General features: G+C 61.0%; 56 protein-coding genes and 3 pseudogenes (1 of these 59 running past the window's edge). 18 read left to right on the top strand and 41 right to left on the bottom strand.

Going from position 1 to position 55,724, the window contains the following annotated elements:
- The 12 genes from rlxS to NKJ84_RS21360 form a co-directional block, all read right to left on the bottom strand.
- Positions 1–1,918, bottom strand: partial view of a relaxase/mobilization nuclease RlxS gene (gene rlxS, locus NKJ84_RS21415; protein ID WP_352508097.1) — the 5' portion only. The gene continues 53 nt to the left of window position 1, outside the view; the window shows 1,918 of its 1,971 coding nt (coding positions 1–1,918); the start codon lies at positions 1,916–1,918; its stop codon lies beyond the left edge, outside the window.
- Between the two features lie 193 nt (positions 1,919–2,111).
- The gene (locus NKJ84_RS21410; protein WP_352508096.1) at positions 2,112–2,798 is read right to left on the bottom strand and encodes a lytic transglycosylase domain-containing protein; all 687 of its coding nucleotides are present in this window, start codon (positions 2,796–2,798) and stop codon (positions 2,112–2,114) included.
- Positions 2,786–3,334 (bottom strand): signal peptidase I, encoded by a 549-nt coding sequence (gene lepB, locus NKJ84_RS21405; RefSeq protein WP_352508095.1) that lies wholly within the window; start codon positions 3,332–3,334, stop codon positions 2,786–2,788. The genes NKJ84_RS21410 and lepB overlap by 13 nt, the downstream gene beginning before the upstream one ends.
- Positions 3,331–3,600, bottom strand: coding sequence for a helix-turn-helix transcriptional regulator (locus NKJ84_RS21400; protein ID WP_352453595.1), 270 nt, complete (start codon positions 3,598–3,600; stop codon positions 3,331–3,333). The genes lepB and NKJ84_RS21400 overlap by 4 nt, the downstream gene beginning before the upstream one ends.
- Positions 3,601–3,750: 150 nt before the next feature.
- Positions 3,751–4,074, bottom strand: a complete 324-nt coding sequence (locus NKJ84_RS21395; protein WP_023672372.1) for a DUF736 domain-containing protein — start codon at positions 4,072–4,074, stop codon at positions 3,751–3,753.
- Between the two features lie 543 nt (positions 4,075–4,617).
- The gene (locus NKJ84_RS21390; RefSeq protein WP_352508094.1) at positions 4,618–6,342 is read right to left on the bottom strand and encodes a ParB/RepB/Spo0J family partition protein; all 1,725 of its coding nucleotides are present in this window, start codon (positions 6,340–6,342) and stop codon (positions 4,618–4,620) included.
- 77 nt (positions 6,343–6,419) lie between these two features.
- Positions 6,420–6,839 carry a DUF2958 domain-containing protein gene (locus NKJ84_RS21385; RefSeq protein ID WP_352508093.1) on the bottom strand — a complete coding sequence of 140 codons (420 nt, stop codon included), beginning with the start codon at positions 6,837–6,839 and terminating at the stop codon, positions 6,420–6,422.
- A 14-nt stretch (positions 6,840–6,853) separates the two neighbouring features.
- Positions 6,854–7,057, bottom strand: a complete 204-nt coding sequence (locus tag NKJ84_RS21380; RefSeq protein WP_352508092.1) for a hypothetical protein — start codon at positions 7,055–7,057, stop codon at positions 6,854–6,856.
- On the bottom strand, positions 7,054–8,016 hold the full coding sequence (locus NKJ84_RS21375) for an ArdC family protein (RefSeq protein ID WP_352508091.1): 963 nt from the start codon (positions 8,014–8,016) through the stop codon (positions 7,054–7,056). The genes NKJ84_RS21380 and NKJ84_RS21375 overlap by 4 nt, the downstream gene beginning before the upstream one ends.
- Positions 8,017–8,503: 487 nt before the next feature.
- Entirely contained in the window at positions 8,504–8,824 is a 321-nt protein-coding gene (locus tag NKJ84_RS21370) for a sunset domain-containing protein (protein ID WP_352468497.1), read from the bottom strand.
- A 58-nt stretch (positions 8,825–8,882) separates the two neighbouring features.
- Positions 8,883–9,110 carry a hypothetical protein gene (locus NKJ84_RS21365; protein ID WP_352508089.1) on the bottom strand — a complete coding sequence of 76 codons (228 nt, stop codon included), beginning with the start codon at positions 9,108–9,110 and terminating at the stop codon, positions 8,883–8,885.
- 154 nt (positions 9,111–9,264) lie between these two features.
- Positions 9,265–9,498 carry a helix-turn-helix domain-containing protein gene (locus tag NKJ84_RS21360; protein ID WP_023679646.1) on the bottom strand — a complete coding sequence of 78 codons (234 nt, stop codon included), beginning with the start codon at positions 9,496–9,498 and terminating at the stop codon, positions 9,265–9,267.
- A gap of 128 nt (positions 9,499–9,626) precedes the next feature.
- Between NKJ84_RS21360 and NKJ84_RS21355 the strand changes: the two genes are divergently transcribed.
- A complete protein-coding gene (locus NKJ84_RS21355) occupies positions 9,627–9,896 on the top strand; it encodes a DNA -binding domain-containing protein (RefSeq protein WP_352453619.1) in 270 nt (89 codons plus the stop codon).
- A 95-nt stretch (positions 9,897–9,991) separates the two neighbouring features.
- Here the strand turns inward: NKJ84_RS21355 and NKJ84_RS21350 are convergent, their stop codons facing one another.
- The 11 genes from NKJ84_RS21350 to NKJ84_RS21300 all read right to left on the bottom strand — a co-directional run bounded on the left by NKJ84_RS21350 (position 9,992) and on the right by NKJ84_RS21300 (position 23,155).
- Positions 9,992–11,899 (bottom strand): putative bifunctional diguanylate cyclase/phosphodiesterase, encoded by a 1,908-nt coding sequence (locus NKJ84_RS21350; RefSeq protein WP_352508088.1) that lies wholly within the window; start codon positions 11,897–11,899, stop codon positions 9,992–9,994.
- Between the two features lie 302 nt (positions 11,900–12,201).
- Complete coding sequence (ubiM, locus tag NKJ84_RS21345; protein WP_352508105.1) at positions 12,202–13,383, bottom strand: 5-demethoxyubiquinol-8 5-hydroxylase UbiM; 1,182 nt, start codon at positions 13,381–13,383, stop codon at positions 12,202–12,204.
- A 421-nt stretch (positions 13,384–13,804) separates the two neighbouring features.
- Complete coding sequence (ccoS, locus tag NKJ84_RS21340; RefSeq protein ID WP_023679633.1) at positions 13,805–13,957, bottom strand: cbb3-type cytochrome oxidase assembly protein CcoS; 153 nt, start codon at positions 13,955–13,957, stop codon at positions 13,805–13,807.
- A complete protein-coding gene (locus NKJ84_RS21335) occupies positions 13,954–16,242 on the bottom strand; it encodes a cation-translocating P-type ATPase (protein WP_352508087.1) in 2,289 nt (762 codons plus the stop codon). The genes ccoS and NKJ84_RS21335 overlap by 4 nt, the downstream gene beginning before the upstream one ends.
- Positions 16,239–16,736 carry a FixH family protein gene (locus NKJ84_RS21330; protein ID WP_352457384.1) on the bottom strand — a complete coding sequence of 166 codons (498 nt, stop codon included), beginning with the start codon at positions 16,734–16,736 and terminating at the stop codon, positions 16,239–16,241. Before NKJ84_RS21330 ends, NKJ84_RS21335 begins: the two co-directional genes overlap by 4 nt.
- The gene (ccoG, locus tag NKJ84_RS21325) at positions 16,733–18,292 is read right to left on the bottom strand and encodes a cytochrome c oxidase accessory protein CcoG (RefSeq protein ID WP_352508086.1); all 1,560 of its coding nucleotides are present in this window, start codon (positions 18,290–18,292) and stop codon (positions 16,733–16,735) included. Before ccoG ends, NKJ84_RS21330 begins: the two co-directional genes overlap by 4 nt.
- A gap of 132 nt (positions 18,293–18,424) precedes the next feature.
- Entirely contained in the window at positions 18,425–19,288 is an 864-nt protein-coding gene (ccoP, locus tag NKJ84_RS21320) for a cytochrome-c oxidase, cbb3-type subunit III (protein WP_352468492.1), read from the bottom strand.
- 2 nt (positions 19,289–19,290) lie between these two features.
- The gene (locus tag NKJ84_RS21315; RefSeq protein ID WP_352457387.1) at positions 19,291–19,440 is read right to left on the bottom strand and encodes a cbb3-type cytochrome c oxidase subunit 3; all 150 of its coding nucleotides are present in this window, start codon (positions 19,438–19,440) and stop codon (positions 19,291–19,293) included.
- Between the two features lie 11 nt (positions 19,441–19,451).
- Entirely contained in the window at positions 19,452–20,183 is a 732-nt protein-coding gene (gene ccoO / locus NKJ84_RS21310) for a cytochrome-c oxidase, cbb3-type subunit II (protein WP_352508085.1), read from the bottom strand.
- Positions 20,174–21,805, bottom strand: a complete 1,632-nt coding sequence (gene ccoN / locus NKJ84_RS21305; protein WP_352508084.1) for a cytochrome-c oxidase, cbb3-type subunit I — start codon at positions 21,803–21,805, stop codon at positions 20,174–20,176. The genes ccoO and ccoN overlap by 10 nt, the downstream gene beginning before the upstream one ends.
- A gap of 603 nt (positions 21,806–22,408) precedes the next feature.
- Positions 22,409–23,155: a Crp/Fnr family transcriptional regulator gene (locus NKJ84_RS21300; protein WP_352508083.1), complete on the bottom strand. Its 747-nt coding sequence runs from the start codon at positions 23,153–23,155 to the stop codon at positions 22,409–22,411.
- Between the two features lie 154 nt (positions 23,156–23,309).
- Here NKJ84_RS21300 and hemN point away from each other — a divergent pair, with 154 nt between their 5' ends.
- Positions 23,310–24,653 carry an oxygen-independent coproporphyrinogen III oxidase gene (gene hemN, locus NKJ84_RS21295; protein WP_352508082.1) on the top strand — a complete coding sequence of 448 codons (1,344 nt, stop codon included), beginning with the start codon at positions 23,310–23,312 and terminating at the stop codon, positions 24,651–24,653.
- Between the two features lie 355 nt (positions 24,654–25,008).
- Here hemN and NKJ84_RS21290 read toward each other — a convergent pair whose 3' ends face one another.
- The 5 genes from NKJ84_RS21290 to NKJ84_RS21270 all read right to left on the bottom strand — a co-directional run bounded on the left by NKJ84_RS21290 (position 25,009) and on the right by NKJ84_RS21270 (position 30,063).
- Entirely contained in the window at positions 25,009–25,353 is a 345-nt protein-coding gene (locus NKJ84_RS21290) for a DUF5615 family PIN-like protein (protein ID WP_352508081.1), read from the bottom strand.
- Positions 25,334–25,999: a DUF433 domain-containing protein gene (locus tag NKJ84_RS21285; RefSeq protein WP_352508080.1), complete on the bottom strand. Its 666-nt coding sequence runs from the start codon at positions 25,997–25,999 to the stop codon at positions 25,334–25,336. The genes NKJ84_RS21290 and NKJ84_RS21285 overlap by 20 nt, the downstream gene beginning before the upstream one ends.
- A gap of 402 nt (positions 26,000–26,401) precedes the next feature.
- Positions 26,402–27,958 carry a dGTP triphosphohydrolase gene (gene dgt / locus NKJ84_RS21280; protein ID WP_352508079.1) on the bottom strand — a complete coding sequence of 519 codons (1,557 nt, stop codon included), beginning with the start codon at positions 27,956–27,958 and terminating at the stop codon, positions 26,402–26,404.
- Between the two features lie 194 nt (positions 27,959–28,152).
- A complete protein-coding gene (locus NKJ84_RS21275) occupies positions 28,153–29,547 on the bottom strand; it encodes a hypothetical protein (protein ID WP_352508078.1) in 1,395 nt (464 codons plus the stop codon).
- A 207-nt stretch (positions 29,548–29,754) separates the two neighbouring features.
- Positions 29,755–30,063, bottom strand: a complete 309-nt coding sequence (locus tag NKJ84_RS21270) for a hypothetical protein (protein WP_352508077.1) — start codon at positions 30,061–30,063, stop codon at positions 29,755–29,757.
- 49 nt (positions 30,064–30,112) lie between these two features.
- Between NKJ84_RS21270 and NKJ84_RS21265 the strand changes: the two genes are divergently transcribed.
- The 6 genes from NKJ84_RS21265 to NKJ84_RS21240 all read left to right on the top strand — a co-directional run bounded on the left by NKJ84_RS21265 (position 30,113) and on the right by NKJ84_RS21240 (position 34,128).
- Positions 30,113–30,889 carry an endonuclease III domain-containing protein gene (locus tag NKJ84_RS21265; RefSeq protein WP_352508076.1) on the top strand — a complete coding sequence of 259 codons (777 nt, stop codon included), beginning with the start codon at positions 30,113–30,115 and terminating at the stop codon, positions 30,887–30,889.
- 148 nt (positions 30,890–31,037) lie between these two features.
- Positions 31,038–31,247: a hypothetical protein gene (locus NKJ84_RS21260; protein ID WP_352508075.1), complete on the top strand. Its 210-nt coding sequence runs from the start codon at positions 31,038–31,040 to the stop codon at positions 31,245–31,247.
- Positions 31,244–32,449, top strand: a complete 1,206-nt coding sequence (locus NKJ84_RS21255; RefSeq protein WP_352508074.1) for a PfkB family carbohydrate kinase — start codon at positions 31,244–31,246, stop codon at positions 32,447–32,449. Before NKJ84_RS21260 ends, NKJ84_RS21255 begins: the two co-directional genes overlap by 4 nt.
- A complete protein-coding gene (locus NKJ84_RS21250; protein WP_352508073.1) occupies positions 32,446–33,042 on the top strand; it encodes a 7-cyano-7-deazaguanine synthase in 597 nt (198 codons plus the stop codon). Before NKJ84_RS21255 ends, NKJ84_RS21250 begins: the two co-directional genes overlap by 4 nt.
- Positions 33,043–33,268: 226 nt before the next feature.
- Complete coding sequence (locus tag NKJ84_RS21245; protein WP_352508072.1) at positions 33,269–33,703, top strand: nitroreductase family protein; 435 nt, start codon at positions 33,269–33,271, stop codon at positions 33,701–33,703.
- A gap of 158 nt (positions 33,704–33,861) precedes the next feature.
- Positions 33,862–34,128, top strand: a complete 267-nt coding sequence (locus tag NKJ84_RS21240) for a hypothetical protein (protein WP_352508071.1) — start codon at positions 33,862–33,864, stop codon at positions 34,126–34,128.
- A gap of 110 nt (positions 34,129–34,238) precedes the next feature.
- Here the strand turns inward: NKJ84_RS21240 and queE are convergent, their stop codons facing one another.
- The 3 genes from queE to queC are packed head-to-tail and all read right to left on the bottom strand — an operon-like array spanning position 34,239 to position 36,024.
- The gene (gene queE / locus NKJ84_RS21235) at positions 34,239–34,973 is read right to left on the bottom strand and encodes a 7-carboxy-7-deazaguanine synthase QueE (protein WP_352508070.1); all 735 of its coding nucleotides are present in this window, start codon (positions 34,971–34,973) and stop codon (positions 34,239–34,241) included.
- On the bottom strand, positions 34,970–35,326 hold the full coding sequence (queD, locus tag NKJ84_RS21230) for a 6-carboxytetrahydropterin synthase QueD (RefSeq protein ID WP_352508069.1): 357 nt from the start codon (positions 35,324–35,326) through the stop codon (positions 34,970–34,972). The genes queE and queD overlap by 4 nt, the downstream gene beginning before the upstream one ends.
- The gene (gene queC / locus NKJ84_RS21225; RefSeq protein WP_352508068.1) at positions 35,326–36,024 is read right to left on the bottom strand and encodes a 7-cyano-7-deazaguanine synthase QueC; all 699 of its coding nucleotides are present in this window, start codon (positions 36,022–36,024) and stop codon (positions 35,326–35,328) included. The genes queD and queC overlap by 1 nt, the downstream gene beginning before the upstream one ends.
- A gap of 607 nt (positions 36,025–36,631) precedes the next feature.
- Here queC and NKJ84_RS21220 point away from each other — a divergent pair.
- From NKJ84_RS21220 to NKJ84_RS21210, 3 genes and pseudogenes are all read left to right on the top strand, one after another.
- Positions 36,632–37,021: a hypothetical protein gene (locus tag NKJ84_RS21220; RefSeq protein WP_352508067.1), complete on the top strand. Its 390-nt coding sequence runs from the start codon at positions 36,632–36,634 to the stop codon at positions 37,019–37,021.
- 670 nt (positions 37,022–37,691) lie between these two features.
- Positions 37,692–38,564 (top strand): annotated as a pseudogene (locus NKJ84_RS21215) (IS1380 family transposase); the annotation flags it as partial.
- A 179-nt stretch (positions 38,565–38,743) separates the two neighbouring features.
- A pseudogene (locus tag NKJ84_RS21210) lies at positions 38,744–38,908 on the top strand (LysR family transcriptional regulator); the annotation flags it as partial.
- Here the strand turns inward: NKJ84_RS21210 and NKJ84_RS21205 are convergent.
- Together NKJ84_RS21205 and NKJ84_RS21200 are read right to left on the bottom strand one after the other, a co-directional pair.
- Positions 38,895–40,100: a beta-ketoacyl-[acyl-carrier-protein] synthase family protein gene (locus NKJ84_RS21205; protein WP_352508066.1), complete on the bottom strand. Its 1,206-nt coding sequence runs from the start codon at positions 40,098–40,100 to the stop codon at positions 38,895–38,897. The pseudogene NKJ84_RS21210 and the gene NKJ84_RS21205 overlap by 14 nt on opposite strands.
- Entirely contained in the window at positions 40,101–40,376 is a 276-nt protein-coding gene (locus NKJ84_RS21200) for an acyl carrier protein (RefSeq protein ID WP_352508065.1), read from the bottom strand. It abuts the gene before it with no gap.
- A 575-nt stretch (positions 40,377–40,951) separates the two neighbouring features.
- On the opposite strand from NKJ84_RS21200, the pseudogene NKJ84_RS21195 reads away from it, so the two are divergent.
- Positions 40,952–41,053, top strand: a pseudogene (locus NKJ84_RS21195) (LysR family transcriptional regulator); the annotation flags it as partial.
- A 97-nt stretch (positions 41,054–41,150) separates the two neighbouring features.
- Complete coding sequence (locus NKJ84_RS21190; protein WP_352508064.1) at positions 41,151–42,491, top strand: IS1380 family transposase; 1,341 nt, start codon at positions 41,151–41,153, stop codon at positions 42,489–42,491.
- Positions 42,492–43,185: 694 nt separating this feature from the next.
- Here the strand turns inward: NKJ84_RS21190 and NKJ84_RS21185 are convergent.
- The 8 genes from NKJ84_RS21185 to panB form a co-directional block, all read right to left on the bottom strand.
- On the bottom strand, positions 43,186–43,401 hold the full coding sequence (locus NKJ84_RS21185; protein ID WP_352453550.1) for a helix-turn-helix domain-containing protein: 216 nt from the start codon (positions 43,399–43,401) through the stop codon (positions 43,186–43,188).
- A gap of 461 nt (positions 43,402–43,862) precedes the next feature.
- Positions 43,863–45,686, bottom strand: coding sequence for a glutamine--fructose-6-phosphate transaminase (isomerizing) (gene glmS / locus NKJ84_RS21180; RefSeq protein ID WP_352508063.1), 1,824 nt, complete (start codon positions 45,684–45,686; stop codon positions 43,863–43,865).
- Between the two features lie 816 nt (positions 45,687–46,502).
- Positions 46,503–46,814 carry a DUF2285 domain-containing protein gene (locus NKJ84_RS21175; RefSeq protein ID WP_352508104.1) on the bottom strand — a complete coding sequence of 104 codons (312 nt, stop codon included), beginning with the start codon at positions 46,812–46,814 and terminating at the stop codon, positions 46,503–46,505.
- A gap of 157 nt (positions 46,815–46,971) precedes the next feature.
- Positions 46,972–47,346 (bottom strand): transcriptional regulator domain-containing protein, encoded by a 375-nt coding sequence (locus tag NKJ84_RS21170; RefSeq protein ID WP_352508062.1) that lies wholly within the window; start codon positions 47,344–47,346, stop codon positions 46,972–46,974.
- Positions 47,343–47,993: an acyl-homoserine-lactone synthase gene (locus NKJ84_RS21165; protein ID WP_352458529.1), complete on the bottom strand. Its 651-nt coding sequence runs from the start codon at positions 47,991–47,993 to the stop codon at positions 47,343–47,345. The genes NKJ84_RS21170 and NKJ84_RS21165 overlap by 4 nt, the downstream gene beginning before the upstream one ends.
- 93 nt (positions 47,994–48,086) lie before the next feature.
- Positions 48,087–48,812 (bottom strand): LuxR family transcriptional regulator, encoded by a 726-nt coding sequence (locus tag NKJ84_RS21160; RefSeq protein ID WP_352508061.1) that lies wholly within the window; start codon positions 48,810–48,812, stop codon positions 48,087–48,089.
- Positions 48,813–48,906: 94 nt separating this feature from the next.
- The gene (panC, locus tag NKJ84_RS21155; RefSeq protein ID WP_352508060.1) at positions 48,907–49,767 is read right to left on the bottom strand and encodes a pantoate--beta-alanine ligase; all 861 of its coding nucleotides are present in this window, start codon (positions 49,765–49,767) and stop codon (positions 48,907–48,909) included.
- Positions 49,764–50,624 carry a 3-methyl-2-oxobutanoate hydroxymethyltransferase gene (gene panB / locus NKJ84_RS21150; RefSeq protein ID WP_352508059.1) on the bottom strand — a complete coding sequence of 287 codons (861 nt, stop codon included), beginning with the start codon at positions 50,622–50,624 and terminating at the stop codon, positions 49,764–49,766. Before panB ends, panC begins: the two co-directional genes overlap by 4 nt.
- A gap of 173 nt (positions 50,625–50,797) precedes the next feature.
- Between panB and NKJ84_RS21145 the strand changes: the two genes are divergently transcribed.
- The 5 genes from NKJ84_RS21145 to NKJ84_RS21125 form a co-directional block, all read left to right on the top strand.
- On the top strand, positions 50,798–51,766 hold the full coding sequence (locus NKJ84_RS21145) for an NUDIX hydrolase (protein ID WP_352508102.1): 969 nt from the start codon (positions 50,798–50,800) through the stop codon (positions 51,764–51,766).
- Between the two features lie 66 nt (positions 51,767–51,832).
- On the top strand, positions 51,833–52,807 hold the full coding sequence (gene nadA, locus NKJ84_RS21140; RefSeq protein WP_352508058.1) for a quinolinate synthase NadA: 975 nt from the start codon (positions 51,833–51,835) through the stop codon (positions 52,805–52,807).
- A complete protein-coding gene (locus tag NKJ84_RS21135) occupies positions 52,804–54,345 on the top strand; it encodes an L-aspartate oxidase (RefSeq protein WP_352508057.1) in 1,542 nt (513 codons plus the stop codon). Before nadA ends, NKJ84_RS21135 begins: the two co-directional genes overlap by 4 nt.
- Entirely contained in the window at positions 54,345–55,199 is an 855-nt protein-coding gene (gene nadC / locus NKJ84_RS21130) for a carboxylating nicotinate-nucleotide diphosphorylase (RefSeq protein ID WP_352508056.1), read from the top strand. Before NKJ84_RS21135 ends, nadC begins: the two co-directional genes overlap by 1 nt.
- Before the next feature lie 95 nt (positions 55,200–55,294).
- On the top strand, positions 55,295–55,724 hold a 430-nt coding region (locus NKJ84_RS21125; RefSeq protein WP_502904034.1), incomplete at its 3' end, for a biotin synthase BioB.

Below are 55,724 nucleotides of genomic sequence, written 5' to 3'. Positions count from 1 at the left end.
CTGCACGCACGACGCCGGAAACCTCCTTGCCGATATGATGCTCAAGCACCGGCCGCCATGGCACCAGCGTGAACTCGCGCGATTTCTCGATGACAGCGTATTTTCCGCCGGCGAGCTCGACGGAGCGGCGGAGCGTGCCTTCTATTCGACCTCCACTCTGGGCTTCAGAATAGGGCAGACCGAGTTCGTCAGACAGTTGACCGGCAACACGGTTCAGCTCACGTTGACGCAGGATCGAAAGCATGTTGGCGCGATAGACGATCCGGTCCCGCTCTTCCCGAGCAAGACCTTGCGCAATCAGCCACTGCCGCCGGCGGCCTTGCGCCTCTCGGACATCGCGGCCGAAACCAGAGCTGTGCAAGGCCTCCGGTGTGTCGGAAACCAGCTCTCGATCGAGCCAAGTGGCGCCGTCGAAGCTGACTTGTTGTTCCAGCAGCATTGATGAGAGCTTGTCAACCGTGACAGGCTCGGCCCCGGCCCGCTGACGCTCGTAGTCAGACACACGGTCGAGATGATCCGGTGCGACGATCCAGGTGCCGTCCGGCTCGCGCTCGACACGACCGGTCGCCCGGCGGATCGCCTCCAGTCGCCGCACGTGCGTTTCGGCAAAGCGTTCGGTGGCCGACTGGTCATGCTTGAGATGGATATCGACGCTGTAGCGCCCGTCATGGGCCGTGGCGATCTCGGCAATTGTGCGGTCGACTTGCCTTGGCCCGGTGTCCCTCGGCGTGACCCGCACTATGCAGCCCTCTGGCGTCGGTTGGGTGGCCTCGCCTTTGCCGATATCAACATAGTGGCTTTTGCCGTCCACGCCGTCGACGACGAGGTAATGGCGGTCAGTGATTTCGTCGGCCAGGCCGCGCGCAATGATGCGGCCGACGACAGGCTGCATCTGCTCTGCAGATCGATCATGGACAACATAGTCGGCGGCACTGCGGGCGAGCCCCTTGCCGGTCAGTTCGCGGTGCATGGTCTTGATGATGTCGCCCCGCTCGCCGATGCGGCGCAGCGTCGCTTCAAGCTCGCCATCAAGGCGCCAGCGGCCCGAGCCGACTTCCTCAGCCAGACCCATCCGCTCGAGCTTGCCCAGGCGGCCCTGGTGCAGCGTCTGGCGAAACGTGTCTCGGCTGGCCCGTGAGACATGCCCCTCATGGTCGCGCATGCGGAGCAGCTGCCGATCGATGCTGGTGAAGCGTTCCCGCTCCATTTCCTGGCGCAGGCGTTGCTCGATCTCGCGGTCCGTTCTCGGGCCAAGGTCGAGGCTGACCAGCTCCGCCGCCCGTTCACGGATTCCAGACGAGATGTAGTCCCGCGCGATGACGAGGTTTTCGTCGCGGTCGTCCTTGCCGCGGACGATAATATGGGTATGCGGATGACCAGTGTTGAAATGATCGACGGCCACCCAGTCGAGCCTAGTGCCGAGGTCTTCTTCCATCTGCGCCATGAGGCGCCGCGTGAGCGGCTTCAAGTCATCATACTCGATGCCGTCTTCAGGGGCGACGATGAAGCGGAACTGATGCCGGTCGCCATCGGCACGATCGATGAAGGCCTTGCCATCAACGCGGTCGCTGTCGGCGCTATAGAGCTCGCCAGGCTCGCCTTCGCGGGTGACGCCGTCGCGCTGGAGGTAGCGAAGGTGTGCACGTGCCCCGTCAACACCCTTGCCGGCCAGCTTGACGATACGCGCCTTGACGACGGCGCGCCGCTGCCGAAACGCCGCGTGGGGGTCGCGCGCTCTGAGAACGGCGGCAGCAGCCCCGCCGCGCCCCGCCCGGCTTCCGATGAAGCGGCCACGGCGACCGCTGCCGCCGCCGGCTCGGTTGATCGCGGCGCGGATCTGGCCGGCGAAACGCTTGCCTGCCTTCGAGCCGCGCGATCCGATTTTGCCCAAGCTCGGCTTGAACTCTTCATCCTGCATTGAGCCTCCTAGTAATCTTAAGCAATATCAGAGGTTTGTCGGCAGCAGCTCTCCTGACGCTGAAGGCAGCCTCCGTGGAAAACGATGTGCAGACAAAGACTTCGCCGCCTCCAGGAGGCGATGCCTTTATCTTGCCTTCCGCGGACCTGCCTCCCTGCCTCCCTGCCCCGCCCGACCCACGGTACCCCTGCCCTCACCTGCGATCCGGCCGGCCTGACCTTGCTCGCTCCGATCCGAGCGGCACCACGATTTGGCCATTCGGATCGGTCACGGAAACACCGTTTCGCAGGAAAAACAGCGACTGCCCGGACGGGATTTCCGGCGCTTTTCCGGAACGGGATTTGCCGGTGAACGCGTCCATGTCGGCGGCCGCGATCCCCGCCGCCTTGAGCTCTTCCAGATACGAAACCGTCTCGCTGGGCAGCGGTCGCCCACGCTGCAAATGCTGTTCGTAGCGGTCCGGCCCAGCGTTATAGGCGGCAAACAGGCCGGGAAAGCCGAAGCGGTCATACATGGCGCGCAGATAGGCAGTGCCTGCCAGAATGTTATCGCGAGGGTCGTGCGGATCGGCTCCCAGGCCAAGCTCTGCGCGCATCTCCTCGTAGGTGCCGGGCATCACCTGCATGAGGCCAATAGCGCCGGCGTGTGAGGCGATCGGCCGTCCGTCCAGCATTGTCTGCCCCCGGCTTTCGACATCCATGACGGCATAAATCCAGGGCTGTGGAATGCTGAAACGCCGGCTTGCTTCGGCTATCAAGTGCTGCCATCGTTGGAGCTGCGGACCACGGGAGATGGCGGCCGGCTGAGCGTCGGTCGCGGCGGAACAGGCGCATGGCGCTATCGCGACCATGCCGAGCATCAGGAGGGTTACTCGGTCCATAGCGGCACGAGCCTCCCGGCAATATTTTCGGCCGGCACCGGCCCGAAATAGCGGCTGTCGAAGGAGCGGTTTCTATCGTTGCCGAGCAGGAAAAACTCGGCGGCGGCGAGCTTGCGGCAGGCATTCCACCAAGGCAGCGGACGGTGCTGCGTGTCGGTTGCCAGCCGGCGCGCGACGATCTCGCCGCTGATGATGATGGCGTCGCCGAAGGCGCAGACATGCTCGCCAGGCAGCGCGGCAAGGCGCTTGACCAGCGGCACGTTGCTGGGCAGATAGAAGCGTTCGGCGGCGAGATCGGCGACCGGTCTTGGCGGGCGAATGAGCACGAGATCGCCACGAGCCGGTGATCCGGACGCGAGGCGATAGAGGCCGACCGGCGCACTGGCCGAGGCGTTCCAGACCAGCCAGGGCGATGGGTTGTCGAAAGCGGCGAAGCCGATCAGGCCGAGGCCTATTGTGGCCACGGCGATCGTCTTGCGCGCCCGAATGCGCCGCAGATGGCTGCCGATCAGACGGATAGTGGGACGCCGGCTCATGAGCGGCCTCCCTCACCGGCCGAGCCGGAATTGTGCCCGCCATCCTCGGGCCTGGTCTCCTGCGCGCGTCCCTTCGACCAGTCGTCGAGCTCGTCGATGTGATAGCGGACATAGCGGCCGTGCTTGCGAAATTGCGGGCCGCCGCCTTTGAGCCGCATCTTCTCCAGCGTGCGCTGGGACAGCCCGATATAGAAGGCGGCCTGCGCGGTGTTGAGAAACGGACTGCCCTTCTTCGCGCGGGCCGCGCGTTCGTTTTCGTCGTCCATGATGGTCCTCGTTTCGCTACGGACAAGGAAGGCGAGGATCGGCGAGCGAGATCGTTTCGGGGACGGGCGAAGAGTGGGGGGCGAGTTTTCGCCGCCCCTTCTTGAGAAGAGCCCCGCGCCGGTTGCGGCGCGGGGCTCGAGGCTGGCGGTTCAGTCGACCGGGTTCCAGATGATGGCGTATGTGTCGTCGTCATCCTGGCCGGCGGCGCGGCCGAGATTGGCGTAGAGCTTGCGCGGACCGAACTCCGGGGCGGCAATCGACAGGCTCACATAGTCCTTGCCGGAGGTCTCGCCGGTGCGGATCCAGCCGGCCCCTACTTCGACCCCTTGCGTCAGCACCCGGAAGTCGGGATGGGTGTCGGCGCTCTTTGCCTGATTGGGCACGATGTCGATGTCGGCGCGGACGCTGAGCGTCTTGAGCTGGCCCTTGTAGCCGCCGTTTTCCTGTTTGGTGACGTATCCGATCGCGGTCATTTTCAGTCTCCTTTGGTGCTCGCCGGGGACCATTCCCCTGCGATGGCGGACCGTGATGGGCGCGTCCGGACCGCCGTAACCGGGACGGCCGCAGCGATAGCGGAGGACCCGAGCGGGCAGCTTTTTTGAAGCGAAGCGGCGCGAGGAAGCCGCCGCAGGCGGCGGGGAAAAAAGCTGCTGGCGAGGGTTTCGGGCGGGCCGGATCCGCCCATAGGTCGTCAAGCCAGCCGCAGGGGAATGGTTCCTGAGACACATGGAGACAGGTGGCGCGATCGGTGACACAAACGAGCAGGCGGCATTACAGGGCGCTGACTGCGGGGGCTCTGTCGCCAACCGGATCGGTAATTGGCCCATGCGCGGAGCGCCTCGGCAAGCAACCCGGCGCGGTGCAGGGCTGCCGAAACGGGCGCGAATTGGCGTCGGGATTTCTCGCGCAAGGCACTGGCTCGACAAGACGACCAATCGGCAGCCGGCGCGGCCCGGAGCGGCGCGCGCGATCTGAGCGGCGGCACTCGAAAGAACCGCCGCTTGACGCTAATCGGTTCATTCGCGCACGAACAGCGGCTGCACATGTGTCCACTGATCGGCGGTGCGGAAGCCGCCGCGGCTGGTGTAGCTTTCGGCCGGGAATTTCATCCAGCGCGGCAGCCAGGTCTCGACCCTGAGGCGGCCATTCTCGCCCGCCAGGAAGTCACGGATGATCTTCTTTTGCGTCTTGACCTTCTCGGCGACATTGCCATCCGCGACCAGCTTGCCGCCGACGTCGGCCAGCATCGAATTGGCGATTTCCTTGTCGCGCAAGAGGTCGAAGAACGCATCGTCCGGTTCCCACCATGCGCCCATATCCACGTTCAGATGGTTGCCGAGCGCCTCGATGACGGCGCTGCCGGCTGCAAGCGTCTCGGCCATGACAAGGGTGAGAACGCGCATGACATCGTCGTCGCAGAGCGCCAAGAGGCGGGCGAACACGCCGGCGATAGCAAAGGCGTCGCCATTGCCGCCGGCGACCACGCCACCATCCTCATCCGGTGATCCGAGCAGGGCCAACACCTCGCGCCGCTTTTTGCCGAATGCAGCTTCGGCCTTGCAGCCGGCAAGGCTGGCAGTCACCGTTTCGTTGACTGCGCGCTGTGGCTCACAGCGCACCTGCCACAGGCCGGAACCGGTGATGGCGTGCGCCACCACGAGGCGCAGCGCCACGGCGGGATGGTCGAGCATGGCCGCGCGCGCAGCGGCATGGCGATGCAGATCGACATAGTTCTGCATCGGGCCGGTGACTTCAGGGCGCGGCGGCTTGCCGGCTGTTTCTTCTTGCTCACCGCCCTCGCGGGCGCGGCGGGCTTCCTTGCGTGACAGCCAGCCCTCGTGACACTCGACCTCGCCGCGATACGTGACCGCGATGAAGACCTTGCCGCCCTTCTTCTTCGGGGTCTTCTCGTGGTCCCATGGGTGGAAATACTGGCCCGGTTCCAGCAGCACCACCTCGCTCCAGCCGTCGTTGAGATAGGTGTCGCGTCTGGCGGCAATCGCTTCGTTCTGCTTTTGCCAGAACAGGTCGGCATCGGCGAAATAGCTGTCCTCGCCGAACAGGTCCGAGGTGATCAGGCCGGGGTATTCGTCGATGGCAAACAGCGCCATCTTGGTGGAAATCGACTGGCCGCCGAACAGCCATTGCTTCAATTGAAAGCCACGCGGCGCGTATTGATCGGGATCGGCACAGAGTGCCAGCCAGTCCTTCTGCTGCGCCTTGGACGCCATGGTGAGATGGCGCACCGTCTCGGCGTCGATCTCCTCGCGGCGATAGGCTTCGCGGATTTTGGGCAAGAGGTCGCCAAGCGCCAGAATGCGTTTGACCTTCAGGTCAGTGATGCCGAAGGTCGCAGCGATGTCTGGAACGGTGCGGCCTTGCCTGACGAGCCGCGAAAACGTCTCCCATTGCGAGACTTCGTCAGGATCGAGGCGGGCGAGGTTTTCGATCAGCGAAGCTTCCAGCGCATCGGCGTCGTCCCCATCCTCCATGATGGCGCAGGGCAAGGGATCGCCTTCGCCGCGCTCGTCGGCAAGCGATTTCGCGGCGAAATAGCGCCGCCTGCCGGCAACGATCTCGAAGGTTTCCGGCTGGCCGTTGGGCCGCACAAGGAGAGGCACCAGCACGCCGCGCGCACGCACGGATGGCAGGATATCGGAAATGTCGGGCGCGCGTTTTCCATGGCGCATGTTGAGCGCGGAAATGTTGAGGTGATCCAAGGGGATGTGGGCAAGCTGCATGGCTACTCTCCTTCGCTTTGGTGAGGTTGTCCCCGCCGCAGATGCCGACGGCCGGCGCGGCGGGACGGTTTTTGCGCCTATCGGCGCTGCTGTTCCGCCGTGTCGGGCGGAAGCTCGGAATGGGACTTTGAAAGGGCGTCTGCTGCCTGCCGCAGAAGTCGCTCGGCCTCGGTGATGTGGCCGCAAATGCGGGCGGCTTCGGCATAGGCGGAGAGCGGATAGCGCGCCTGGAAATGCAGGTCGCGCTCGATGCCGAGGCCAAGCGGACCTTTTGCGGATGCAAGCTCGGCCAGACTGACGCTGCCGAGTTCGGGGAAGCCGAAGCCGAGATCGCAAAGGCCGAACAGCGTGTCGCCATCGGCGTCGAGTTCGCTCAGAAGCCACGTGGCGGCACCTGTGGTATTAAACAGTTTCACAACGGGAAAATGGTCGGTTTCGGCGTCGGCGGCGCCATTGGCGAGCAGTCGTGCGCGCAGTGGATCGGTGATCAGGATCATGGAAAGACTCCTTGTCAGAACAGGTCGAGTTGATTTCTGCTGGCTTCATCGAAGAGGCCGATATCGAGCGGCTTTTGCGCCGCGCGCGGACGCATCGGCGCGTCCATCAGGAGGGTGAGCCGATCGCGCGTGGTGATCGGCCGGACACCGGGAATGAGCATCTGCTCGCCTTGCGGCGTCGGCTCGCTCGCGGTCAGTTGAGGATCGCGCATCGTCATGCCGCAATCCCTTCCTGCGCCTCGCCTTCGGCATCGGCCTGAAGGCCAAACAGGAAATCGGCGGCCTTGGAGGCAAGACTGGCGGCACGGAAGATCGCGCGATTGTCCTCGCGCAGCACCTTCAGCCATGAGCCGATGTAATCGGCATGACGCACGGTCGGCTCGATACCGAGATTGCTGCAGACGAAGGCGGCAGTGATTTCGGCGACCAATTCTTCACGCGCGTAAGCCTTGGAGCCGAACGAGCCGGAGAGGTCGCGAGCAAGCCGCGTCGGGTGGCCGGTCCAGTGGCCAAGCTCGTGAAAGCAGGTCCGGTAATAGTCGATCTGGTGATGGAACGCCGGCTGCGGCGGCACCTGAATGTGGTCGCTGCCCGGCATGTAGAAAGCGCGATCGCCGCCGACCCTGAAATCCGCACCGCTGGCGCGAATGAGCGTCTCGGCCTGCGGCACGATCTCGCACTGAGGCAGCGGCTCGGCGGCGGCGTGGAGGTGTTCCGGAAGATTATCGCACTGCGCGACATTGAAGACGGTGAAGCGCTTCAAAAAAGGCACGGCCTGTGGTTCATCGCCCTCGTGGCGTGCGCGCTCCTTCTCGTCCTTGGGGACAAAGCGGTCGGCATGCACGATGGTCGTGCCGCGCTCGCCCTTCCTGACATTGCCGCCAAGGACGAGCGCCTGCCGGAAGGTGAGCCAGTTCTGGCTGGGATAGCTGCGCTCGATCACCGCGCCCCACAGGATGAGGATATTGATGCCGGAATAGGTGCGCCCCGTGGACGCATTCTTCGGCAGGCCAAGGCCTGCCTTTGCCCTGCCCCATGGCTTGACCCATGGCACGGTGCCGCGCTCCAGTTCGGCAATGATGCGGTCGGTGATCTCCTGATAAAGGCTGGCGCCGGGGCGCCCGCCCTTGCCTGCGCCAGCCTCTCCGCTGGCGGAACGCTTGCTGTTTGCATGCATCGTCTCATCCTCCGCTCGCCAATCGCCGCGCCTTTCCCCGGAAGCGGGGTGGGCGGCGAGTCGCGACCGGAAAGGCCCGCCGTGGTAGGCGGACCGCATCCGAAGGACCGGAACGAAGAGGAGGACCCTGAGCGGCACGCGAAGGGTTGCGGGCTGCCGCGGCGGGCCTAGAAGGGAGTGCCGCCCACCCCGCGCCACCGGGAAAGGCCAACAGACAGACCCCGCCGCCCGCAAGGGCGGCGGCCGTCTCAGCCCGAAGGGCTGCCCACGCCAAGGGGCGAAGCCGAATGGCCGAGACCGCCTGAGCTTGCCGAAGAAAAGCGGGCTCGGTTCACGAGCACCTGGTGCGCGTCGTCAGGCGCGCGGGCGCCCGCCAGGACGGCAGGCTGGACAGATTTTTCGAACGGATCGCGATAAATACTTCAAATGAATGCTGCACCTAAAACATGTGCGATGCAGCATTTTCGCAAGCATTTACCACGGACGCTCAGACCCGAGACTTCCGCCACCCAGCCTTGCGCGCGGCTTCCTCCGAACAAAACCAGCGCTCGCCTTTCAACAGGTTGATGCGCGTCTCCCAGTAATATTCCTGTCCGGGAACATGATAGATGCGCTCGCCCGTGTTGTAGCTGATATTGGCTTTGATGTTGCAGCCGAGAGCGGCAGGGCCGATTTCGAAGGCAAGAAAGCCAGCCAGGATTGTTCCACCAGCAACGATCTTTGCCCACAACGGAACGTCCTTCGAACGATGGCGCTCGCCATACCTGCGACGGTTGTACCGATTGTCTTGATAGCGATGGTTGCCCACGCCCCTTCTCCCCGAAGAGAGAATGCGACGTTTGCAGCCTGGAGTCTATAAGTCTGGTCTAATTCACCGGTCCTGTTCCGAACCATTGAATGAACGGCGCATCCTTACCGGTGATATCCTTCACCGTCTTCAACAGCGCTTCATGCGTGCGTTGGAGAGCCCGGTAATGGTTGCTGGTAGGTGATAGAAGCGGCTGGACGATGCTCTGGTGCAGCCGTTCTGCGTCCGCGAGAAAGCGCTCGATTTCAGCCTGTGAAAGCTGCTTGGAAAGTTTGGTCCTAGCCATTGCGATCTCCGTTGAGGAATCGCCCCACCTAGGATTATCATCCTATATCGGCATGGCCTGGTAAAGGCCCACCCGCAGCGGAATGGCAGCTTGCCGAAGAAAAGCGCGCTCGGTTCACGGCACCGGCGCGAGCCGTTAGGCGCGCGGGCGCCCGCTAGGACCGCAGGCTGGACAGAATCTCGCACGGATCAGCGTCAAGCGCCGCAGTTAAGTCGAGAAACTCGATGACGTCGAGACGACGCTCTCCACCCTCGTACTTGGCCACGAAGGATTGGGGACGATCAAGCTTCTCGGCCACCTGCGCCTGAGTCAGGCCTTTGGCCTTGCGCAGGGAAACCAGCTGGGCCAGAAACCGCTGGTGGCGGGGCGAGCGGAGAGATTTGGGCATGTAGGCGAACCGGTCGGGTAAAGACCGGATCAGCGACTAATCCCGGTTTCGGATTATCCCATTTTGGGATATGCTGCGTTGCATCCAGCGCTCAACAGCCGAGGCTCGCAACAGGCATGAATCGATCAATGGGAACAGATGAGACTCGAAACTCAACTCTGTGCGACGAAGTCCCCTGGTCGGAGAACCTGACGGCCTACGATAGGCAGCATTTCACGATCTACCTGCGGATCCTGGATGCCTGCGCCGACAATGCCAGCGAAGAGGAGATGGCCGATCTCATTCTAGGCATCGACCCGGCCCTTGAACCGGTCCGCGCCCGCAAGGCTCTTCGCAGCCATATCGACCGGGCGAACTGGATGGTGACGACCGGCTACAAGGAACTGTTCGCCGGCTGACGCACAGCACGGATTGTCATGCTCTTCAAACAAGGAAGTTCAGATACCCGTCACTCATGAGCGCACGGCCGCGAGAGACGGCGCGGCGGGAGCGGTCACAACTGGTTCGCGTGCTGTTTGACTGCCATTTCCAGTGCTTGGCTCAGAGGCACCGCCTTCGAGAACAGGAAGCCCTGAGCGGTCCTGCAGCCAAGCTTGTGCAGGGTTTGCCGATCCGCCTCTGTTTCGACGCCCTCGGCCATGACCTCGATCCCGAGCATGTTACCGAGATCGATGACCGATTTGACAAGCAGTCGGTCCTCTCGGGATTTGGCCAAGCCGCGAATGAAGCCCTGGTCTATTTTCACCTTGCGTATCCGACTGTCCTTGAGCGATGCCAACGTGGAAAAGCCGGTGCCGAAGTCATCGAGCGCGATGGAAATGCCGGCATGTGAAAGCCGTCCGAGCTTTTCATCCACTCTGTCCGGGTCCACCGGGGATTCTTCGGTAATCTCGATCTCGAACATTGTTGCAGGCAGACCTCTTGCCGCCAGACCATCCAGAACCATGTCGTCGATATCGCCGGCTTCCAGTTCGCGCGGTGAAACATTCATCGCCACACGGAGATCACGACAGTCAGCTTTCACCAAGCCGTCGATAAAAGCACAACAGTCGGCGAATACGGTTTGCGTCAGCAGCTGAAGCATACCGGTTTCGCGTGCAGCTGTGATGATTTCGGGTGGAGAGATGGCACCATGAGTCGGATGGGACCACCTCAGCAAGGCTTCAAAACCGACCACGGCCTCGGTGTCGAGTTTCACGATCGGCTGGAACCAAGGTTGCAAGCTTCTCGTCTTTATCGCCGAATGAAGGTCCCGTTCGACGGACTGGCGGCGTTGCAGTTCCCTGTCGAGTTCGGCATCGAACAGGCAAAATTCGTTCCTGCCACGACGCTTGGCCGTATAAAGGGCGATATCCGCCCGCAACAACATTTCGGTCAGGCCCGGGCTTTCCGCCAGATATATTCCTATTGATGCCCCGACCCGGACGGACGCGACCTCGATATAGGGGCGGGCAATTTTGGCTATGATATTGGAGGCGAGATCACTGGCAGAAAGCGAAACCCTCGTTGAGGGAAAAAACAGCACGAATTCATCGCCGCCGATACGAGCGAGCGTTGAGCCTTCCGGTGCTTCCTCCTCTATGCGGCGGGCGATCCTGACAAGCAGTTCATCACCGGTCCTGTGACCGTAGGTATCGTTGACGGATTTGAACCCGTCCAGATCAATCAGCATTGCCACGAAGGGGCTATCCGCGGTCTCGAACCGTCCGATAGCGTGTTCGAGGCCACGCCTGTTGAGAAGGGCCGTCAGGTGGTCCTGCCTGGAACTGGCCTTCATCTCCGCCGCAAGCCGCTCGGCCTCATGCCTCAGGCGGCTCGCTTCGCGGAACCGTGCTTGCCCAACAAACGAAGCTCGAACCAAGCCGCCCATGAAGAGCAGAACGGTAAAAGCCAGAATGTAGTCTTCAAAATTGCCTTTCGCCAAAAGGCAACCCACCGTGATGAGGAGCGGAGGTGTGATGAAGTTGGTCGCCGCCGCGGCATACGAACTGCCGTATGTAACCGCACCAGCGGAAATGCCCGCCAGAATGACCAGATGCAGCGGTGCTTGAGGTGTCGTGTACCCAACAGTCAGGACGGCCAGGAAGGACCAGGCAAACCCTGCCAGAAGAGCAAGGATGCCAAACCAGCGAAGCCGCGGCAAAACCCCCACTAAACCGTCATGGCGCCCCGTTTCCTTTAGCTGATAACGCGCGAGTGCAAGGCGGGCGGCATTTATCGCATTGACGACCAGGAACCAGATTGCAGCGGCAAAGCCGCTGCCAGAAAGGGCGTGCACCGCCCAAATCAGGCCTGACAGGATACCGCTTATCGGCATCGACACGAAGAGGCCGGTCCTCAGGTCAGCAAGCTGATCCTGACGGATTTTGGCCTCCAGCGTGTCTACTTTCTTCGGGGCCATGGACGGACCAGCTTGCTCCCATCGTTGTTCGCGAGGACAAGCTTACGCAGGCCCACTGAAGGACGGGTTAACTATCCAGCGGGGGTAACCAGTGCGCTCACCATGTCTTCGGGGCGCACGTCTGCTCTTGGCCTTGCCGTCTGACCATCGAGCTCTTGCCCGCACGCGTGCCTTGATCCGAATCATCCCAGGATCGGCAACGTCACCATGGAAGCAGCCCTACCAACGGCATCAACGCGCCCGGCGAGACAAAAGAAAGCCGGGCCGAGATAGCGTTCCAGAGCGGCAGCGCTGCCTGCGATTCACCGCCTGAGCATGGCCGAAATGCCATGGCGGATAAAGGGAAGATATTGGGCAAAGCGAAGCCCTGCATGTCTTGCAAGCCGTGCCGCCGGGTGCTCGCCTGAGTAGAGAGCGACAAGTGCATTCGTAGCATGATAGAGCGGTGCCGCCGACAGACGCAGCCGGCTTTCGTATCTGCCGAGCATGTCGGGATCAGCAATGTCGCGGCGCTCGCGACATGCCGCCAGGATTCTATCGGCGAGTTGCTTCTGGCCACTGAGGCCGATGTTGAAGCCATGCGCGGTCACCGGGTGCATGCCGAGGGCAGCATCGCCGATCAGTGCCGCACTCGGAGCCCAGAACTTGTGCGCCCAGGTCGTGACCAGCGGATAGGCATGGCGGGTGCTTGCCAAGGTCATCTCTCCGAGGCGTCCTCGACACCGGCTCGTCGATTCCATGAGGAACAAATCGTCGTCGAGAGCAAGCAGTCTGTCGGCCTCGCTTGAGCGCAAAGTGAGAAGCAGCGACGACACGCCTTCCATGAGCGGCAACATCGCTATCGTCTGATGGTGATCGAACCATTCGACCGCGATCTGGTGATGGGCGCGCTCGTGCCTCACCCGGCAAATCAGCATGGAGTTGCCAAGCCGATTGATGTCGGCGCCAATGCCGAGCAGGTCGCGCGTCGCGGACAAACGCGAATCCGCTGCAACGAGCAGCCGAGCGGCCAATTGCCTGCCATCACAGAGCGTTATGACTGCTTCTTTGTGGCTGGTTGTTGCATTGACGACCGAGCGGCCGCACAGCAGCCGGGCATGATCCTGGAAGCGGACAATCTTGAACAGGGCGTCGCGGATCCGACAATTTGGGACCAGAATTCCGAGTGGTTCCCCAGATCCGCTGGGAGAATCGAAGCTCAGGGCGAAAGGGCTCGATCCGTTGAGCACGCGCGCGCCTTGTAGCGGTGATTTGTCCGAAGCGGGGATGGCATCCCAGGCGCCGAGCTCGCGAAGGATTCCAACCGATGCGTGGGTCAGCGCGATCTCGCGACCGTCGAAAGCCGGATTCGCCAGGCTTTCGAGCGACTGCCGTTCAACCACTGCCACCTTGAGTCGGCTCTGGGCAAGCGATGCGGCGAAGGAAAGTCCGACCGGCCCGGCTCCGACGACAATAACGTCGAATCTATCGACAGAGCCGGCCATCAGCGTGCCGCCATAGCGTCGGCTATCTGCGACGAAGAGCACTGGAGCGCATCGCAATCGATCCACGGTTTGCGGCTCATCTCCCCAAGCGTCTCCACGCGACCTAACCGTCCGTTAGACATCCGTTCTCCGTTCAAAATGCTCAATAAACCATGCCTATGAAGAGATAACCCTGATGTGGATCAACCAGGCTCGATAAACGCGGCAACGGCGGGTTCACGGTCGACTGGTCGATCGCCACGCCATGGTCTGGTCAGGTCATCATGGAATGGCCGGCTTCCCGTTCGGTGCGGCCCTTTCCTGGCCGAAAGTTCGGCAACGTATTCTGGCTGATCCGTTCGTACCCGTCGCGCGCCGAAATCGGCATGACGCGAAGCAACCGCGGAAAATATTCGAGCGAGTCCTCGCAGGGCAGGCTGGGTCAACTGCGTGGCTCGTCGCGGTCGATCAGGATCCGCTCGGCGGCGCCATCGAGATCTTCATATTGGCCGCTCCTCAAGGCCCACAGGAACCCCGCCAGCCCAAGCGCTCCGAGGAACAGGGCCACAGGTATGAGGTAGGCGAGCGTCGTCATGAGGATTGTGCCAGTGCGCCAATGTCGGAGCGCCTGTCATGTCGGGCATCTTGCACCGATGCATTTGACACGAAACCTTGCAGGCGTAGCGCATTGCCGATGACCAGGAGGGACGAGGCGGACATCGCGACCGCCGCGATCAGTGGCGTAACGTGTCCCAGAATGGCGACCGGCACGGCGATGCCATTGTAAACGATCGCGATGGCGATGTTCTGCCGGATCAGCCGTCCGGCCTTCCGCGAAATGTCTAAAGCAAGTGGGACCGCCAGAAGACTTTTACGCAGGAACACGAAATCCGCGGCGTTGCGCCCGATATCCGCCGCCGTGGCCGGAGCGATCGAAACGTGTGCGGCGCCCAATGCAGGCGTGTCGTTGAGCCCATCGCCGACCATCAGCACCTTGTGGCCAGTTCGGGTCAATGCTTCGATCTGTTCGACCTTCCCGGAGGGAAGCAACGCGGGAACGAAGCGCTCGACGCCCAGTGCTTCCGCCACCTCGCCGCAGGCAGCTTCTGTGTCGCCCGACAGCATCTCCACCGACACGCCGGCGCCGTTCAGTTGCTCGATGGCCGCCTTGGCATCGGCACGCAGCTCTTCCTCGAAATCGAAAGTCGCGACAATGACCCCCTCCTTCGTCAGAACGGTTCCGCCATAGCCTTGTTTGCCTTCGCCGCCGGTCCGGGCTTTCCACTCACCCCATCCGCGGCGACCCAGTCGCCAGGTACTGCCCTCGGCGATGGCTTCGATGCCGAAGCCCGGATGCTCGCTGACGGACGCGAGTTTCGGCTGGCCGGCAAAGGCTGCATGGCCAGCGATTGCCTTCGAAAAGGGATGGCGGGAATGCGCTGCCATCTCGGCCGCCATGGCGAGCATAATCGGATCGATGGACGGCGCATTGATCAGCCTTGGCAGTCCGAGCGTAAGCGTGCCGGTTTTGTCGAACAATGCCGTGTCGATCCCCGCCAGGCGCTCCATGGCGGAGCCGTCCTTGACCATGACGCCGCTTTCGAACAGCCGGCGCGCAGCGACCACCTGTACGATCGGCACGGAGAGACCGAGCGCGCACGGGCATGTGATGATCAAAACGGCGATGGCGATGGTTATCGCCCGGTGCCAGTCGCCGGTCGCCGCCATCCAGCCGAGGAACGTCGCAAAGGCGGTGAGGTGGACCACGGGGGCATAGAGCGCGGAGACGCGATCGGCGATCCTGCGGTGGCGGGCGCGGCCGCCCTCTGCCGCTTCCATCAGCCGAACCATTTCGGCCAGGAAGGAATCCTTCGCGGCGGCCGTCGCCTCGATGGTCAGCGGACCGGTGAGATTGAGTGTACCGGCCTGGACCTGCGCCCCCGGGCCCACCGTTCTGGGCGTGCTTTCCCCGGAAACCAGGGAACAGTCGAGATCCGACGCCCCGCCAATGATCCTGCCGTCGACGGGCACCCTCTCGCCGGCCGCGATCAAGAGCTCCATTCCTGGTTCGATCTCGCCAACCGGCAAGTAGTCGCGCGAACCATCCTCGCGCAGCACCATGGCGCCGCGCGCCGCCAGCCGAGCCAGTCCGTTTACGGCCTTCCGTGCCCGTTCCCGCATCACGTGATCCAGCGTGCGGCCGATCAGCAGAAAGAACAGCAGCGACACCGACGCGTCGAAATAAGCATGGTCGCCATGGTTAATCGTCTCGTAGAGGCTCATCGCGTAAGCGAGCGATACCCCGACCGCGATCGGCACGTCCATGTTCATGCGGCTGTGGCGCAGCGCATTCCAGGCCGAGCGAAAATAGATGCCGCCGGCGAAAGCGAGCGCAGGAATGGCAATCAAGGCCGAGACCCAATGGAACAGGTCGCGGGTCGCGCCTTGCGCGCCGGACCAGACGGAGACTGATAGCAGCATGATGTTGCCCGCCGCAAAGCCGGCGACCGCGACGGCGCGGATCAGTTCCGAGAGCATCTTGTCCTTCCCGTCAGCCTCGGGATCGAACAGGTGCGCGCCATAGCCCAGCCGTCCAAGTGTGGCGACGAATTGCGGAACCTCCTCGCCGCGCCACCGGACCGAAACACGTTTCGTCGAAAGATTGACACGAGCGCCTTCGACGCGATCCAGCTTGCCGATCGCCGTCTCGATCGTCTGGATGCAGGCGGCACAATGCACGGCCGGCACCGAGAGGTCGGTCTGGCGAAGATTTTCGCCAATCGAGCGGCTCGCCAGTCTGATTTCCTGGCTAGAAGGCCGGACGAGTGCGACCTTGTCCAGGTCCAGCGCCATTTCGGCGCCTGGCGCGCAGCAGCTCATTGCAGCGCTCCATCGGAGATCATGATCCTGCGCACGTCGCGGAAAGGTCTTGCCAGACCGGCATCGGCGTCGATTTCGACGATCCACACACCGTCCCTTGGGATGTGCTGCAGTACAAACTCCTGGCCCGAGGCGGCGGCGAGCGTGATGGACTCATCTTCTTTCTCGTAAGCGGGATGGCGAAACAGCACTTTGACGCCATGCAAGGGAACCGCCTTGCCGGCGGCGTCGGTGACGCCATAGCGGACCTCACCGCCTGCGATGGTCAGTTTGCCAGTCCAGCCGAGGGCTGCCTGAGCTCGCCCTTGCTCGGCCTTTTTGTTGAATTGCTGGCTCGCCACATAGGTGTTTTCGACGACAAGGCCGGTCCAGCTCGTGTTGGCGAGCGTCGCCATGGTCAGATTGACCGCTATGACCACGCCGAAGAAGCCAAGGATGGTGAACAGCATATGCCTGCCGGTGAATTCGCGGGATTGTCGCGAGGTGTCGCTCATCTGGCGATCTCCGGTGCGTTGAAAGTGGCCGTATATTCGTCCGACTCGAACGTTGCCTTGTTTTCGACCCGGAACTTGAAGCTTTGCGCTGCACCCCGAACCTGATCTGCCGGCTGACGCACGAAAACCTTGAGCATCTTCAGCCGGTCGGGTTCGACCGGGACGGCGAAGGAGCGATCCGCCGGCAGGTCGATGCCGACAACGCTTATTTCGGCTCCATGCAGGCCCTGCATCGTGACAATGATCGTTCTTGGTTCGGGGATCATGTTGAGCAGCTTGACGGTGTAGCCGTTGCGGATCGAACCGTCGGACAGCGTCACGAACTGCGGGTTGCGATCGTGCAGGACATTCAATTCGAGCCGTTCGCGGGTCAGCAGCGAATAGAGCAGCGCGAGACCGACCGCCGACCAGACGCCCATGTAGATGAAGGTGCGCGGGCGAAAGATCTTGCGAATATGGAAACGGGCCACCTTGTCGGAGAACAGGCCGTCAGCGCTCCTGACCAGTGACGGGTTGACTGAACCGGAGCCGCCCGGGGTCGCCAGCATCACATTGGCGTTGTAGTCGGCCAGCGTCGCATAGGAAATCAGTCCGCGCTCCCTGCCGAGCTTGTCCATGATACCGTCACAGGTATCGATGCAGAGCGCGCAGGTGATGCATTCAAGCTGCTGGCCATCACGAATGTCGATCCCCATCGGGCACACCGCGACACAGGCATTGCAGTCGACGCAGTCGCCGACGGGCTGCCCGGCGGCAAGGACCCTCTTGGCGTGACGCGAGCGCGGTTCGCCGCGCCAGTCATTATAGGTGACGGTGAGGGAATTCTCGTCGAGCATGGCCGCCTGGATGCGCGGCCATGGGCACATGTAGGTGCAGACCTGCTCGCGCATCAGCCCGCCGAACGTATAGGTCGTCGCCGTCAGCACGGCGACGGTGATGTAGGCGACGGGGGCGGCGGTGCCGGTGAAGAGTTCCCCAAGCAGCATCGGCGCATCGGCGAAATAGCAAATCCAGGCGCCGCCGGTCAGCACCCCTATGACCAGCCAAATGGCGTGTTTCGATGTTCGCAGCACGAGTTTGCGCGCAGTCCAGGGACCGGCATCGAGCTTGATGCGCGCGTTGCGGTCGCCCTCGATGGCTCGCTCGACGACCAGAAACAGATCGACCCACACGGTCTGCGGGCACGTATAGCCGCACCAGGCCCGGCCGACGGTGGATGTGATCAGGAAAAGGCCGACACCGGCCATGACCAGCAGGCCGGCGACGTAGTAGAATTCCTGCGGCCATATCTCGATGAAGAAGAAGTAGAAGCGGCGGTTGGCAAGATCGACCAGCACGGCCTGGTCAGGGGCAAATGGCCCGCGATCCCACCGCAGCCAGGGGGTCAGGTAGTAGATCCCCAGCGTGATTGCCATCACCGACCACTTGAAGCGGCGGAAACTGCCAGAAGCCCGGTTCGGGAAGATCTTCTTGCGTCCGGCATAGAGCGGCTGACGGGGCTTGGCGGAGTTGACCGCATCGGCTTCGAGCCGTTCTATTTGCGTGTTATCGAGCACGAGAAGCTCCAGTCACCAGCGACGATTTCGCCGGAAGCCCGACCCACCGGTTTCTGGATGATGCCGAGGCCCGGCTCGCGCCGGGCCTCGTCGCTTGGCGGTTGGGGGGAGGACGAGAATAGGCTTGCGTTCCTATTCTCCGCCGCCAAGCGAATGGACATAGACCGCGAGTTCCTTGACCTTGATCTCGCCGAGACGCCCGATCCAGGCCGGCATGACGCCATGCCTCGGGGCGCGGACCTGCGCGGCGATGGCTGTTTCGCCAGACCCGTAAAGCCAGATCGCGTCGGTCAGGTCGGGTGCGCCGAGCTCCCTGTTGCCCTTTGCATTCTCACCATGACAGGCCGCACAATTCTCGGCGAAAACATTGGCGCCGAGTTCGATCAGGCTTGTGTCCTGAACAGGATCGGAGAGGCTTGCGACATAGGCGCCGACCTGCTTGATCTGATCCGTCGTGATGATGTCGCCAAAAGCAGGCATTTCCGACAGGCGCGTATCCGGGTCTGATGCGAAGCGGATGCCGTGCGCAATCGTCTGCTGGATCTGTTCGGCGTTGCCACCCCACAGCCAATCGTCGTCGTTTAGGTTGGGAAAACCCTTGGACCCTTGAGCGCCCGAGCCATGGCACTGCACGCAATTGACCTTGAACGCGGCGCCACCTGCGGCGATGGCGAATTCGCGTAGCGTATTGTCGGCTGTAATCTCGGAGACGGTCTTCGCCTGAATGGCAGCGACAAATTTACCCTTGGCCACTTCGGCCGCCGCCAGTTCATTCTTGACGTCTCTGCGGCTCGAATACCCCAGCACACCCCTGGTCGCGGAAGTCAGCATCGGCCATGCCGGATAGACGACGGTGTAGCCGATCGCCCAGGCAATGGTGATGTAGAAGGTTATGACCCACCAGCGCGGAAGCGGGTTGTTGAGTTCCTTGATCCCGTCCCACTCATGGCCGGTCGTCGAGATGCCCGAAACCTCGTCGATATGCTCGCTGCCCATGATCAGTCGTCCTTGAGAGGAATGTGAGCGGCTCTCTCGGCTTGCCTGCGGCTGCCGGGACGAAATGCAAAGGCAACGCATCCGAGGAAGAAAAGTGCCATGGCAAGCAGGCCCCAGCTGTCGGCAAACTCCCGCATGAAATTGTAGGTCATCGCCATTCTCCTCAGCGGTAACCGGCGGCTTCGTCATAGGTCCTGAAATCGACCAGCGTGCCGAGCATCTGGAGATAGGCGACCAGCGCATCCATTTCGGTGACCTGCTGCGGATCGCCGTCGAAGTCCCCAAGCTTGGCCTTCGGATAGCGTCTCTCCAGGCCCGATGTATCGGCATTCGCATCGGCCTGCGCCATGAGATCGGCATTGGCATGAGCGATCATGTCGTCTGAATAGGGCACACCGACACGGCTGTTGGCGATCAGATGCGTCGAGAAATCCTTCACCTCGATTGGCATGTCCTTCAGGAACGCGTAGCTCGGCATGATCGATTCCGGCACCACCGAACGCGGCTCGGTGAGATGCTGGACGTGCCATCCGTTCGAGTAGCGGTCGCCGACCCGGGCGAGATCCGGCCCGGTGCGCTTCGAGCCCCACTGGAACGGGTGGTCGTACATCGACTCGGCCGCCAGGCTATAGTGGCCGTAGCGCTCGACCTCGTCGCGGAACGGCCTTATCATCTGGCTGTGGCAGAGGTAACAGCCCTCACGCACATAGATGTTGCGCCCGGCGAGCTCGAGCGGCGAATAGGGCCGCATGCCTTCGACCTTCTCGATGGTGTTGTCGAGATAGAAGAGCGGCGCGATCTCGACGATACCGCCGATGGTTACGACCAGCAGGGACCCGAGGAGAAGAAGTGTGGCGTTCTTCTCGATGACCGCGTGTCTGTCAATCAGGCCCATTTTCTGGCTCCTGATCGCACAGGCTGGAGGGCGGGGATGGAGCGCGGCATCGGATCCTCCTCGCGCTGGTAGCCGAGGATGGTCATGGCGATGTTCCAGGCCATGATGAGGGCGCCCGACAGATACATCGCGCCGCCGATGGCACGCATGATGTAGTAGGGATGCATGGCGGCGACGGTTTCGGCGAAGGAGTAGACCAGGAAGCCCTGCTCGTTGTATTCGCGCCACATCAGGCCCTGCATGATGCCGGACACCCACATCACCGCGGCGTAAACGACGATCCCAAGCGTCGCCAGCCAGAAGTGCCAGTTGACGAGCCGCAGCGAATAAAGCCGGTCGCGGTTCCACAACTTCGGGACCATGAAATAGATCGCGCCGAACGAGATCATGCCAACCCATCCGAGCGCGCCCGAATGGACGTGACCGATGGTCCAGTCGGTGTAGTGCGAGAGCGAGTTGACGGCCTTGATTGACATCATCGGGCCTTCGAAGGTCGACATTCCGTAGAAGGCGATGGCCATCACCATCATACGGATGATCGGGTCGGTGCGCAGCTTGTCCCAGGCGCCCGAGAGCGTCATCAGGCCGTTTATCATGCCGCCCCACGAGGGCATCCAGAGCATGATCGAGAACACCATGCCGAGCGTCTGGGCCCAGTCCGGCAGGGCGGTGTAGTGGAGGTGGTGCGGACCGGCCCAGATGTAGAGAAAGATCAAAGCCCAGAAGTGGACGATCGACAGCCGGTATGAATAGACCGGTCGGTTGGCCTGCTTGGGCACGAAATAATACATCATGCCGAGGAAGCCAGCGGTGAGGAAGAAGCCGACGGCGTTGTGGCCGTACCACCACTGCGTCAAGGCATCCTGGACACCGGAAAACGCTGAATAGCTCTTTGAACCCACGAACGACACGGGCATCGATAGGTTATTGATCACATGCAACATCGCGATCGTCACGATGAAGGACAGATAGAACCAGTTGGCGACATAGATGTGCGGTTCCTTGCGCTTTAGGATCGTGCCGAGGAACAGGATGAGATAGGCGACCCAGACAATGGTCAGCCACAGGTCCACATACCATTCGGGCTCGGCGTATTCGCGGCTCTCGGTGATGCCGAGCAGGTAGCCGGTTGCCGCCATGACGATGAACAGCTGATAGCCCCAGAACACGAACCAGGCGAGATCGCCGCCGAACAGCCGAGCGCGGCAGGTGCGCTGGACGACATACAGAGACGTGCAGAGCAGCGCATTGCCGCCGAAGGCGAAGACGACGCCCGACGTATGCAATGGCCGCAAACGGCCGAAATTGAACCAGGGCTGGATGTTGAGATCCGGGTAGGCGAGCTGCAGGGCGATGACCACGCCGACCAGCATGCCGACGACGCCCCAGAATACTGTGGCGACGGCACCGAAGCGGATCGGCCCATCCATGTAAGCGGCGGGGTCGATCGGAACTGCCGGCTTGAACTCCGTGTTGCGCAACAGAATCGCAGTGAAGCCAGCCACGGCGAAGAACAAAACCCACATATGCCGGCGAAAAGGTTCATCTACGCCGAAGCCGGCAGCCACCAGGGCCGCAAACGCAAACAGGCTTAGAAGGACGATCTCTGTGCCGAATTTCATCGCAAGCCCCGATTTCCGATTCCGGCGGGCGCCAAACCGCAGTGCCTTATTGCGCAGCCGTGGCCTGCTCGCCCTGATCCATGTCAGAGCCGCACGATTTTGCTTCGAGCAGCATCGAGTTCGGTGCGATCAGACTGTGGCGATCGAATGTGGAAGCGCAGCACCGGCCGCCACGCTTATGGACAGGCCCGGCGTCCCCGGTCTGGCCGGGTATGGAGGCGATCGCGGGCGTGTGGGAAGCGCGCCTTCTGTGACGCTGGAAAGTAGGCCGATGCCTTGCCGAACGTCGATCGTTTCAATGCCTTGGGACAGCCAGCGCCAGCGTTGCGCTGCCTTCGTGACATTCATGATTCGGGGGAACGGCGATTTTCCCCTGCGTATGAGGCGTATTGACTTCGGCCGAGTGCGATCCTGCCTGGAACAGCCGGTTACACGTCGAGCACCTCGAGATGGATGCTTCGCCGACGAGTTGGCCGAAACGCACCTGGCTCATCCGATCGGATGGAGAGCGGGCTATCGCTATGCGACTTCTTCTAAGCCCAACGCGAGCATGCCCTGCCCCGAACGAAGTAAGTGACGTAGGCCATGCAGCTTCGGTGTCATTCAAACGGCGGTTGCGCCTCGGCCGCCGCAGCGCCGTTCCAGCCGGCTCATGCTGTCCACGGTGACACGGCGGTTGTTCTCGATCCGAATCACGCCGTCCATTCTCAGGCTGGTCAGCTGGCGGCTCACGGTCTCGTTTGTAATTCCAAGGAAATCAGAGATGTCGGCACGCGTCATCGGCAGCTCGAAGCACGCCGACCTAGCCGCCGGGTCAACACTGGAACCGATGTTCCGGGCGATCATGAGGAGAAAGCTCGCCACCTTCTCCGGTGCGGTCTTGCGCCCCAGAGTCACCATCCATTCGCGTGCCTCGTCGAGTTCGTTTAGCGCCTGCTTGAGCAGGCGATGCACAAATTCCGGTGATTCCTTCATCATCCGTTCGATGGCCGCTCTCGGAAACGAGCATAGCGAGACAGCTGTTGCCGCTTCCGCATTGATCGCGCTTTTCATCTTGAAGGGCCGTCCCAGAAAATCCGGCGCGAACTGGAGACCGACGATCTGCTGGCGGCCGTCCGAAAGGCTCTTCGTCAGCTTCACCACGCCTGAAAGCACGTTTGAATAACAGTCGACCGCCTCGGCGTCGCCGATCAGTTCGACCCCCGGCTCGATATTGTGCCGCGACGACGTCTTGGCGAGCTGAGCCAAATGGTCTGGTTCGAGCGCACCACAGACACCGCGGTGCCGTGCCTCGCAAGACAGGCAAAGAACGGGAATGCCGGAACTGTGAGTGTCCTGCCGTAATGTCATTCGATCGCTCTACCGGTCCAGTGCGGGCAGGATAGCAATCGACGGTAGAAAAATCCTTGCGGCAGTTTGTCCGTGCTGAACGTTGATCGAAATCAGGGCTTAGGCTCATCCAAGCATCCACAGTTCCGGCGACGCAAACACGGTGGACCACGACATGCGACTGGAGCTAGCTGCCAGACTTGGCGAGAACGTCCCGCGCTATACCAGTTATCCGACCGCGCCGCATTTCCATGCGGGGGTCGATGCCGTCGTTTACCGAGGCTGGTTGGAGGCGCTCGAAGGTGGTGACGAGATCTCGCTCTATCTGCACATCCCGTACTGCGACAAGCTTTGCTGGTTCTGTGCCTGCCATACCAAGCAGACACGCCACTACGAACCGGTGACCACATATCTTCGCTCACTGCATGCCGAGATCGCCACCGTCGCCGGTCTTGTCGCAGGCAAGGGCCGCGTGCGTGCCGTCCATTTCGGCGGCGGTTCGCCAACGATGCTCAAACCGGAGGATCTGGTGGCGCTGGGAACCGCCCTGCGCAACAGATTCACGTTTCTTCCCGGCGCCAAGATCGGCGTCGAAATCGAACCCAATGATATGGACGATGCCCGCCTCGACGCACTCGCCGAAATCGGCATGACCCGTGCGAGCCTCGGCGTCCAGGATTTTGACCCGAAGGTGCAAAAGGCAATTAACCGCGAGCAGGGCTTTTTGCAGACCAAAGCGGTAGTCGACGGCGTTCGTTCGCGCGGCGTCGAATCGGTCAATCTGGACCTGCTCTACGGCTTGCCACACCAGACCAGGGAGAGTGTCGCCTCCACCGTCGCGCAGGCACTGACCCTGGAACCGGATCGGATAGCGCTTTTTGGCTACGCCCATGTGCCGTGGTTCAAGAAACATCAGACGATGATCGACGAGGCATGGCTGCCGGGTCCGGCAGAGCGGTTTGCTCAATCGCAACTTGCGGCGCGGGCGATCGTGGACCAGGGATACGAAGCAATCGGGCTCGACCATTTCGCCAAACCGGGCGATGCCCTCGCGCTTGCCGCCCGCGCCGGAACACTGCGCCGGAACTTCCAGGGCTATACGGAGGATCGCTGCGAGACCTTGATCGGCCTTGGCCCGTCATCCATCAGCCAGTTTCGGCAAGGCTATGCACAGAATATGCCTTCGACCGCCGAGTATGGACGCATGGTTGCTGATGGCGGGCTGGCCGCTGTTCGGGGTATCGCGCTTTCCGACGACGACCGTGTTCGCGGCTGGATCATCGAGCGATTGATGTGTGACTTCGCCTTCTCGGCGATTGAGCTGGTGGAGCGCTTTGGCAAAGCCGGCCAAAGACTTCTCCTCAAGGCGAGTTCCACGGCCCTCCAAGATCCTGCGCGGTTGCTTGAACTTGATGGTGACCGCTTCGTCGTGCCTGCGGAAAGCCGGCCGTTTGTCAGGAGCATCGCGGCAAAGTTCGACAAATATTGTGGAAAGGCCAGGCATTCGGTAGCGGTCTGAGCACCGCTCAGGAACGGTGCGGTTTCAGTCAATCTTGAACCGATTGCGCTACATTTTTTGGCTCTTCATAGGCGAACGTCGCGTCAAGATAGGATTCAGAACGGACCAGTGCGAACGTCTTTGGCATAGCGACGATGTCGTCCAGTCGTGCCTTCCGGCGCCGTAGTTGTTGCGACCCGAGGGCTTGCTACCTTCTATGGCATGCCTAAGTGGTGTTTGTTTTTGTCGTCTGTTCGCGACAGTCTCACTCTGCCGCGGCCAGTCTCGGCAGGTGCCTGTTCGCGCTTCGCGAAGACGACAGGACCATTGATGAGATCGGTCCTGCGCCCCCGGCTTGCGGCCTGGTTGGCTTCGATCATTCCTTCGGTAGCGCATAACGGACAACGCGCAACGTTTCCTCGTCTTCGAGGACCTGCATGTCGAGATCCATGCCTGGCGGGCCGTTTAGGCAAACAAGCCCTGCGTGGATGGCAACATCTGCATACTGTCCCTTGGTGCCCGGATTATCCTTTGGCCCCCTAAAATCCACCGAGTTCTTGGTGACGAAGGTCCAGTCGCCTTCAAGAATGATCGGCTTGAGCTCCCAGTCCTTGAGCCCGGCGAGCCCCAGCCAGACAACGTGGCTGGTCTCGCCATGACCCTTCCCATGCGCAATTTTTGCAAGCTCGGGGGTGAGACATTCATCGATCAGGAACTTCATCCGCCTTCCTAAGTCGCGGAACACGGCGATCGGAAGTGATGACGGAGCCTTTTGGAAGGTCTCCAGTACGAGGACGCCCTCGCAGGGGGTTCGCCTCTGCATAAATCGCCGCGAGCCGTACCTTCTCCGCGTCAAGGCTCGGGTAGGCCCCAAGAATGCGCTCAACCGAATGACCGACAGTGACGGATGCCGCGACATCATACACTGGGACGCGAGTGTTACGGATAACGGGCGTGCCGCTGAGCACGTCATCCGACGACGTGACCATCTCGCGAGCCGCCTCGAGATCGGACAGACGTTCACTCGTGCTCTTCAGGAACGGCGTCAGATCGATCGTCAGAAAGTCGTCACGCACGGTCCAGTCCTCGCGCAGCAGTGCCGCCCAAGCGAGCGAGCGCGAGAGTGTTAGCTTGGGCTCAACCATCCTGATCGCAAACAATCGTTCTTCCGAGGTTAGACGTTTTGCGGTCTCGAAGTAGAAGCTGATGAAGGAGCAGGCTCCGGCCAGGACGTGCCGGCCGTTGTCAACCGATACGAAGGCATCGGGCAGGATGCGTTCATCGATTGCGCGATTGACATCTCGCAGGCTTACACGCGAGACCACGGCGGCCTCGCTTGCCTTCAGCATTTCGGCTACGGCTGCCATGGTCGCTCCTAAGTAAATCTTCCGACGCATCGGAAATATAGAATGAGAGAGTGCCTTTTTCAATGCCTAATGGCGCGGCTGGACGGCGAAACAAGAAAGCCGAACTCAGAGGCTCGGCCACTTGTGAAGGTAAAAATCGGAGCGCCGAGATGCATCCGCGGGCATGAACAAGATCGCGAAGCACCAAGGCGACGCCGCCCATAGAAACTCCAGACGGCGCCAGAACCCCAGGCCAAACTGGAATGAGTCAGGGGCCGTCCGGCATACAGGTCTTCCTAGTGAGCAATCGCCCAGTTCGATAGCGGAACGGTCGCTATGAAGTTGGCCCGCGCCAAGCACGCCGGTCAAACCTACTCGACGGCGTGACTCAAAGCCGCTCATCCTGAAATTCGCCGGTCTCTGTCAGATCGGCTTGAACATGCTTTCCGCTGAGTCGGATTTCAAACGCGCCCAGAACTCAATGGCATACCGATCAGTCATCCCCGCCACGAAATCGCACACTTCGCGGGCCCGTCCAGTGATGTTGTCTGCCTTGTTGAAACGCTCTCTGACGTCCTCTGGCATCAGAATATCGCCCTTGTCAGCCATCAGCGCTTCGAAAAGATCGGTCACAACATCGTAGCCTCGATATTCGCCCAGCTTCACGCGCGGGGCATAGATAGCGGCCTCATAGGTATACTGTTTCAGGACTTCCTTTCGGCGCAATCGCCCTTTGGACAGCTTCACCTGGCTCTGAGGTGGACATTGCTCGTTGTAATCCAGCTCCACTGACGAGATGAATTCGTGCACCAACTGCGAAGACAACTCTGTGCGGTTGTATGCGTCATCACTGATCAGCCTGGACGTCTTATAAACAGCGGTAAATCGCCTGAACCCTTCCCGCTCGGCCTCCAGCTTCTGTCTTCTGGCCACTTCGGCTGGCTGCAGACTGTCGCCATCCTCTTGGTTGCTCATTTCAGCGCCATCCGGACTCCCAGTCGCATCCACCCCCACGCTACTTCCATCGTTATCGGGCTCGCCCTGGAACAGTCCGGCAAAAATATCGAAGAATACGTCGAGCACATCTTCCTTGCTGACGTCCTCCTTGATCTGCTTCGATACGCTCGCTGCCACCTTTTCCAACAGCGCATCCTTGGTCGCCAGGATCTTCGCAGGGCTTAGGAACCCGACCTTCAGGCAGTCTTCAAGATCGTAGACGGAATATGCAATGTCGTCTGCCAGATCCATTATCGAGCATTCGAGCGACTTGAACTCTTTTCCGCGCTTTAGTTTGAAGTCGCCTATTACTGAGCTTTTGATGTTCTCGACGATCCTTTTTTCCGTAGCGTAGTAGCCCTTCTCAACCTTTGAGCCTTCAGGGCGCACGGCTTTGATCATGTTGTCGTACTTCAGGACAGAGGCCAGCGTCCGATGGCAAAGGTTTAGACCGGCCCTTATATCGCCATCGCCATCGAGAGCTTTGGCGTATTTGACCTTCTTCTCTAGCCTGGTCAGGATTCGCAAGGTTTGGGCATTGCCCTCAAACCCGCCATATTCGAGCATCGCATTGTCGAGCGCCCGTTCACCGTTGTGACCGAATGGCGGATGGCCAATGTCGTGAACCAGACCAGCGGCGAAACACAACCTGACGTCAATAAGTTCAGGCAAAGTAGTCTTGTATGTGTGGTTGATGAACTCGGCTATTCCCTGGGCGATCTGGGCCACTTCAAGCGAATGGGTCAGCCGGCTCCTGAAAAAGTCGGACTCGCGGCTGGGGAATACCTGTGTCTTTCCCTGCTGACGGCGGAAGCTAGCGCTGTGAATGATCCGACCGTGATCTCGGGAGTAATTGTGCCGGTAGTCCTTTTCTTGGGGGTCCGCGCCTCCGCGGACCACCTCCCTGGTTTCATCGTTGCTCGTGTAGAGCTTAATCTTGCTTTTCGGCGCTGTTTTTGACGGGCTCTTTGGCGGTGTTGCCATCGTTCTCTGTCTCTTCTCTCATGCGGCGTTCGAAGCGCATGCGAAGAGCCCTATCCAAGGTTCCGAGCTGCGACTCAGCATCTTTACGAGCGTTTGCGACAGCGGTCAAAAGCATCTTCGTTTCCCTTCGTTTAGCATTGTGGATACTTAATATTTTTATCGTGTTCTTATTATGTTCCGTTTTCCCACGAGCGTCAATTAGAGGCTTGGTCAGCAACCAGACGCATTCGCGTCGGCACACTGGCCTGTCGGACGACATCCGCGATGTGACTTGTCAGGCCGACCTCCCCCTCCAGTATCAGGCCATGGCCGAACGGAATCATTGTGAGAGCTACTCGTAGCGCTTCCAAGCCATCTCGAACATCGAAACTTTGCCATTCCGTAGCCTCTCCTGGGACAATTGTTGCACCAGATGAAACGCTGCGCCCCTTGTGTAGTTGCAGCAGCCACGCAGCGCGGCCGTCATATGCCCATTCGAATCTCACCGCACCAAGTTGAGCGGAAGTTCGTTGATAGAGAGTTTCAACTGCACTCAAAACTTCAGGTGGAAGTTCTTGAGGCGCCTTCTTCCCGAGCATGAAAGCGTCGCCGGCGCCAAGAACTCCCTCGACGTGGAGTTGCCCATCAGCGTCACAAATCGCAGCACCCGACCAGGTCGCGGGGACGCCTTCCTGCGCGATGACTGACGCAATTGCACGATGATCAGGGTCCTCCGCATTCAGGAGCTTGAACGGGTCAGTCCAACCTCGAACAGTCGTGAAATGGCCCGGCACCTGTTCGGTCGGACATGTCCGTGTCCAAATTTCGCGGGTGCCTGTACTCTCGCCGAACGAGAATGGAGCGACCCGGCGAGAAATAACTGTCGTTCGCGGCACGGGCACGCCGGCAAGATGACCGATCAGCAACCCGTATGCCTTGTCTCCAAGCATGCGCGAGAAGCCATTTGGCCACCTCGGCTCCACGTCAGCGGCATGCATGGCTTCATTCTCACCGAATTCCCAATATATGACGTGGGATTGACGATAGCCGCGCGGCTTGGGGTGAAGGCTGAACTCAAGGCGCGCGGATTTTGCTGACGCAAAATCGGGACCGAATCCGTAGACTATGTCGAACAGCCGGCGCGCCCAGTCAGAGCGTAGTGTCGCGAAACCCGCTTTCTCGACCCCGCGTGGCGTAACATCGGGACCAAATTCAACGATGTCATCAAGGATCACCCCCGAAACTCCGCCATCGCTGACATCGATAGTCTCGTTGACAATCGTGAACCAGCCTGCGGCAGAGAGACGCTCAACCGCAGCTACGACATCAAGGGGCGAGGAAAGTCCGTAGAGAAACTCGGCACTCTGAGGCTGGTGTTCATTGAAGCTCCGGACGTTGAGCGTGCCTTCGACGCTCCTCAAAAAGAGAGCCCCTATCGCCTCCGCCGGCGTATCGAAGTGCTGATCGGCCGGCAGCCCAGCGAGCCGGGCAAACTGCTGTATCGGAGCCCCGGCTTTCGGTGCGAAGCTAACGAATTGCGCGACATTGAATTGTTCGGCCAGTCGCGCCAGAACAGCATCCTTGCGGAAGGCAGAGGGGCGGTCGCTCATGTGGCTCGATCGATCAGGCATGGCAGTCGGTTCATTGTGCTGGCCCGGAAATGGACACGACGAGAAGGTGTAAGCCCGCCACCTTAGCGCCTTTTGTACGAACTGGACCACCAGCGACGGCTCTATCGTGTGGAAAGAGTGCTTCTTGACGTCGCAGGACGCCAAGTTGCCACCATGCGACGGCGGCCATTATAGACTCGGCGCGCCTCACGACATACCGGCCAGACCGCGAAGAATATTCATTATATGCATTCTTCTTTCCGGTTTTGCTCTAGCAAGGCGCTGAACGATTGCCTCGATCTCCGCACTGGAAACCGCTTCCTTCATAGAATGGGATGAAAGCCAAAATGTCAGCTTCCGCTCCAGCTTGTCGGTCATTTTAGCACGAAGATTCAGGACTTTACTGATGTATGATTGCGTGTAACCACAAGACAATGCCAGCTGGACCTGGCCTACCCCTAACCGGTCCATCGCCTCTCGTATCTCGTTCAGCAGAGCGGTGTTTTCCGTTGTCATTTGATCAAAATTGGCTATGATTTTTATGAATAATGATTGGGACTGAGAGATGCAACAGGTTATTTCGCTGAAGGATGGGCAGCCGATCTTCCTGCATCTGCCGGATGCCGATGCCGAGGTTATGCCGTCGGTCCCTTGGGGGGATTTCGCGGCAGTGTTCACGCCGGCTTTCTGGGCAACGCAAGTTTGGATGGACGCGCTTGACACGCCTGACGAGAGCGGACTTGGCGAAACGCTTGCAGAGGAAGTGGTCGCGTGCCTTCTAGGCGGGCACGGCGCACCTGCTGAGGTTGGCCTTGCCGCATACGATCGCGTCCGCTCCTATATGCGCGTGAACGGTCCCCGCCTGACTCTAGCGCAGGCGGAATCACTGCTATCAGAACCGCTATCAGTCCTCGGACGATCCGTGAGATACCGGTTCGCAAAGCAACGTGCAGGCTACTTGCACAGATGCCTGGAAGGCGTTGCTATGATTGACGAGGCCCAGTTGAACGACAGAGAGTTGCGCGATAGCCTTTGTACCTTGCCCGGGATCGGTCCGAAGACCGCATCGTGGGTAGTTCGCAATCGTCGACGCAGCGATGATGTCGCTATACTCGACGTTCATATCATCCGCGCCTGCTGCCAAATAGGCGTTTTTCCTGCAAAGGCGAATCCAGCTACCGATTATTTCAGACTGGAGGAGAAATATTTGGATTTCAGCTCTGCGATTGGAGTCCGGGCATCAATGCTGGACGCCGTAATGTGGAAAGTCATGCGAAGCGTACATCCGCGCCTCTTACAAACGTTGATGAATGTTTCGAATCAGGCTCTAGTCCCGAACTAGGCGAGGAGGACCTGACATGAGCGGTGGCGGCGGAGGCAGTGGACGGAGTGATCTCGGTCCCGCTGTCGGAGGGGGATTCGATCAATGCAGCCGCGAGTACCAGGCTCCCGTTAACAGTCCGAAGCCTTCGGTCCTTGGACCGCTTAACGTGGGCAACGTTCTGGATGTCGACGTTGTGGCCATCGGTAGTTCTTCAACGCTTGTCGTACGGGATGCTGGCGGAAACCTCGGCGGGTCGCTCACGTTCGTTGGCTATCTGCAGGTGATCAACTGCATTGTTCAGCAGGCGGTGCTATACAAAGCTGAGATTCTGTCGATCTCCGGCGGCGTCTACACGGTCAGGGTCTACCCGGTGTGAGCCGCGACGTAACCGTTGCGGGCGGCGTCTACCATGAGCGCTGCCTGCAACCCGAATGGGATCGTGTCTTAGGGTCGGCAGGACGCGGCGCGTTTGCGATCGCGCAGCTTGCAGGTGGCCGCGTGCAACTACGAGGTTACGCCAACAGCCGGCTCAGCGATCGGATCGCTGTTGAGGCAGAACTTGCTGACGTCCAACTGAATCTCCTGGGTACCGAGCAGGCAGTCACTTTCGATTATGTCCATACGCTCTCGGTGCCACATATCTCGCCGCCACCGGCATTGCTGAAGAGACTTCCAGATATCAAGGTCGAGAACAACATCGTCATCCGCTATGGGATGATCGAATCAGACGTCATCGTGTCCGCGAACATAGCAGTGTATGACCCTCAATCTGCGTTCGACGCCCAACCGTTCAGGAGAAACGGTTCGTCGGCAGCTAGGCTCGGTGTGGTTCTCAACCGGTTGGAGATGCGGTCCATCACTGGGACCGACAATCCGCGCGAAGGCGCCAATTGGCTGTTTCATAATGACGGCGCCGAAGTCGTCGTCTTGAAGATGGGCGCGCTGGGGGCATTGGTCCTCACGCCCGAGCACCAACAACAGGTTCCACTCTACGAATCGGATTCAGTCTGGAAGCTCGGGTCAGGCGACGTGTTTTCCTCAACGTTTGCCGGTTTCTGGGCGATACATGGGAAGGAACCGGTCGAAGCCGCGGATTTGGCGTCGCGCGCAACCGCTTGGTATTGCAACTCGCGAACCCTTCCACCTCCCACTCCAGATATTTTGATGTCCGCCAGGGCAAAACCGATCAAGCCTGGCTCTGGACGCATTTACCTTGCCGCACCTTTCTTTGACCTTGGACAGCGCTGGCTGGTCGAAGAGGCGCGGCTCGCACTCATTGATGCGGGAGCAGACGTCTTCTCGCCCGTACATGAAATCGGACCCGGCAAGGCCGACGTCGTCGCTCCGGCGGATTTGATCGGTTTGGACGGTTGCGACGTCATCTTTGCGATACTGAACGGCATGGACCCCGGAACTGTCTTCGAAGTCGGGTATGCGAGAAAAAAGGGCATCCCGATCGTTGCACTGGCGGAGAACGAGAAGGAGGAAGACTTAAAGATGTTCGTGGGCTCGGGCACGATGGTCGCGCAGGACTTCGTGACCGCGATCTACAAGGCGATATGGAGCCTGCCTAAATGAAGACGGCATTGCTACTCTCTGGAGGCATGGACTCGGTCAGCATCGCTTGGTGGAAGCGTCCGAACGTTTGCATCACCATCGACTATGGGCAGAAGCCGGCTGAGGCTGAAATCGTCGCCGCTGGCCAGGTCGCGCGCCTCCTCAATATCCCTCACGAAGTCATTTGCGTCGATTGCTCGGCTCTAGGATCTGGGGACTTGGCGGGCAGTGCGCCGTCTGAGGTCGCGCCAGTGTCGGAGTGGTGGCCATTCCGCAATCAGCTCCTGATCACGCTCGCTGGCATGGCTGCGGTGAAGAGCGGCGTAAAACACCTCCTTATCGGCGCCCTCGCCACCGACGGCGTCCACGCCGACGGGCGTCCCGACTTTGTCGAGCATATCTCGAAGCTGCTGGCGCTTCAGGAGGGCGGCATCACTGTAGAAGCTCCGGCTATCGAGCTGGATGCGGTCGAACTGGTGCGAACCTCCGAGATCGACCAAGCGACCCTCGCCTGGGCGCACTCGTGCCACGTTGGGAATTACGCCTGCGGCAGATGCAGGGGCTGCGTGAAGCATTACAATACCTGGTCGGCTCTTGGCTGGACGCCTCACTGAAGAACCTGCTCCCAGGGAGCAGCCTGGTGACTGGTCTGCCTGGTTGCCGGCAGGCGCGGTAATACGTGAGCTTCCAAAGCCGGAAGAGCAGCGCGATCGATCATTTCTAGACGTAATGGAGTCGCGGCGATCTGCCATTGGGGCGCCTGTAAGCTGGCACGAGATTGAAGCATTGCTTTGGTACGCGTGCGGGACTCGCGAATTTCGTGGCATCGGACGTGCCGGCGTGCCTTTGGAACACCGGATTTCACCCTCCGCAGGTGGATTGCACCCCGTCCAGATCATTTATCAAATGTCGAACAGCGATCATGCGGCACGCGCCTATCTGCCCACGAGACACGCTGCAGCTTTCCTCGGCGCCTCATCCCAGGCAGCCGAACTCAACAGAGAGCAGGTGAAAGGGGTATTGGGAACCGCCCCAGGCTGCACCCTTCGGTTGGTGGCAGACCTGTCCAAAATCGATGCAGCCTATGTGAATGGAGAAAGCTTGGCCTGGCGCGATGCCGGTGTTGTTTGCGCGACCCTAAGTTTCGTAGCGGAGTGGCTTGGCCTGCGCTCCAACGTGCTGGGCTTTTCAGGCAACGCCTATCTACCCTTGATCGGGTTTCCAACAAACCGCTTCATGGCAGTCGGGGCTGTGCAAATCTCCAGTTTCGCTTAGCGGGTGCACCAAACGACAACCTGGAGATAGATGCATCGTCTGTGTGGACGCGGTTTTGGCAGTTGTGGCCCGTCGTTGATCCTAAGTGGCCAGTCCGATCCACACTCCCAATTCAACAATCAATCAACGTCTGTTCCGACGGGAACGTCTGAAAGTGAGTGACCGCTTCCCAGCCCATCGCGAACAAGTCTCACGCGCCTCCCTCGCTAAAAGATATCGACCTTGGCCAGACGATCCCTTCCCTAACCGAATATTTCGCAGCTGGTGAGCAGCACCTCTCCTCCTCCGGGCTGGCTCTGTCGGCGCCGCCGCTGCTACAGGCTATTTCGTATATGGTGAAGGCGATCCATTTCGCCGTTTGGTTGGGCATCGTCATTGGTCTGGCTATCGTTGGCCAGGTTTCGCGCCGTCAGTCGCGTGATTAGAAAAACGGTCGTAGTCGAAAGCACACAGCGTTCAGTTGCCTTTTCCGGCAGATACCTGACGCATTCTAGCAGAACGTGGGCACTGACACGGCTCAGCGCATGGCCCTCGCCTAGACGCCTCTCTTGTTACCCCAGAGCATAACGTGCAACTGCGGCAGCACGCGGGTTTCGAACCACCTGTCGCGGGTCACCTTTTCAATCAGCCACTCCATGCGTTTTATTATTCCGTCAAGATCGACAGGCGCGTCTTCATTTGCGAGGCGTGGCGGCGTGTGATTGCCGGGTTGCAGATAGATCGGAAGTCGCGGAAATCTCGCAGCGGCGTCTTTCGCGTAGGCGTAGTCCCTTTCGTCGAAAACAATGAGCTTGAGCACGACTTGCGGCCTGCCTTGTGCCGCCTGGAGGCAGGCCTCGAAAGCGGCCCAATCGGTCGTCATTTGGCTTGACGGCGGCTTTGGGCTGAGGACTAGCACGTCAAGGTCGGCAAACCAGTCTCTGGCCACCGAACCTTGGGTTTCCAGCGCAAAACGGTAACCTTCACCATGGCCTCGCTCGATGAGCGCGCCGAGCGGCTGGATGGCCGGATTGCCGCCTGACAGCGATACCATCAGCGGGCGGCCACCGGAAAGCGCAAGCACGTTTTGCCACACCGCGGCAATGGACATCATCTCCCATTCATGGCGGAATTGATTGTCCACCGCATGCAGGCTGTCGCACCAGGAACAGCGATAGTCACACCCGCCGGTTCTGACGAAGACCGTCGGCAAACCGATGAGCACGCCCTCGCCCTGGATCGTCGGCCCGAAAATCTCACTCACGCGGATTGCGGGATGCGTATCGGTCATGGCCGGTATTCCGCCCAGGTTTTCGGCGTTTCGCTCACCCGCACGGCCGAGGTTTCGCGCAGGCGTGCCTTGCACCATTCATAAAAATGTCTGGCCAGATATTCCGCCGTGACTTGCTCATGTCCCAGCAAGTCGTTGAGATGTCGGTGGTCGAAGCTCTCGTCGATGTAGCGTTTGAATGGCGCCAAATCGTGATAGTCGCGCACGAAGCCGTTGTCGTTCAGTCCATTCGCTGAAAGCTCCACTTCAACGATGTAGTTATGCCCGTGCAGGCGCGCGCATTGGTGATCGGGTGGCAACGAGGTGAGCTGATGCGAGGCTGAGAAGTGGAATTCCTTGGTGATGCGGAACATTACGCGGTCCTCCTTCGCAGCGCATCGAGCCAGAAGTCGGAGTCCTCGTAGTCGGTGGGGTCCGGCTGCCCAGAGAGATGAAACGCCTCGCGCCGCTCGACGCAGGTCCCGCACCTCCCGCAGTGACGCTCGGCGCCCTTGTAGCAGGACCAGGTCTGCGCAAACGGCGTGCCGTATGCTGCTCCATTCCTAACAATGTCCGCCTTCGTGAGATTCACATAGGGTGCATAAATGCGAATCTCCGCGTAGCCGTCGAGCGCGTGGTCCTGCATCATCTGGAAAGCGTCGATGAAGGCCGGACGGCAGTCGGGATAAATGAAATGATCCCCACCATGCACGGCCGTCGCCACCGCCTCAGCGCCGTGCGCTGCGGCGAAGCCGAAGGCAATGGCTAACATGATGGCGTTCCGGTTCGGCACCACCGTGACCTTCATCGTGTCTTCGGCGTAGTGCCCGTCGGGCACCTCCACATTATCGGTCAGCGCGGAGCCGGAAAGGCCGCCGCCGATCTCGTGGATGTCGATGATGCGGTGCGGGACGCTCAGTCGCTCCGCGCAAAGGGCGGCGAAGCCCAATTCCTTTCTATGCCGTTGGCCGTAATCGAAAGATAGGAGGCCGGCGAGTTCGTGCTCCGCTGCCACCTTGTGAGCAAGGGTAACGGAGTCCAATCCGCCGGAGCAGACGACGAGAGTCTTCATTTTTGGGTCCTTGTTTTAACCGGGTAGGCTGCGACCGGAGATTTCTCTGCGCTCCCAGTACTTCAGGAAATCCATTTTGTGAAGTGAACGGGGGACGAGTTTCATGCGCTGACGTGCCGCTGTGTGCAAGGCGCCCTCGCGGTGAGCCTGCAAGGAACACTGACTAGCGAAACGTCACGCTTCAGCGGAATGCTCAAAGGCGAGCGCACCAGAATAAGCTCTGCAGGAGGTCCGGACCTTCGTAAACAAAGTTCTCGACGATCAAGCGCCCGGCGGTCCCGAGCTTCGAGGGACGCCACCGCGAGGGCTTCAGGTACAAGACGGCCCGAGGATGGGCTTGCCGCAAGAGAACGGACTTACCAGTGGATGTTCAGCGACGCCGATGCAGATGTCTGGAATGATCACGACATCAATTGTCGCGGCAACTTTGGCTGGCCTGCTCCTCGGGTTCCGTAGATCCAGCGCATTCCGCTTCAGGATCGGTTCGAACCGGAGCACGCCCTCGGTCAATGGACGACCAAACCCTGAATGATCGGTCGTGAGCCGACATCTGTGAACAAGCGGTGTGGTCGATTGCTATCACCCATGTGTTGCGCGCAGGTATCTTATGGCAGTGGATGAACTGGATTTGATGATTTTACAGCTGGCGGTCGAAAGCGTTCGCTCGCTCTCCTTAAGCTTCGCAGAAAAGGCCGCCGAGGTAGCAACCAGGAGCCGCGGCATCCTGCTTTTCGACGTGCGGGTCGACGGTGACGCGGAGGTCCAGCGGGTCGCAGCCATCCGATATCAGGGCGACCAGATCGGCGTGCTGGCGTTGGACAGACAGGGCCTTGTTAGCCACCATTGCATCGTCAACGGTACGTTCTCACATTTCACTGCGCCCTTGGAGAACTGGCACAGCATGCCCCTGTCGATGCAGGCCAAGATCAATGCCAACGGCCATGCCAGCCTCTTCCTAGGTGCCTTGCGAAATGCCGGACATTTGCTGGGCAGCTAGCATTTGGCGAGAATGCATCTGTGAATTTTTGCATGCGCATCGCTGCCGACCGCCGGCATGATTGTCGTGCTCGAAAAGGCTGCGGCGATCGCGGCAAAGCGATCGCCGCGATGATGGCGATCAACGCGTGGGCGTTGCATCGTGCGCGATCGTTTAGACGGAGGTCTCCGCCTGGCATCGAGCAACATGCACGGAGGTACGCAAAGCGCAAACGCATCAAGTAGTTGAAGGGACGAGCCCCTCGCGCAAATGAAGCTTGCGCTGCCGCTGTCGTCCCATCGTGCCGCCGAACTCGGGGGCGTGACGATCGACCACGATGGCCTATTTTTTGCAAAGCCGAATGTCCCGATTCCGAAGCCAAGGAAAAAACTCCGACCACAGCGAAGAATAGTAACAACACGGGCGACGCAAGCCGCCTTGCCCTCTAGCAGGGGAGGTGCTTGCGGTGCTCTCACCGACACAAGATCGCAAATGGCACGTGGGTGAGCACCAGAACTGGCGACACGCATGGTGATCGGCTTGACTCGCTGGAGGAAGCACAAGGCCTCAGTGGGCGGAGGCGCCAGCGACGGTCGAATACTGGCTGGCTGCTCGGGATCTGATCGTTGAAATGACGTAGGATTTGGTTGCTTAAGCCGATCCGAACCATTTCCCGCAGACCACACCCACCATGAACGATCTTGCGCTGCCGCTGAGCGGTTTGTCATCAGTCGGCGGCAAGTCCGTCGTCGCCCGTTTCGACGGCGGCATGCTGTCGTCCAACAGCGGCGTTCTGGCCTTGGCCGATGTGGAAAAGCGGTTGCGGGTGGCCGAGCGTCTGGCGCGTTGCATCGACGATCCGCGCTGCCCGGACCAGGTCGTCCACAGCCTGGCGGACATGATCGGCTTTCGCATGAAGATGATCGCCGCCGGCTACGAGGACGGCAACGACGCCAACCGGCTGCGCCGCGATCCGGTCTTCAAGATGGCCCAGGATGCGCTGCCGTCGGGTCGGGATCTGGCGTCGCAATCGACGCTGTGCCGGCTGGAGAACCTGCCCGGTGTGCGGGAGCTGGTCGCGATGGGGCGGGCGATGGTCGACCTCTACTGCGCCTCGTTCCGGCAGGTGCCGAAGCGGATCGTGCTCGACATTGACGACACCTTCGACGCTGTGCACGGAGGCCAACAGCTTCGCCTGTTCAATGCCCACCATGACGAGTACGGCTTCCAGCCGATCGTCGTGTTCGATGGTGCGGGACGGTTCGTCAGCGCGATCCTGCGACCGGCCAAGCGGCCGAGTGGGGCTGAGATCCGCCCCCACCTGCGCCGTCTGGTGCGGGCGATCCGGATCAACTGGCCGAACATTCGAATCCTGCTCCGCGGCGATAGCCATTATTGCAACCCGCAGGTCATCGACTGGTGCCGCGCCAACGACGTCGACTTCATCTTTGGCCTCGCGCCCACCACGACCCTGCGCAAGCATGTCGCGGATCTGGAGGCCAGCACGACGGCGCGCTTCGAAGCGTCGGCCAAGACAGGCAAGGTCCGCAGGTTCAAGGAGTTCGTGAGGGCGCCCGCGGCGCGGCCGGGCCGGCAGCACTCAGGCGACTATAACGGGCGCAGAGCCGACCCTGCGGCTTCCAGACATTGTCGTGTACAGCTTCAGACCCTCAAGCCGAGCCCGCAGGGCCTCGATTACCTTTTACGGGGCGGCGGTACGTCCAAGCCGCTTCAACAGTTAAGAATTTCGCAAAGACGATACCCCCGGATCGTCGAGCTTCCGCTGCCACTTCCCGCATTCGCCGAGGCGGTCAATGACCCGCCCTTCACAATAGTTATCCGACAAGCATCTGGATGCGAGAGATAATGTTGCCGGAGGCATCTCTCATGACTTCTACACCTGCCTGAACGCCAGAACCGCGTTCGTGCCGCCAAAGGCGAAGGAGTTGCTCAGTGCCACGCGCACCTTGCGCTCGCGTGCCACATTGGGCGTGACGTCGAGATCGCAATCGGGGTCCAGCTCACGATAATTGGCAGTCGGCGGCACGACGCTCTCGCGGATAGCCATCACGCAGGCGATCAACTCGAGCGCGCCGGACGCGCCGAGGCAATGCGCGTGCATGGACTTGGTAGAAGAAATGGACATTGAGAAGGCGTGCTGACCGAAGACGCGCTTGATCGCCGCCGTCTCGATCTGGTCGTTGGCCTTGGTGCCGGTGCCGTGCGCGTTGAGATAGTCGACATCCTCGGCGTCCAGCCTGGCATCGGCAAGGCAGGCCCGCATTGCTGCCTCCGGCCCCTCGACAGTCGGCGCGACGATGTCGGACGCATCGGCGGAAAGGCCGGCACCGGCAATTTCGGCAAGGATGGTGGCGCCCCGAGCCAGGGCATGCTCGTAGCTTTCCAGCACCGCCATGCCGGCGCCTTCACCAAGCGACAGGCCCTGGCGATCGGCCGAGAATGGCCGGCAAGTATCGGGCGAAAGCACGCGGATCGCTTCCCATGCCTTCAGCACACCCCATATGAGCGGCGCTTCGCTGCCGCCGGCAAGCATCACGTCGGCCCGGCCGAGCCTGATCTGGTCCACCGCGCAGGCAATCGCATGGTTTGCCGAGGAACAGGCGGACGTGACGCCGAAGACCGGCCCGCGCAGGCCGAGACTCATGCTGACCTGGCCGGCAGCGGCACCCGGCATCGCCTTGGGTACAGTCAAGAGAGCGGCACGCTTACCGCCCAGAAGGATGGCGCGGTAGGTTTGCTCGATCGCATCCCACCCGCAGCCGCCAACGCCCACCGTCGCACCGAAGCGATACCTATTTCCCTCTTTGGAGGAAAGTCCGGCCTGACGCATGGCTTCGCGCGCCGCAAGCACAGCGAGCAGGCTGAAGCGGTCCATGGAGATGAGTTGCTTGCCGTCGATGTCATGCTCCGGCAGCGCCTTGATCTCGGCACCGATCCTGACCCTCAATTCATGGAGCTCGGAGTTGACGATTGGGCCGATGGCGGAGCGGCCTTCTCGCATCTCTGTCCAAATGGCGGCGGCGTTGGTCCCAAGCCCGCAAATACCGCCAATCCCAGTAATCACGACGCGCCTGTCCATTCACACCCCCTTAGCGAGCAAGCTGCGCACGGCTCCCACCATGTCCCCAACATTCTGGAGATCCGACCATGCCTCGGCCGTATTCATCTCGATCTGGATGCCGTAGGCCTGCTCCAGGTCCCAGAGAACGTCCGCCAATCCCAGTGAATCGATACCGAGCGAAGTCAGTCCCGTGGCAGCCGTTATCTCGCCGCCTGTGGCAGGCGCTATGCCGCCCTCCGACGCGGCGCGCTTCTTGATAATGGCGATTATTTCGTTGGCGAGTTGATCTGCCATCTTGTTCCTTTCCAGCTTGCGTTTTCGGCGTCGTTCAAAACCCGAGTCGCGTCGCGTTGCCAAAATTGCCCCTCATAGAGCCTGTGCGACCGACCAAGCCCAATGCCCATAGGAACCGGACGAGTTCCGGCTTCTGCGGCGTCAGCCCGATGACGAAGAAAAGTCGCCGGCCTCCCGCTTTTGCGCCAGCACATCAAGAATCTGCGTGTAAATGGATAGGAACCGTCGTCAAACGTCAGCTAAACGCTGCGACGGTGGGTGCTGTCAGCGTATTCACTCGGCACCTCATATGTAATCGAGATGTTTCATAGCTCCGGACCAGTTGCGATCAACTATTGTACCGGTCCGCCATTCGTCGGAGAGTTCGACATGATCGGAGCGCTGCTTCTCATTCCCAGTACAATCTCCACCGCACGCGACAGATTTCCTCTTTCGGGCTCTTCTCAAGGGACTCGCCACGCGATAGAGGCAGTGATCGGCGCACGTGAGGTCCTGCCAAGTCCATGCGACATTCCGGAAAATTGGTAAAATCGTTTGTTTCAATCAAATGCATCCACGCTATGGATAGCTAAGACATGCGTTTCAAAGGGCTCGATCTGAATCTTCTCGTCGTTCTCGACGCGCTGCTGAGCGAGCGCGGCCTCACGGCGGCGGCACGCCGCATCAACCTAACCAAATTCATGGGGGTTGGTGGATGTGGCGCAAGCCGTTGAAATGACGTAGGATTTGGTTGCCTAAGCCGATCCGAACCATTTCCCGGAGACCACACCCACCATGAACGATCTTGCGCTGCCGCTGAGCGGTTTGTCATCAGTCGGCGGCAAGTCCGTCGTCGCCCGTTTCGACGGCGGCATGCTGTCGTCCAACAGCGGCGTTCTGGCCTTGGCCGATGTGGAAAAGCGGTTGCGGGTGGCCGAGCGTCTGGCGCGTTGCATCGACGATCCGCGCTGCCCGGACCAGGTCGTCCACAGCCTGGCGGACATGATCGGCTTTCGCATGAAGATGATCGCCGCCGGCTACGAGGACGGCAACGACGCCAACCGGCTGCGCCGCGATCCGGTCTTCAAGATGGCCCAGGATGCGCTGCCGTCGGGTCGGGATCTGGCGTCGCAATCGACGCTGTGCCGGCTGGAGAACCTGCCCGGTGTGCGGGAGCTGGTCGCGATGGGGCGGGCGATGGTCGACCTCTACTGCGCCTCGTTCCGGCAGGTGCCGAAGCGGATCGTGCTCGACATTGACGACACCTTCGACGCTGTGCACGGAGGCCAACAGCTTCGCCTGTTCAATGCCCACCATGACGAGTACGGCTTCCAGCCGATCGTCGTGTTCGATGGTGCGGGACGGTTCGTCAGCGCGATCCTGCGACCGGCCAAGCGGCCGAGTGGGGCTGAGATCCGCCCCCACCTGCGCCGTCTGGTGCGGGCGATCCGGATCAACTGGCCGAACATTCGAATCCTGCTCCGCGGCGATAGCCATTATTGCAACCCGCAGGTCATCGACTGGTGCCGCGCCAACGACGTCGACTTCATCTTTGGCCTCGCGCCCACCACGACCCTGCGCAAGCATGTCGCGGATCTGGAGGCCAGCACGACGGCGCGCTTCGAAGCGTCGGCCAAGACAGGCAAGGTCCGCAGGTTCAAGGAGTTCGTTGACGGCGCCGCTAGTTGGAGCCGGGTCGAGCGCATCATCGCGCGGGTCGAGGTCGGCGCCCAAGGTGGCGATATCCGCTTCGTCGTCACCAACCTTGCCGGTGGGAAGGCCAAGGCGCTCTACGAGGATGTCTACTGCCGGCGCGGCGCGGCCGAGAACCACATCAAGTCGTGGAAGACGCATCTTGCCGCCGACCGCACATCCTGCACCAGAGCGACGGCCAACCAGTTCCGGCTATTCCTGCATGCCGGTGCTTACTGGTTGATGTGGGGCTTGCGGGCCGCGATGCCGAGGCGCTCGAGCTTTGCCGTCGCCCAATTCGACACGCTGCGATTGCGCCTCATCAAAATCGCTGCGCGGGTGGTCGAGATGAAATCGCAAATCCGCCTGCACCTGCCGACATCGTGCCCCGACCAGCGCATCCTGCGCATCGTCCTCGATCGCATCCCCCAACTCGCGACATAACGATGGGGGCAGACGCCCCGAAACGAACCCGTCGACCGCAACCTGCAAACCCCCGCCTGCCATCACGACGGAGCAATCCCGGCGCCTGACGAGGCGCGTGGAAAAGCACCGCAACGGCGACCACAACGTCGCTTCAGGCCGTCAAAAGCTTATCGCCGTGCATCAAGGCGGCTAGAAGCGCGCCGGCAGCCGGGCGGGGGGCTTGGGGTTAGACTGCCGGCGCACGCCACTCATGAAGAGCGGCCCCTTTTTGCGGTTCCGACACCCATAGTCAACCCGGCAGCGTCTGGATGCCCGCTGTGCTCTTTTCAGAGCGGCTCGCGATGCCGGCCATGTCGGCCGATCCTGCCTAGGATGGGGGGCCACTCTCGTCGGCCGAGTTGATGCTCCAGCCAGTATCGCCTTGCCGACCAGCATGGGTTCGCCGTTAGCAATCCATCCTCGCGGGCCAATGCTATCGTGCACGTGTCGCAGCACTCCGGGCGGCTATATCGCCTAAGACAGCATGACGAAGCGTTCCAACTTCCTGTTCGGCGAGCCCGTGTGCAGTTCCTGACTCGGACAGTGGACGAGAATTCTCTTGGCGGTACTGCGCCAGAAGGCATTCGCGTCCAACGGAATCAAGCGACGACTATCAGCCGCAAACGTCACATCACAAGAGCGGTCTTCCACCCATTGCAGATTATCCGACTGATCAGGCGGCGTCCGATATGTCCGACTCTGCCTCAAGAATTCCCACAGGTATGGACAGCGATCTCGCTATCCGATTCCGATAGCCCTTATTGTACTTTAGACCCCGCTCGATGTTTTGGATTTCCTGAGCGGCAAGCCCGCACGCGACCGCGAGGTCCTCGATTGAATACCCAAGGTGCTCACGATAAGCGCGGATGATGTGGGTCCCCTGCGACATAGCCGTCAAGACTGGCTCGGGAATGCGCGAATCCTTCATAAACATCTCCAAGAAGATGGGAGCGCCTGACAAATCGGGAGATTTCCTCCCCGACCCTTGGCGCACACCCAGCAAATCAAAAAAATGGACGTCCATTCGGCCGGACCGGCCTCATCCATGGAATGGGCCACTTGAAATTGGCAGCCGGGTCGGAATATGGCGGCTCACCTGCTTCTGATCAAGTTCTAAGAACCTGCCCGCCATGAGATGGCCTGATCGGCTGTAGCGCATTCGACCTGCGATCCTACACGACTCATTCTCCCCGATCGCTTTCTTGAACAGCAACTCGAACTCTCACTGACGCCTCCAGTGGCTATTCGCGGCACCGTCCACCCAGCCTCGCGGACGCTGATACCTTCGACCAATTTCCACCGCCGATGCAGCGAAGATGGACAAGCATCGCCAGCTGTAAAGGTTCACAATCATTCGACCGTGACCGATTTTGCGAGATTGCGCGGCTGGTCTACGTCTGTGCCCATGAAGAGCGCCGTGTGGTAGGCAAGAAGCTGTATCGGCAGCGAGAAGATCATCGGCGCGATAATCTCGTCGACAGCCGGCAACACGAGCGTGTGCATGGTGTTGAGTTTCGATGCGGCTGCCCCTTTTTCATCGGTGATGAGGATAATCCGCCCTCCACGGGCAGCCACTTCCTGCATGTTGGAGACAGTCTTGTCGAAAAAGCGATCATGGGGCGCGATGACGATCACTGGCATGTTGTCGTCGATCAATGCGAGCGGACCGTGCTTCAATTCACCCGCCGCATAGCCCTCGGCATGGATGTAGGAAATCTCCTTGAGCTTCAGCGCACCTTCCATCGCTAGCGGGAAACTGGTGCCACGGCCGAGATACAGGACGTCACGACACTTTGACAGTTCGCGCGACAGGAACTCGATCTCCGGCTGGATGCTGTTGAGTACCTGGCCCATGACGCGCGGCACTTCGGCGAGGCTCCTGACGAGCGCCTGCAGCTCGTCTTCGGTTACGGTCCCGCGGGCTCTGGCGGCGCCGATGGCGAGTGCGGCTAGAACCGCAAGCTGGCAGGTAAACGCCTTGGTGGAGGCGACGCCAATCTCCGGTCCGGCAAGGATCGGGAAGACCGCATCGGCCTCCCGAGCGATGGTCGATTCGCAGGCATTGACGATAGCGCCAATTTTCAGCCCACGCTCCTTGCAGTACCTCAACGATGCGAGCGTATCGGCGGTTTCGCCGGACTGCGAAATGAAAAGAGCCGCCGACTGCGGCGACAACGGGATCTCGCGGTAACGGAATTCGGACGCAACGTCGATTTCAACCGTCAGGCGCGCATAGCGCTCGAACCAGTATTTTCCGATCAGTCCGGCGAGATAGGCGGTCCCGCAGGCCGAGATCGCCAAGCTCGGGATCCTGGCGAAATCGATGCCAGAAACCATGTCGGCGCGATTCTCTATGATGTTGCTATAGTGACGGAGAGCATGGGCGATGACTTCGGGCTGCTCGTAGATTTCCTTCTCCATGAAGTGGCGATGATTGCCCTTGCTGGCCAGATCGGCCGCGGCCGTGGAGGTATGGCGCGGACGCTCGACGGGATGGCCGTCGAAATCGAAGATATGGGCGCCCGATTTGCCGACAATGGCCAAGTCGCCCTCGATGAGATAGGTAATTTCATTGGTGAAGGGAGCAAGCGCGATCGCGTCGGAGCCCAGGAACATCTCGCCGTCGCCGTGACCGATCGCCAGCGGTGGTCCGTTGCGCGCCGCCATGATGGTCGACGGATCATCTTCGAAGAGGACGGCAAGCGCATAGGCGCCCCTGACGCGTTTCAGCATGGCACGCATCGCCTCTTGCCGCCTCATGCCCTCCCGGCGGTGTCTTGCCAAGAGATGCGCGATGACCTCGGTGTCGGTGTCGGTCTGGAACTCGGCGCCAGCCGCCGCCAATTCGTCCTTCAGCTCGGTGAAATTCTCGATGATGCCGTTATGGACGACGGCGACACCGTCGGCAAAGTGCGGGTGCGCATTGCGTTCCGTCGAGGCCCCATGGGTTGCCCAACGCGTGTGGCCGATGCCGATGTTGCCGCTCAGCGGCTCTTCCTTCAGTCTCCTCTCGAGATTGACGAGCTTGCCCTCGGCGCGCCGGCGGTGCAAGACACCTTCGGTGATCGTCGCAACGCCGGCGGAATCATAGCCGCGGTATTCCAAACGCTTCAATGCGTCGACCAACCGATCCGACACCGTCTGTTGCCCAACGATGCCAACAATCCCGCACATGTTCGTCTTCCCATTCTTGCCGGCAGCTTCAGCCTACGCGAGACGGATACCCATCCGGCCGCTTTCATTGGGGGATCTTCTAGTAGTATTGGGTAATATTGGTATAATTGATTGTAGGGATAGCTATCATCCACCCCATGGATAAGCCGCGTTTGGGGCCCTGATCTAACTTCCTCGTTGCGCCTGACGTCCTCATGACCGAACGCAAGCCCACACCCCGCGGCACGAGGAACAATCGGCCATGCGCGATCATCCCGGCCACGCACCTGACCACGAACCGCCGCCGCTCGTGGTCACGCGGTGATCGGCATGATCACACAGCACTGTAGTTAGGCAGCATCAGCGACGCATGCGTCGGCATCATCATCATCGGCAGCGTGGGCGCCGTCGGCATGATTCACGTGTTCGTCACGTTGATCATAATTATCGTCGCCGCCGATCTAGTTTCTGATTGCCTGCCGCTTTGACGCGGCTTTCGCCGGTAGAGCTTAGCCCGCGATGGCCTATCAATACGCTGTTAGTCGGCATAGCCGAAACCGAGAGTCAGGCGGCGCAGGCCACAGAGCACGTTCAGCGACCGTTTCAGTCAGCGCCGGCTTTGTCGGGGTTCGTAACGGTCATCAGGATTCTCGGGGCATGAATGCACTATCACGAAAACGTTGGTTCTCAGTGCTTCGTCCGTATTACTCAAACCCGATTCCCGCAGCGGAAGAACTAGGCGCGTGTCACGTCTTGTACAAGGCACAATAGCAGTGAGAAATGGAGATTGATGCCTGCGCCTTTTCGAATAAGACAATCACCAAGCTGTCACCCGAATTACATCAGGAACTGTCTATAGCCGCCGCCCATCAGGTAGCGGCCACGTTGGATGGCGCGACGCACCTGATCGCGAAGATGGCTACCTGGATGAGACCAATCGTCTTCGACACGGCGTCTCCCGAACAGGGCAATGGCGATCTCCTGATGAGATGCTCCCGCAAGCGAGCCGTCCAAAGCCTGGAGCACGATACGCAGACGCGCTCCGCGGGGTTCCGGCGGAAAGCAAGCAGCTGCCAGGCGGCCGCAACCATTGATGTCGTTCAGGAACTGAAGGGCAGCGACATGGAACTTCAGGTGCTGCGGCTGCACGATCGCGTCGACATATAGCCGCAACGGGCGGAGAACGGATGCACCGGAAAGGGCGATCTGCAGACTCCGGCAGTCCTCCCTCAGCAGCACGTGCTGCACGCCGGCAGGTGTCAGCAGGATGTCCTTGCAGCACGAGAGCGAAGAAAGATCAAGCGGTTCAAAATCGTGGTCGAGCCCAACCGGCTCCGCGGCCGCTCGTAGAATACGGGCGCAGTCGCGCGGATCCCAAAAGACCCTTGCCGACGTAGCGTCCGACTGTGGCGCGTCCGCGAAAAAGGAGGCTCCATTGTCTTAGGAAAGATGATCCTGTCGTCAACTCGATTATGTTCATGTCGGCCTGGGCTCCGACAATGCAGGCGGACGGTGCCATTTTGGCGTGGTCGCGCTGGAATTGTGGATTGCGCCGAAGAAACTCCCAGGCCCAGGCAGTGCGTGGCAATCGTCTGGCGTAGTGGTAAGCTTCGTGACGACGCCAGTCCGGCCAGCATACAAGACCGACCGTCGCTTCCTTGGGCAGACCAGCATCCTTCACGGCTCAGGTGTCCACAATGCCGACGGGCCTAGAACCGGTTGCCACAGTACCGGTCCGCTCAGACGTCCCCTGCTGCGGATGCGCAAAAGGCTCGCGCGGGAAATCTCGAGAAACCCGGCCACCGCCTCGGTTTTGCCGACGGACTTGGGTTGTCCGATGCGCGACAATGGCCACGTCGCGAGGCGAAGGATCCGTTCCATGCGCGTATCCGTCACCGTTACTATCCGGGTCAGATCCTTGGCCAAGCCGAACTCGATCATGCCCGCGAAGAGCTCGTAGGTTGCCTGGGCCAGTCCGCCCGCTGCCTTGGGCGCCGACGGAGGAAGATCGAGCGCGAAACGACTGCTCTCCCATATGTCGGAGGTCGAGGGCACGACGTCAGCACCCAGCAGCACCGGGAACGTGTCGCGCAACATTGTGGGTCCGGTGCTGGGCAAAAGACGCACGCAACCGCGAATTCGCCAGTCGGATCCCTTGAGGAGCAGATAGACAGGCTTCAGACCATCAAACGGGTCTGTTTCCATCTGGTCTTCGGTATCAACTTCCCAATCGAGCCTTTCCTTGAACACCCGAAACCTGAGCCCGTGCATCTCTTTGAGCTCGCTTGCGAACTCGTCGTAAAGGTCTGGTGTTATCAGCTGCATCATGGTCGCCTCCGTGCGGGATGTGTTCCCGCCATCGAAGGGCAAAGCCGGCAGCGATGCAGCCTGTAGAGGTTTACAGCTATCGTGGCCGACGAATCAGGATTTCGCCTGGCCGGAGGCAGCCAGTCGTGCAACGGCCTGGTTGATCGTTCGAACGCCAAGCTTTGCCTTGGCGTTTTCCAGATGAAAGGTCACGGTGCGCTTTGAGACGCCGAGAAGCTGGCTGATAACCCAAGCCGACTTGCCGCGCGCCGCCCATTTCAGGCACTCGAACTCCCGCGGGGTGAGCGTTACACCATCCACCACGCGATCGTCGGCGAGCCTGCGCCGGACATGGATATGAAAGTTGATGGCCACCAGCTGCAATGCTTTTTCGTAACGTGTCAGTGACCGCAACAGAGGCGGACGGGACTCGTCGGAAGCAAAGGTCAGGGCAGCAAACCGGCCGCGATGATCATGCATGGACATCGTCAGGCCGCCGCGGATGCCAAACTCAGCCGCACTCTCCAGAATTTGTTGCTGCGAATTCGGCAGACAGTGCCGAGCGCGATCCACACCCCAATCGAAGGTATCCCAGCCTTGCAGCCCGCGCAGGATGACCGGATCAAGACTGTGGTACCGCTGTTGCAGATAACGTGATGTCCAGGATGAAGGATAGTTTGAGATCAATTGCGGGGCGTCGCCGGAGGCCGACGGGTAAGTGAAATAGGCGAATAGCGGAAAATCGAAGCCGGCTGCAGCGGATGCCATTGCCTCACGGAGATCGGCAGCATCAACACTTGCAGACAGTTGCTCGACGAAGTTCTCAAACACGCGATGCATTTGCGCTTTGCGTAACCTCCGTGATCGCTCGATGCCAGGCAGAGACCTTGTTTTAAACGATCCCGGACGGATACAGCGCGTGCCGAGAACCCCGTTAATCTGTTGAAACCCGTGATATTCTGACGTTGTCTATGAGCCGTGTGCCGCCGAGCCAGGCCGCGACAAGCAAGCGTGCAGGTCGGTCAAGGCTTGTCATGGGTCGCAGATCTGCCTCGTCGCGAAGTTCCAGGTATTCGATCTCGCGATAGCCTGCAGCCAGAATTGCTGCGCGCGCTTCGGCAAGCGTTGGCAGGACGGGCGAGCCGCGGGCAAGCCGCTCAGCCGTCTCGAGCAAGACCGATGGTAGCTTGTGGGCAACAGCACGCTCTGCTGGCGAGAGCCGGACATTGCGCGATGATAGTGCAAGACCGTCAGCTTCGCGGACTGTCGGACAAGGAACAATGGTGATTGGAATATCCAGGTCCCGGACCATACGCCTGACTAGCTGAAGCTGCTGAAAGTCCTTTTCGCCAAAGAAGCCGAAGTCAGCGCTGGTCTGCAGGAAGAGCTTGGCGACGACGGTCGCCACGCCATCGAAATGTCCCGGCCGGAAGGCACCGCACAGGCCCTCGCTGACACCGGACACCGAAACGGTCGTGGCGAAGGCGGCCGGATACATCTCCTCTGCGTCCGGCGCATAAAGCAGGTGCGCGCCAAGCGGTGCCAGCTTGGCGGCATCCTCGTCCTCGGTGCTCGGATACGCGGCGAGATCGGCCTCGCTGTTGAATTGCTTCGGGTTGACGAAGAGCGTCACGATCACCCGGTCGGCCTTCACGAGTGCCGCGCGCACCAGGCTGAGATGGCCCTCATGCAGGACGCCCATCGTTGGCACGACGGCAATCCTCACGCCCTCGCGGCGCCATGCGGCGACGATTTGGCGAAGCTGGGCAACGCTCCTGACAATCGGCACGCTCACGCTGCTTCTCCGCTCTTGGTGGCGTCCCCGTCGGCGGGCTTGGGCGCATCGGCAAACACGTGCTCGGCGGCCGGAAACTGGCGCTCCTTCACTTCCCGCGCATAGGCCGCGATCGCAGCCGCAGCGGCCTCCCCCAGTTCAGCATAGCGCTTGACGAATTTGGGCCGGAAGTCGCTGAAGAGGCCCAGCATGTCGTCGACGACGAGAATCTGGCCGTCACAGGCGGGCGAGGCACCGATGCCAATGGTCGGGGTCGCCACCTCCCCGGTGATCCGGCGGGCGAGCGCCTCGGGAACCTTCTCCAGCACAACCGCAAAGGCGCCCGCTTCGCTCACCGCAAGCGCGTCGCGCCTGATGCGCTCGGCATCCCCGCCTCTGCCCTGGACGCGGTAGCCACCGATGGTGTTGATCGCCTGCGGCGTCAAGCCGACATGGGCCATGACCGGCACGCCGCGCGCGGCGAGGAAGCCGATCGTCTCTGCCATCGTTTCGCCGCCTTCGAGCTTGACGGCCGCGCAGCCGGTCTCGGCCATGACGCGCGCGGCATTGCGGAAAGCCTGCTCGGGGCTTTCCTCGAAGGAACCGAACGGCAGGTCGACGACCATCAGCGCCTGCTCGAGGCCACGGCGCACGGCCTGGCCGTGAATGATCATCATCTCCAGCGTCACACCGAGCGTCGAGGGCAGGCCGTGGAGAACCATGCCGACGCTGTCGCCGACCAGCACCACATCGCAATGGGGATCGACAAGCCGGGCGACTGGGGTCGTGTAGGCGGTAAGACAGACGAGCGGCGTCCCACCTTTGCGCGAACGAATATCCGGCGGTGTGATCGCCTTGGTGTCACCAAACGCACTCAATGGACCCTCCTTCCCCAACGTTACCAACCGCGGGTGTCGCGTTTGCCACATTTTTGTGCAAGTGCGAAGAGCTAAAAATGGCCGTGCAGCTGTGCGGTGTTGACGTGCGGACAGGCGCGCTTACACTTAAATCGATTCAGGCGCTCCCGAGCTGGCCAACCACTTTCGCGAACATGGACGATCAGGCAAAAGGACCCAGGAAAGACAGAGCCGCCGTCAAGGCCGACGAAGTCAAAGTGGACCTGATCGCCTTTGTCGTCGCCGTAAACGACAGTGAACCCTGTGTCCTCACCATCGGCCAGACGGACACCCTGCCCTCCGGACCATTTGCGCTTGAGCACCGATCGCTGCAATCCGGTTTGAGGGGGTGGGTCGAGCAGCAGACCGGCCATCCGCTGGGGTATATTGAGCAACTCTACACCTTCGCGGATCGGGATCGCATCGGCGCCGAGCGCCAGCAGCGCGTCATCTCCATCAGCTATCTCGCATTGACCCGCAAGGAACAGGCAGCTGGCTCGCCCAAGTGCGGCTGGCAGAGCTGGTATGAATATTTTCCATGGGAGGACCACCGCTCCGGCACGCCTCCGGTCGTGCTGGACGTTCTGCGACCGCGCCTGATTGAATGGGCAGACGGCGTCAGCGACGCGGCCACGCGACGTGAACGCTGGCAGCGGGCGACGATAGCCTTCGGCTTCGACGACCGCCTTTGGAACGAGGAACTCACGCTTCAACGCTATGAGTTGGTCTACGAAGCAGGCCTGGTCCAAGAGGCCGGAAGCGGACGGGACGCGACGCTGCCTCCGCTGGTGCCCAGCAAGTCTATGGTCGCCGATCATCGCCGCATCGTGGCGACCGGCATTGCGCGGCTGCGCTCCAAGATCAAATACCGGCCGGTCGTCTTTGAGCTGATGCCGCCGGTCTTCACGCTTTTGCAGCTGCAGCGAACCGTGGAGGCGCTTGCCGGCAGGCTCGTGCGTAAGCCAAACTTTCGCCGGCTGATCGAGCAGCAGGAGCTGGTCGAAGAGACCGGAGAGGCAACTGCGGAGACCGGCGGCCGGCCAGCGAAGCTTTACCGGTTCCGCCACGCCGTTCTCGACGAGAGGGTCATCGCCGGGACAAAATTGCCGCTGGCGCGGGGTTGACATCGCTTATACTCACAGCAAGTATATGCTGGTTATTTTCAACTAGAGTATAAGCTGGAGGGGTCGATGAGCGCCATGCTGCCTGCGACCGCGTTTCTCTACGAGCGCGTCCGACGAGTGATCCCGCCGATCGAATGGCCGGCTTTCGTCGAGGATATCGAGGCGATCCTTGCACTGAAGCGCGAGCGCAACGCCATCATCCTGGCGCACAACTATCAGACCCCCGAGATCTTCCATTGCGTGGCCGACATCGTCGGCGACAGCTTGGCACTGGCCCGCACGGCTGCGACGATCGAGGCGCAAGTCATCGTGCTGGCCGGCGTACATTTCATGGCCGAAACGGCCAAGCTGCTCAATCCGCAAAAGACGGTGCTCATTCCCGACCTGCGGGCAGGCTGTTCGTTGGCGGAATCGATCACGGCAGAAGACGTGCGCTTGATGCGCCAGCGTTATCCCGGCGTGCCGATCATCACTTATGTCAACACGTCGGCCGAAGTGAAAGCCGAGTCGGATATCTGCTGTACATCCGGCAACGCCAAGGCGGTCGTCCAATCCCTTGGCGTTCCCCAGGTGATCATGTTGCCGGACGAATATCTGGCCCAGAATATCGCCGCCCAGACCGATGTGCAGATCATCGCCTGGAAAGGGCATTGCGAGGTGCATGAGCGCTTTACACCGGCCGACATCCGCGAGTTGCGCGAAAGCCATCCCGGCGTGATCGTGCTCGCGCATCCCGAATGCCCGCCCGACGTCGTGGCTGAAGCAGATTTTTCCGGCTCGACCGCTGCCATGTCCGACTATGTCGAAAGGCAAAGGCCGGCACGTGTCGTGCTGATGACGGAATGTTCGATGAGCGACAACGTCGCGTTAGCGCACCCAGAGGTCGAGTTCATCCGGCCCTGCAATTTGTGCCCGCACATGAAGCGGATCACGCTTGCCAACATCCGCATGGCGCTCGAGCAGAACCACCATATCGTAACCATCGAACCCGGGATCGCCGGGCGCGCGCGGCTTGCGGTCGAACGGATGCTGGCAATTTGAGCGCCGATGTCCGCAGCTTCTTCGGGCGGCCCATCATCATCGGCGGCGGCATCGCCGGACTGATGACCGCGCTTCAACTGGCGCCGGAGCCGGTGCTGCTTCTGTCCAGGACGCTGCTGGGAGCTGACAATTCGAGCACGTGGGCACAGGGTGGTCTGGCTGCAAGTTTCGGCGAAGACGACGATCCGGCACTGCACCTGGCCGATACGCTTGCCGCCGGGGATGGTCTCTGCGACAGAGACGTGGCGAGCCGCATCCTCCAAGCCGCGCCCAAGGCGATAGAGGGGCTTGCGGGCTTTGGGGTTCCCTTCGACCGTACGCCGAAAGGATCACTGTGCCTCGGATTGGAGGCCGCACACAGCCGACGTCGCATCGTTCATGCGCATGGTGACGGCACCGGGCGTGAGATCATGCGTGCCCTGATCGCGGCTGTGCGTTCCACTCCCTCGATTGTTGTCGTGGAGGGCGTGGAAGCGCGCCGGCTGGCGGTGCGAGAGAATGCGATCCGAGGCGTCTGGGCGAGCGGTTCGATAGGACCTGTCTTCTTCGGCTCACGGCGGGTCGTCCTCGCCACCGGTGGGATCGGGGGACTGTTTCTCGACACCACGAATCCTTCGGGCAGTTGCGGACAGGGCCTGGCGCTTGCGGCCCGCGCTGGAGCTGTCCTTGCCGACCTCGAGTTCATCCAGTTCCACCCGACCGCGCTTGACGGCCCGGAACGCCCTATGGTGCTGCTCAGCGAGGCCGTCCGCGGCGAAGGTGCTGCCCTGATCGACGAAACCGGCCAAGCTTTTCTCCAGAGCGTGCCAGGGGCGGAACTCGCGCCTCGTGATGTCTTGGCGCGCGCCGTCTGGAACCATCTTGCCAACGGCCACCGTGTTTTTCTAGACGCGCGGCAACGGCCTGGCCCGGAATTTGCTCGACACTTCCCGACAATCGCATCAGCCTGTCGTGGAGCCGGCATCAATCCCGCGCGCGATCTCATCCCCATTCGTCCGGCCCAACACTACCACATGGGTGGCGTTGCCGTGGACGGCTCCGGTAGGACCTCCGTCAAGGGGCTGTGGGCCTGCGGCGAAGTCGCTTCGACAGGACTGCATGGCGCCAACAGGCTCGCCAGCAATTCCTTGACCGAGGCCGTCGTGTGCGCGCGCTGGGTCGCTGAAAGTGTCGCCGGAACGCCTGCTCGCAGAACAAGGCCTGCGGTTGCGGACGTTTACCCATCGCCCGCTCCGATACCCGTGCGTGTTTTCCTGTCGCGCGCACTCGGCATCGTCCGGGATGGTGAAGGTCTGAAAGCAGCCGCACGTGCCTTATTGCCGCTCGCCGAAAGCCAGGACGCGGCCTCGGATGCGGCGGCTGTCGGGCTAATGATCGCGGTTGCCGCCTTGTTGCGCCAAGAAAGCCGCGGCGCTCATTACCGGACAGACTTTCCTCATCATGCGACTGTCGCCCGACGGTCCGAAATCACCCTCGAAGCCGCCTTGGCCGCTGCGCGGGAACTCGGACATTCGCCAAGCCTCGAAGGGGCAAAGTGATGACGTTCTCACCGCTTCCCACGGTCATGCTCGAGCCGCTGGTAAGGGCAGCCCTTCTTGAAGACCTTGGCAGAGCCGGCGACTTGACCACGGAGGCCATCGTCCCGAAGGAACACCAAGCGGGAACCGTGCTGGCGGCGCGCCAGTCCGGAGTTGTCGCCGGCCTCGATCTTGCGATGCTCGCTTTCCGCTTGATTGATCCTGATATCGAAATCTCGGTGGAGCGGGCAGACGGCTCCAATGTCATGGATGGAGAGGTCATTGCATCAGTGGTTGGCCCTGCCCGGGCCATTCTCACAGCCGAACGGACGGCACTCAATTTTTTGTGCCATCTGAGCGGCATCGCTACAGCAACGGCATCGATCGTCGCTGCGGTTCGTGGATATGGCGCGAAGATCGTCTGCACGCGCAAGACGACGCCCGGATTGCGGGCAGTCGAAAAATACGCCGTGCGCGCAGGTGGCGGATCCAATCACCGCTTCGGCCTCGACGACGCAATTCTGATCAAGGACAACCACATCGCCATCGCAGGCGGCGTTCGCCCGGCGCTCGAGCGAGCACGAAGACGGGCCGGTCATCTCGTCAAGATCGAAGTCGAGGTCGATACGCTGGCCCAGTTGGAGGAGGTACTTGGCTTCGCTCCCGATGCGGTTCTGCTCGACAACATGTCCCTCGCCGATCTTCGCCGCGCCGTCGCAATCGTTGGCGGCCGTGCTATCACCGAGGCTTCTGGCGGGATCGCATCCGATACGGCGCGAGCGATTGCCGCGACCGGCGTTGATCTGATTTCAGTCGGCCGACTGACCCACAGCGCGCCGATCCTGGATATCGGCCTCGACTATTGGGGCCCATGATTGCCTGAGGGACGAACAGGATCGAATCAACTGTCCTTTCCGATCGTCATCAATCAGACAGCAAAGCAAGGCAGAACCGGAGGAACAGCATGGACATGCAAACAGCCAGTCCAACGCAGACATCGCCACAGGCTCAAGCCCCTGACCCTGGAGCGTGGACCCTGGAGAAGGCTCGGGCACTTCACGATGCCCCCTTCAACAATCTCCTCTTCCTCGCCCAAACCGTGCACCGCCAGAATTTCGATCCCAACAAGGTCCAGCTCAGCCGGCTGCTCAGCATCAAGACGGGCGGATGCCCGGAGGATTGCGGCTATTGTAGCCAGTCGGCGCAGCACGAAACCGGCCTGAAGGCGTCGAAGCTGATGGAGGTCCGGCGCGTCGTCGCCGAGGCGAAGAAAGCGCGTGACGCCGGCGCAACCCGCTATTGCATGGGCGCGGCCTGGCGAAACCCCAAGGCGCGCGACATGGATGCGGTGGTGGCGATGGTCGAAGGCGTCAAGGCGCTGGGCATGGAGACCTGCATGA

The sequence above is a fragment of the Mesorhizobium sp. M0048 genome, from assembly GCF_040323405.1.
Lineage (GTDB): Bacteria > Pseudomonadota > Alphaproteobacteria > Rhizobiales > Rhizobiaceae > Mesorhizobium.
This window is presented reverse-complemented; position numbering and strand designations above follow the sequence as displayed.

What these genes read in the sequence shown, in the direction of transcription:
- NKJ84_RS21410 (WP_352508096.1), bottom strand. Translation starts at nt 2,798, where the DNA reads ATGGACCGAGTAACCCTCCTGATGCTCGGCATGGTCGCGATAGCGCCA.
- lepB (WP_352508095.1), bottom strand. Translation starts at nt 3,334, where the DNA reads ATGAGCCGGCGTCCCACTATCCGTCTGATCGGCAGCCATCTGCGGCGC.
- NKJ84_RS21400 (WP_352453595.1), bottom strand. Translation starts at nt 3,600, where the DNA reads ATGGACGACGAAAACGAACGCGCGGCCCGCGCGAAGAAGGGCAGTCCG.
- NKJ84_RS21395 (WP_023672372.1), bottom strand. Translation starts at nt 4,074, where the DNA reads ATGACCGCGATCGGATACGTCACCAAACAGGAAAACGGCGGCTACAAG.
- NKJ84_RS21390 (WP_352508094.1), bottom strand. Translation starts at nt 6,342, where the DNA reads ATGCAGCTTGCCCACATCCCCTTGGATCACCTCAACATTTCCGCGCTC.
- NKJ84_RS21385 (WP_352508093.1), bottom strand. Translation starts at nt 6,839, where the DNA reads ATGATCCTGATCACCGATCCACTGCGCGCACGACTGCTCGCCAATGGC.
- NKJ84_RS21380 (WP_352508092.1), bottom strand. Translation starts at nt 7,057, where the DNA reads ATGACGATGCGCGATCCTCAACTGACCGCGAGCGAGCCGACGCCGCAA.
- NKJ84_RS21375 (WP_352508091.1), bottom strand. Translation starts at nt 8,016, where the DNA reads ATGCATGCAAACAGCAAGCGTTCCGCCAGCGGAGAGGCTGGCGCAGGC.
- NKJ84_RS21365 (WP_352508089.1), bottom strand. Translation starts at nt 9,110, where the DNA reads ATGGCTAGGACCAAACTTTCCAAGCAGCTTTCACAGGCTGAAATCGAG.
- NKJ84_RS21360 (WP_023679646.1), bottom strand. Translation starts at nt 9,498, where the DNA reads ATGCCCAAATCTCTCCGCTCGCCCCGCCACCAGCGGTTTCTGGCCCAG.
- NKJ84_RS21355 (WP_352453619.1), top strand. Translation starts at nt 9,627, where the DNA reads ATGGGAACAGATGAGACTCGAAACTCAACTCTGTGCGACGAAGTCCCC.
- NKJ84_RS21350 (WP_352508088.1), bottom strand. Translation starts at nt 11,899, where the DNA reads ATGGCCCCGAAGAAAGTAGACACGCTGGAGGCCAAAATCCGTCAGGAT.
- ubiM (WP_352508105.1), bottom strand. Translation starts at nt 13,383, where the DNA reads ATGGCCGGCTCTGTCGATAGATTCGACGTTATTGTCGTCGGAGCCGGG.
- ccoS (WP_023679633.1), bottom strand. Translation starts at nt 13,957, where the DNA reads ATGACGACGCTCGCCTACCTCATACCTGTGGCCCTGTTCCTCGGAGCG.
- NKJ84_RS21335 (WP_352508087.1), bottom strand. Translation starts at nt 16,242, where the DNA reads ATGAGCTGCTGCGCGCCAGGCGCCGAAATGGCGCTGGACCTGGACAAG.
- NKJ84_RS21330 (WP_352457384.1), bottom strand. Translation starts at nt 16,736, where the DNA reads ATGAGCGACACCTCGCGACAATCCCGCGAATTCACCGGCAGGCATATG.
- ccoP (WP_352468492.1), bottom strand. Translation starts at nt 19,288, where the DNA reads ATGGGCAGCGAGCATATCGACGAGGTTTCGGGCATCTCGACGACCGGC.
- NKJ84_RS21315 (WP_352457387.1), bottom strand. Translation starts at nt 19,440, where the DNA reads ATGACCTACAATTTCATGCGGGAGTTTGCCGACAGCTGGGGCCTGCTT.
- ccoO (WP_352508085.1), bottom strand. Translation starts at nt 20,183, where the DNA reads ATGGGCCTGATTGACAGACACGCGGTCATCGAGAAGAACGCCACACTT.
- ccoN (WP_352508084.1), bottom strand. Translation starts at nt 21,805, where the DNA reads ATGAAATTCGGCACAGAGATCGTCCTTCTAAGCCTGTTTGCGTTTGCG.
- NKJ84_RS21300 (WP_352508083.1), bottom strand. Translation starts at nt 23,155, where the DNA reads ATGACATTACGGCAGGACACTCACAGTTCCGGCATTCCCGTTCTTTGC.
- hemN (WP_352508082.1), top strand. Translation starts at nt 23,310, where the DNA reads ATGCGACTGGAGCTAGCTGCCAGACTTGGCGAGAACGTCCCGCGCTAT.
- NKJ84_RS21290 (WP_352508081.1), bottom strand. Translation starts at nt 25,353, where the DNA reads ATGAAGTTCCTGATCGATGAATGTCTCACCCCCGAGCTTGCAAAAATT.
- NKJ84_RS21285 (WP_352508080.1), bottom strand. Translation starts at nt 25,999, where the DNA reads ATGGCAGCCGTAGCCGAAATGCTGAAGGCAAGCGAGGCCGCCGTGGTC.
- dgt (WP_352508079.1), bottom strand. Translation starts at nt 27,958, where the DNA reads ATGGCAACACCGCCAAAGAGCCCGTCAAAAACAGCGCCGAAAAGCAAG.
- NKJ84_RS21275 (WP_352508078.1), bottom strand. Translation starts at nt 29,547, where the DNA reads ATGAGCGACCGCCCCTCTGCCTTCCGCAAGGATGCTGTTCTGGCGCGA.
- NKJ84_RS21270 (WP_352508077.1), bottom strand. Translation starts at nt 30,063, where the DNA reads ATGACAACGGAAAACACCGCTCTGCTGAACGAGATACGAGAGGCGATG.
- NKJ84_RS21265 (WP_352508076.1), top strand. Translation starts at nt 30,113, where the DNA reads ATGCAACAGGTTATTTCGCTGAAGGATGGGCAGCCGATCTTCCTGCAT.
- NKJ84_RS21250 (WP_352508073.1), top strand. Translation starts at nt 32,446, where the DNA reads ATGAAGACGGCATTGCTACTCTCTGGAGGCATGGACTCGGTCAGCATC.
- queE (WP_352508070.1), bottom strand. Translation starts at nt 34,973, where the DNA reads ATGACCGATACGCATCCCGCAATCCGCGTGAGTGAGATTTTCGGGCCG.
- queD (WP_352508069.1), bottom strand. Translation starts at nt 35,326, where the DNA reads ATGTTCCGCATCACCAAGGAATTCCACTTCTCAGCCTCGCATCAGCTC.
- queC (WP_352508068.1), bottom strand. Translation starts at nt 36,024, where the DNA reads ATGAAGACTCTCGTCGTCTGCTCCGGCGGATTGGACTCCGTTACCCTT.
- NKJ84_RS21220 (WP_352508067.1), top strand. Translation starts at nt 36,632, where the DNA reads ATGGCAGTGGATGAACTGGATTTGATGATTTTACAGCTGGCGGTCGAA.
- NKJ84_RS21205 (WP_352508066.1), bottom strand. Translation starts at nt 40,100, where the DNA reads ATGGACAGGCGCGTCGTGATTACTGGGATTGGCGGTATTTGCGGGCTT.
- NKJ84_RS21200 (WP_352508065.1), bottom strand. Translation starts at nt 40,376, where the DNA reads ATGGCAGATCAACTCGCCAACGAAATAATCGCCATTATCAAGAAGCGC.
- NKJ84_RS21190 (WP_352508064.1), top strand. Translation starts at nt 41,151, where the DNA reads ATGAACGATCTTGCGCTGCCGCTGAGCGGTTTGTCATCAGTCGGCGGC.
- NKJ84_RS21185 (WP_352453550.1), bottom strand. Translation starts at nt 43,401, where the DNA reads ATGTCGCAGGGGACCCACATCATCCGCGCTTATCGTGAGCACCTTGGG.
- glmS (WP_352508063.1), bottom strand. Translation starts at nt 45,686, where the DNA reads ATGTGCGGGATTGTTGGCATCGTTGGGCAACAGACGGTGTCGGATCGG.
- NKJ84_RS21165 (WP_352458529.1), bottom strand. Translation starts at nt 47,993, where the DNA reads ATGATGCAGCTGATAACACCAGACCTTTACGACGAGTTCGCAAGCGAG.
- NKJ84_RS21160 (WP_352508061.1), bottom strand. Translation starts at nt 48,812, where the DNA reads ATGCATCGCGTGTTTGAGAACTTCGTCGAGCAACTGTCTGCAAGTGTT.
- NKJ84_RS21145 (WP_352508102.1), top strand. Translation starts at nt 50,798, where the DNA reads ATGGACGATCAGGCAAAAGGACCCAGGAAAGACAGAGCCGCCGTCAAG.
- nadA (WP_352508058.1), top strand. Translation starts at nt 51,833, where the DNA reads ATGAGCGCCATGCTGCCTGCGACCGCGTTTCTCTACGAGCGCGTCCGA.
- nadC (WP_352508056.1), top strand. Translation starts at nt 54,345, where the DNA reads ATGACGTTCTCACCGCTTCCCACGGTCATGCTCGAGCCGCTGGTAAGG.